Raw genomic sequence first — 55754 nt, forward strand, 5'->3', positions numbered from 1 at the left:
CCTGCTGCGCGTCGTGGTCCAGCTGCCGGAGCATGCAGAACTCGCGCCCTGGCAGCTTGCCAACACCGCCGTGCGCATCCAGCTTGGCGCCACGTTCGGCGATGTGTCACGGATCTACACCGTGCGCAGCGTGGATACCGCCACCCGCCAGTTCACCCTGGACGTTGTGCTGCACGAGGCGCCGGGGCCGATGCTGGCCTGGGTACGTGCGCTGCGGCCCGGTGATGCCTTCGATCTGACCGGACCGCGCCCCCATCTGCAGGTACCGCAGCGCGAAGACACCTGCGCCCTGCTGTTCGCCGACCAAAGCGCCATTCCTGCTCTGTTTGCCCTGCTGCAGCAGTGGCCCACCGGACTGCATGCGCAGGCCTGGATCGCCTCGGATGATGCTTTTCCGGTAGACGAACTGCCCGCCATCGAAGGCGTCCGCGTGCACCGTCTCGCCACCGGTGACGCGCCGTTGCTGCAGCAAGCGCGCCAACTGCGGCCGGAACACGGCAGCACGGTCTGGGCGGCTGGCGAGCGCGAGGAAATGCGTGCCCTGCGCCGCCACTTCATCGAAACGGTCGGCCTGCCACCCAGCGACGTTGCCGCGGCCGGTTACTGGAAACGTGGCGAGACCACCACCGAGACCGACCAGCGTCGCCGCCGCAACTACGAGCGCGTGCTGGCACGCGGCGGTGGCCTGCAGGACCTCGACGACCTCGCCGACGATATCTGATCCACCCCGCAGCATCCGCGCCACGCGCTTCGTTCCACCCAGCCACAGATCGCCCACGCACCTCGCGTGCAGCACTGCCACAGCGGCAGCGCCGTGCCCTCTGCCAGCCATTCCACAGCCCGCGTCGTCCTGCCCCTGCAGGTCACAGACGGCGCCGTGCTGGCCGACCGCACGACCCACCACACGAGAACCGCCATGTCCCTCCCCCTGCGAACCCTGCCCCTCCCACGCCGCTCGGCGCTGTCCCTGGCCGCCCGAGCAGCGTTGCTGCCCACCCTGCTGATCGCCATCGCCGCGCACGCCAACGATGCACCCGATGGCGCCCGCCAGTTGCCCACCGTGAACGTGCGCGCCGACAAGACCGCACCCACCGATGCCTATGCGGGTGGCCAGGTCACGCGCGGCAGCGGCGTCGGCCTGCTCGGCGAGCTCGACTTCATGGACACGCCGTTCAACACCACCCGCTACACCGCCGACTTCATCGACAACATCCAGGCGCCGGACCTGGTGCGGGTCATCGCACTGACCGACCCCAGCGTCTACAGCAGTGGCTCCAGCGGTGGCATCACCGACTACTTCAACATCCGCGGTTTCGGTGTCGCCTCGTCGGATATCGGCTTTGGTGGCCTGTACGGGCTGATCCCCTACTACCGCGTCACCCCGGAACTGGCCGAGAGCATCGAAGTGCTGAAGGGCCCGTCCGCGCTGCTCAACGGCATGCCGCCCGGTGGCTCGGTGGGCGGTGCGGTGAACGTGGTACCCAAGCGTGCCGGCGACACGCCGCTGACCCGCTTCACCGCCAGCTACGGCAGCGACGCGCAGTGGGGCGGCCACCTGGATGTCGGCCGCCGCTTCGGCGCGGACAAGCAGTTCGGCGTGCGCCTCAATGCCGTGCACCGCGACGGCGACACCGCCACCAACCACCAGCAGCACAAGACGCAGCTCGCATCGCTCGGCCTGGACTGGCGTGGTGAGCGCTCGCAGGTGTCGCTGGACCTGTTCAGCAGCCGCGACCATGTGGATGGCCTCAACCGTGGCGTCTCGCTGGCGCCCGGCCTGGCCGTGCCCCGCCCGCCGAAAGCCAGCACCCTGTTTGCACCGGACTGGACCTTCAGCACCGTCAAGGACCAGGCCGCCGCACTGCGCTGGTCGTTCGACATCAATGACCACCTGCAGGCGCATGCCAGCTACGGCCACGGCCACACCGATTTCGATTCCATCGCCAGTGCCACCACGCTGATCACCACCGCGGCCGGCGACTTCCGCAACAACTTCGCCCACCAGCGCTTCATCTACAGCAAGGACACCGCCGAAGCCGGATTGTCGGCGCGTTTCCGCACCGGCGCGGTCGATCATGCGCTGGCGATCAGTGCGGCCTGGTACCAGCACGACCAGAAGTTCGGCTTCAAGCGCAACCTGCTGGCCCGCGATTGGGTAACCAACATCTACAACCCGCAGTGGAGCCCTGCCATCGACCGCAGCTTCAGTGATGCATCGCTGCCGAAGACCGCGGAAGTGCGTACCACCAGCTTCGGCATCGCCGATACGCTGTCCTTCATCGATGATCGCGTGCAGCTGACCCTGGGCATCCGTCACCAGACCGTGCTCAGCGACACCTTCGACGGCAGCACCGGCAAGCGCTCCGCACGCTACGACGCCAGCGCCAACACCCCGGCCGGTGCACTGCTGTTCAAGGCCAGCGCCCGCCTGTCACTGTATGCCAACTACATCGAAGGCCTGAGCCAGGGCAGCACCGCCCCGGCCACCGCCGCCAACGCGGGCGACGTGTTCCCGCCGTTCAAGACCCGCCAGCGCGAGGTCGGTGCCAAGTTCGACTTCGGCCGCCTGGCCAGCGCATTGAGCGTGTACGAGATCGAAAAGCCCAGCTCCTATACCGACCCGGCGACCAACGTGTTCTCGTTCGGCGGCCAGCAGCGCAACCGGGGCGTGGAATGGACCGTGTTCGGCCAGGCCACCGAACAGCTGCGTGTGCTCGGTGGCATCGGCTGGCTGCAGCCGAAGCTGACCCGTACCCAGGCCGGTATCAACGAAGGCCGGCTGGCGACGGCCACACCGCAATGGCAGGGCAAGCTGGGCGTGGAATGGGACGTGCCGACCGTGGCCGGCCTCACCCTCACCGGCAACGCGGTCAGCCTGTCCAAGGGCTACATCAGTGCTGACAACAGCCAGTGGGTGGCGGGCCGCACTGTGTTCGATCTCGGCGCCCGCTATGCGACGCAAGCGGCCGGCCATCCGCTGGTACTGCGCGGCACCGTGCAGAACCTGACCAACAAGGCGTACTGGGCGGGCAGCCTCGGCTCGGGGCTGGGCACGCCACGCACCGCCCTGCTGTCGGCCACCGTCGATTTCTGATCCTCGTTTCAAGGGCACCACGCCATTGCGCGTGGTGCCCTGGAGAAGTGCTTTGACCGTTTCCCGTTCTCCTTCCGTGCTGGCCTGGCTGCCCCTGGTCTCACGCATCATCGCCGCGTTGTTCGGCGGCTATGTGCTGGCCGCACTGTGCAGCATCGCCGCACTGGCGCTGCCGATTGATGGTCGCCAGGCCGTGTTCACCGGCATGCTGGCCAGCTTCCTGCTGTACGCCGGCGCCGTGGTCTGGGTGTTCGCGGTGCGCTCGGCATGGCGCGCGTGGCTGGGCCTGATCATCGCCGCGCTGCCGCTGTGGTTGATCGCACAGACGGTCGGCAACGGAGGCGCTGCATGAGCACGGTCGATCGGACCCCGAAGCCACGCGGCATCCGCCAGACCATGTCCGACCTGCATATCTGGGTGGGGCTGCTGGCCGGCTGGATCCTGTACGCGATGTTCCTCACCGGCACCGCCAGCTACTTCCGCGACGAGCTCTCGCGCTACACCCGCCCGGAAATCGCCACACCGTCCGTGTTGCCGGACGCCGCTGTGGTTGCGCAGCGTACCGTCACGGCGATCATGGCCGACACGCCCGCGGCCAGCCAGATCAACCTGAGCCTGCCGAGCACGCGCATGCCGTGGGTGTCGGCGATGTGGGCCAGCCCGGGTGGGCGCGGCCGGCATGGTTTCGACTCGGGCCTGTTCGACGCCAGCACCGGTGCGCCGCTGCAGGCACGCGACACCGGCGGCGGCGACTTCTTCTATGCGTTCCACTTCAACCTGCACTACATGCCGGCGATGTGGGGCCGCTGGATCGTCGGCCTGTGTGCGATGTTCATGCTGGTGGCCATCGTCAGCGGCGTGATCACCCACAAGAAGATCTTCGCCGACTTCTTCACCTTCCGCTGGGGCAAGGGCCAGCGCTCGTGGCTGGACGGTCACGCGGCGCTGTCGGTGCTCGGGCTGCCTTTCCATTTCATGATCACCTGGAGCGGCCTGGTGATGCTGGCGGTGCTGTACATGCCGTGGGGCCTGGCCAAACTGCCGGACAAGCGTCAGCAGGCCGAGGTGGTCAGCGAGATGCGCCTGTTCCTGCCGCCGCAGAAGGCCGCCGGCCACCCTGCTCCGCTCACCAACGTCGGTGCACTGGTGCAGCAGGCCGAGCAGCGTTGGGGAGCCGGCGCGGTGGGCAGCGTGCAGGTGCAGAACCCGGGCGACGAGAACGCTCGCGTGGCCGTGGTGCGTGCGCAGTCCAGCCGCGTTTCGACCACCCCGAACTATCTGCTGTTCGACGGCAGCGGTGGGCAGCTGCTGCAGATCAAGGAACACTCGGGCGTTGCCGCCGATACCCAGGGCGTGCTGTATGGCCTGCACCTGGGCCGCTTCGCCGATGCCGCCCTGCGCTGGCTGTACTTCATCGTCAGCCTGGCCGGCACCGCCATGGTCGGCACCGGGCTGGTGCTGTGGACGGTCAAGCGCCGCGCGCAGCTGCCTGATCCGCAGCGACCCTACTTCGGCTTCCGCCTGGTCGAGCGGCTCAACATCGCCACCGTCGCCGGCCTGTCGGTGGCGATGGCGACCTACCTGTGGGCGAACCGCCTGCTACCCACTGCCATGGACGGGCGCGCGGCGTGGGAGGTGCATGTGTTCTTCCTGGCCTGGGCGGCCATGTTCGTGCACGCCACGCTGCGCACACCGAAGCGTGCATGGATCGAACAGTTCCTGCTGGCGGCACTGCTGCTGGCGCTGCTGCCCGTGCTGACTGCAATGACCACGCTGCATCCGCTGTGGCGCACGCTGGCCGCGGGCGATTGGGCGTTTGCCGGCACCGACCTGACCCTGCTGGCATTGGCCGCCCTGCACACGCTGCTGGCCTGGCGCACCTGGCGGCATGCGCCGAAGGTGAAGCGCGCACGGCCGTCTGCCGCGTCACGCACTGCGGCACCGGAGGCCAGCGCATGATCCACGTCATTCTGTTCGTGTTGTCGCTGGCCGCGTTCGCCTGCCTGGCACTGGCGATGGAACGCCATCAGCGGGACGTGTTGCATCGTGTGCTGAGCGCGCAGGCAACCCAGCAGCTGCGCGCGATTGGCTGGGCGCTGCTGGTGTTCAGTACCGTGTTTGCCATGCGCGGGTTGGGCGTGGGTTCTGGTCTGGCCGCGCTGTCCGGTCACACCAGCGTTGCCGCTGGCGTGGTGGTGCTGGCGATGGTGGCGCATGGGCGATGGAATCGGTAGATGCCCACCTTGGTGGGCACCGACACTTTGCGGTGCCAACCACGGTTGGCGGCTACCCGGGCAACGTATCGCGCTATGCCGGGAACGGTCGGGGGTCGAGGGTGATCTCGATGCGCTCCACACCCTTGCCCTGGTTCTTCCGCTTCAACGAGAGCGCACCGATCTCCCCGGTACGGCGTGGATGGGTACCGCCACAACCCATCTGCGCGAAGCCCTCCACCTGCCAGTGGCGACGGTGGTTGGCCTCTTCGGAAAATGCGGTGATGATGGGCAGGTCGGCCGCAACCAGTGCTGCGGACTTGGCCTGCAACGCGTCAAACAACACCGAAATGCTGCCATTCCGTGCGAAATCGATACGGGCCTTGGCCGGGCCGATATGCGCGCCGACCTTGTCGATGCCCGGCTCCAACGCATACACCAGCTGCAGGATCATCTCCGCCGCGAAATGGTGGCGCATCAGGCCATAGCGGCGCAGGCCATCAATCTCGACCGTGACCGCATCGCCTGCAACCAGGTCGTGCCCTTCGGGCAATCGATAGGCAATATCCAGGCCGTCCTTGCGAGCCTCCAGCACCGGATGCCCCCCGATGAACCCAGCGTCGCTCTCCTGGCCGCCGGAGAACGCAAAGAAAATGGTTTCATCCAGCCAGATCTCATCACCCGAGACAGCACTGACCCGCGCCTCATGGCGCAGCCGATAGGGATCGTCCCAGAATGCCTTGATCGTCATCGTGACCTCCAATCCATGGACGCTAGCACGGTGCAGGCGTACGAACGCGTTGGCAGGAGCGTGAATGCCCATGCGGGATGATCAACATGGCGGCAAACCATCGGCGGCTTCAGCTTTGGTAGCTGCCCACCTTGGTGGGCAACGATGGAAGCCAGCGCCAACCAAGGTTGGCGACTACCGGGCCTGAGCGCTGTTGCTTTGGTAGCTGCCCACCTTGGTGGGCACCGGTGGAAGCCAGCGCCCACCAAGGTTGGCGGCTACCGGACCTGAGCGCTGTTGCTTTGGTAGCTGCCCACCTTGGTGGGCAACGATGGAAGCCAGCGCCAACCAAGGTTGGCGGCTACCGGGCCTGAGCGCTGTTGCTTTGGTAGATGCCCACCTTGGTGGGCATTGGTGAAAGCGACGCCAACCAAGGTTGGCGGCTACCGGGCCTGAGCGGCGTTGCTTTGGTAGCTGCCCACCTTGGCGGGCACCGGTGGAAGCCAGCGCCAACCAAGGTTGGCGGCTACCGGACCTGAGCGCTGTTGCTTTGGTAGATGCCCACCTTGGTGGGCATTGGTGAAAGCGACGCCAACCAAGGTTGGCGACTACCGGGCCTGAGCGGCGTTGCTTTGGTAGCTGCCCACCTTGGTGGGCAACGATGGAAGCCAGCGCCAACCAAGGTTGGCGGCTACCGAGCCTGAGCGGCGTTGCTTTGGTAGATGCCCACCTTGGTGGGCACCGGTGGAAGCCAGCGCCAACCAAGGTTGGCGACTACCGGGCCTGAGCGCTGTTGCTTTGGTAGCTGCCCACCTTGGTGGGCAACGATGGAAGCCAGCGCCAACCAAGGCTGGCGGCTACCGGGCCTGAGCGCTGTTGCTTTGGTAGCTGCCCACCTTGGTGGGCACCGGTGGAAGCCAGCGCCAACCAAGGTTGGCGGCTACCGGGAGCGACAGGTACCCATGCGCCGTTCGGCGCTACAGGAACGCGGCCATGCGCTGCAGTTCGTCTTCAAGCGCACCACGAAACACCTTGTCGCGGGCCAGTGACTTGCCGGCATAGCCCACGCTGGACGCCAGTTCACCGTCGCGCACGCTGAGATTGGCCCAGCCCACCACCTGGTCGTGCCACAGCACCGGCAGCGCGTAGTAGCCGTATTGGCGCTTCGGCGCAGGCGTGTAGGCCTCGAACTTGTAGACCCAGCCCCACAGCAGCTCGAAGCGGCGGCGGTCCCACACCACCGGGTCGAACGGCGCCAGCAGGCGCACCTGGTCGTCCGGCGCATGCCGGCGCGAGCGCGGGTTCTCATCCGCCGGCCAGTACCAGGTGGTGCCCTCCAGCGTGCAGCTGGCCAGCTGCTGCTTGGCCAGCTTCAACGCCAGCCGGGTCTGTTCGGCCAGGTGCGGAGCACCGTAGCCCAGCAGGCGCACCAGATAAGTCAGGCTGGCCGACGGCAGCGGCGCGTACTTACGCACCACCAGATCGATCAGGGCGGCGGCGCGTTCGATCTGCGCCTGCGCGCTGGCATCGGCTTCCGCGTGGTCGGCCACCGCGTAGATGCGGGTGCCGCTGTCGCGCCGCTGCACGCGCAGCAGGCCACGGTAGTGCATGCCCTCCAGCAGGTGCGTGCTGGCATTGCTGGTGCCGCCCCAGTAGTTGGTCACCCGGCCATGCGCGAACGCCTGGTCAACCTCGCGCGGATGCACGCTGCCACGTTCGCGCACGAAGGCCAGCACATCTTCCGCGCGGCGCCGGGTCTCGGCATCCCATGCGCGCTTGGACACACGCGGATGCATCAACGCCAGATGCTCGCGCGGCAGGAAGCCATAGTTCACCAGGCAATCTTCTTCCACCGGCAGGCGCGCATAGCGCCGCTCCAGATCACCGGCGCGGTAGTCCTTCACCCGGTGGCGCAGGGTCAGGTCCTGTGCGCGTGCCGGTGCGCGGATCGGGTCGGCCTGCACGAAGCCCAGGCGCCGGATCGCGGTCAGCAGCGTAGTCGGTTTGAACAGCGTACGCGCCACCGCATGGCGGCGCAGATCATCGAGGGTGGGCGTGGCAGGCATGGCCGCATTGTAGAGTCGAGCCATGCTCGACTGCATTCATCCGAAAGAGCAGTCGAGCATGGCTCGACTCTACAAGTTGCCATCCTCGTTCAACACCTCCAGCGATCCGATCACCAGCGCACGCATGCCCTGCTTGAACTCGGTGATCACCTGGCCCTCTTCATCGTCTGCAATCCCATAGACCGTGTCGGCACCGGCAATGCAGTAGAACGCAATCGTGGCCAGCAGCCAGCGTGCCTTGTCCAGCGGCAGGCCGAACACCTCGGCCACATGCGCCTGGTGCGAGGCGATCTTGTCCAGCATCGGCGCGGTCGCCACCGAACGGCGCAACAGGTACGGCGGTAGCCCGGGGTGCGCTTTCACCACCCCGCACAGCGAATCCACGAACCCCAGCAGGTACGCCTGCAGCCCACCCGGCGCATCGGCCGAGGCGCGCGGAATCTGCCAGCGCTGGAACACCGTATCGGCCACCAGCCGCTTCAAGGCCTCCAGGTTGGCCACGCGCTTGTAGAGCGCGGCCTGGGTCACTGCCAGTTCGGCGGCCACGTTGGCCATGGTCAGGTTCGGCAGGCCCAGCGTGATGCCGATGTCGGCCAGACGATCGGGGGTGATGGTGGGCGGACGGCCACGGGCCGACGCCGGGATCTCAGGGTGCATGTTCATACCGTAGCGAGGGTGCCAGCAAAGGGACCCTCTTGTCCGATTCATATGGTTTAGTTTAATTTACTCAACTAATTCGGAATGCGTGTGGTTCGCAACCCCGCCGCCATCCGCAATCGAGCCCATGGCTCACTTCCCGCCAGGTCCCCACCCAGCCGACAACCCTGCGCTGCGCCCTCCCCCGTGCTTGCCGTCGGCAGCGCGCCAGGCGCGTTCGCACCTGCGATTCACAGGAACCTGGCATGACCGTGTACCACCTTTCCTCTCCCCTGCAGCCCGCAGCGGCCGCCGCGAGCCGCGTGCAGATGCATCCGCCGATGGCCCGGCGCTACCGGGTGTCGGCCCTGGCACTGGGCCTGCTGGCCTCGTTTGCCGCGCTGGCCGACTCCGCACCGTCCACCCTGCCCTCTGTGCAGGTGCAGGAACAGCGCCGGGTGACCGGTGACTATGCCGGCGGCCAGGTGGCCTCGGGTGGCCGTGTTGGCCTGCTCGGCGACAAGGACTTCATGGACACGCCGTTCAGTACGGTCAGCTACACCGAAGCCTTCATCCGCGACCGCCAGGCCAAGGACCTCACCGACGTCATCGCCGCTACCGACCCCACGGTGTTCAGCAACGGCGTTACCGGCGCCTGGAGCGAGAACTACGCCATCCGCGGCTTCGCCTCCAGCACCAGCGATACCACCTTCAACGGCCTCAGCGGCATGGCGCCGTACTACCGCACCTCGCCGGAGATGTTCGAGCGCATCGAGGTACTGAAGGGCCCGTCCGCCCTGCTCAACGGCATGCCACCGGGCGGCTCGGTCGGTGGCAGCGTGAACCTGGTGCCCAAGCGTGCGGGCGAGCAGCCATTGATGCGAGTCAGCGCCAACTTCGCCTCCGATGCGCAGTTCGGCACCCATGTGGATGTGGGCCGCCGCCTGGGCGCCGACAAGCAGTTCGGCATCCGCTTCAACGGCGCCTACCGTGATGGCGACGGTGCAGTGGGCAAGCAGAGCAAGAAGGTGCAGCTGGGCTCGCTGGCGTTGGACTGGCGCGGCGAGCGCGCCCGCCTCTCCGCCGATCTGTACAGCGCCGACGACCGCGTCGATGGGCCCGCCCGTGGCGTCGGTCTGGCACCGGGCGTGGCGATTCCTCGGCCGCCGCGTGGCGACACCCTGATCAACCCGGACTGGGCCTACGTGGACAGCCAAGACAAGGGCGCAATGCTGCGTGGCGAGCTGGACATCAACGAACACCTGATGGCCTACCTGGCCTACGGCACCAGCAAGACCGACTACCGCTACAACGGTTCGATCAGTGCGCAGATTCTCAATCCGGCCGGTGACTTCACCACGGTGATGGGCCAGCTGGCGTTCGACATCAAGAAGCAATCCGGTGATGCCGGCCTGCGCGGCAGCTTCCGTACCGGCAGCGTGAGCCATCAGTGGGCCGCCAACGTGACCCACTACCAGCACACCCAGAACGACTACGGCCGCCGCAGCGTGCCGGGCTGGGACTGGACCACCAACCTGTACAACCCGGTGTGGGGCGCGGCCGCGCCGTTCATCGCGCCGCATATCTCGCACACTGAGTTGCGGCTGGACAGCCTCGGCTTCGCCGACACCCTGTCCTTCGCCGATGACCGCGTGCAGCTGACGCTGGGCGTGCGTCGCCAGCAGGTGGTCAGCGAGACCTTCAACGTGGCCACCGGTGCGCGCACCTCGCGCTATGACGAGAGCGCCACCACCCCAGCCGCAGCCCTGCTGGTGAAGGCCACCGACACGATCTCGGTCTACACCAACTACATCGAAGGCCTCAGCCAGGGCGCCACCGCGCCGATGACTGCTGCCAATGCCGGCGATGTGTTCGCACCGTTCCGAACCAAGCAGAAGGAGCTGGGCCTGAAGCTGGACCTGGGCAGCTTCGCGCACACCTTCAGCGTGTACGAGATCAAGCGCCCGAGCAGCTACACCGACCCGGTCACGAATATCTTCTCGTTCGGTGGCGAACAGCGTAACCGTGGCGTCGAATGGGGCTTCTTCGGCTCACCGCTGGACGGCGTACGCCTGCTGGGTGGCGTGGCCTACGTGCAGCCGAAGCTGACCCGTACGGCGGGTGGTGTGAATGAAGGCCGCATTGCTACCGCCGTTGCGCAGCGGCAGGCGAAGCTGGGCGTGGAATGGGATGTGCCTGCGCTGGAGGGCTTGACCCTGACCGGCAATGCCACCGCGATGTCGAAGCAGTACATCAGTGCTGATAACCGCCTGTCGGTGCCGGGGCGTACGTTGTTCGATGTGGGTGCGCGCTACAACACCACGATGGCCGGGCGGCCGCTTGCGCTGCGCGCCAGCGTGAACAACGTGACCAACAAGGCGTATTGGGGCATGCCGTTGCTCTCCAGCCTGGCGCTGGGGGCGCCGAGGACGGTGCTGGTGTCGGCAACGATGGATTTCTGATCCGGGCGGCCTCCGTGCCCGACACGCCTCACCTGTAGAGTCGAGCCATGCTCGACTCCGATTTCCCCGATGAGTCGAGCATGGCTCGACTCTACAGAGAACCCGAATGCCGCTGGGCGTGGCGTAGTTCTATTCCGGGTGCAGGCGATAAATCGCCTGATTGGTCAACGCCAATGCGGCCAGCTTCAACCCCTCCATCACCCGGTCGCCCACGTAGTGCTCCGGGCCGCCGTTCTGCCGGGCGCGCTCGGCAGCCAACAGGATCTCGTTCACGATGCGCAGGCCCGCCAACGCGCCATCGGTATCGGCCAGCGCCAGGCAGCGGCCAGGCAGTTGATGGCGCTCGGGCCAGGGCTGGCCGTCGGCTGCGGCGCCGCGGCCAATCTGGTGTAGCAGGTTGATCAGGTTGTTCGGATCAGGCTTTGCGGCCTCGGCCTCTTCGGCATTGGCCGAGGCGTACTGGGCGCGCAGAGGGGGAATATCCGATGCGTTCATGACAGGTCTCCGTGCAAGGCATACGAGACCGCCGCGCTTAACAATGGCGGCGGACGGTACGTGGCTGGAAATCCGGTGGTCGCGTAAGCACTAACCGGCAGGTGGGTTTTCACCCACCTCCACGCACCGCCCGCCATAAAGCTCGAACGGAATGCCAGCCGACGCCGCACAAGGCGACGCCGGCTGGCGAGCGCAAACTACACGCGACCAACGGGGTTTCCAGGCCCCGGCCATCCTTTTTCGATGGCACCCCATCATGAGCACAACGGGGTGGCAGGCGCCAACAACCCAAGTGCAAAGACAGCAACGTTCACGCAGTGGCAGCATTGTCGCATATCGACAATCGAGCCGAAGATTCAACAACTTGCACCACGCCGATGACGGCATGCTTCACCCGCATCGGCATCGCGCATTCCTTGACCGCATCCGGCATTCAGGGACATGCCACATGCCAGTTCCGACATTACGCAAGCAGATGAGCAATCAACGCCAGCACCGCCAGATGCCCCACGTAGTATCCATAAAACGCCCAGCGCCAGCGCGGCAGTTGCCACGGCACCCGCGCCGCCAACAGCAACACAGGAACGGCCAGCAACGCCCAGCCGTTGTGGTTGGCCCAGCACACTGCAGCAAGCCCGATCAGCAGCAGCCACCACGCACCATGGCGGAACGCCAGCCATCCGAGCAGCACGAAGCCGACGCCCGCCCATTGGTAGTCCACCAGCATCGGCGCCATGCCCGCGGCCAGCAGCAACAGCAGTGGGCGATTGCTGGCCAGTGCATGCACTGCCACCGCAGCCAGGGCAAAAGTAAGCAGTATGTTGAGTGGCAACCAGGGACCGAAGGCAAGTGCATGCAGCGGTTGCGCGACCACGCCTCATACGGCCAGGCGACGGATCGACTTGCTCAGGTCTGCACCCGGCTGGGCGAGGTTGCAGGCCATTACCAGTGCAAACAGCGGGAACGCGATGCGCCCCAGTTCGCTGACCACCGGCACGTAGCCACCGAAGACCACCTTGGCCACGTGATCACCGGTCATGGTCAGCAGTGCGATCCACTTCAGCAGCTCGCGTGCGCCGCTGCCGAGGGTGAGGTTGAAGGTGGACGTCCCGGTCGTGGTCGCTTGCATCGCGGAAGCTTATGCGCATCGGCCAGCCCATTTCCAGCGCCGCGCAGGAGCCCGCCGCTGCAGGCGGCAGGCGGCGGCGCTATGCTGTCCGCCCCCGCTTGTGAGACGCCCACCATGCGTACCCTCTACCCCGCCATCGAGCCCTACCGCGAGTTCACTCTGCCGGTGAGCGATCTGCACACCCTGCATATCGAAGAGTGCGGCACGCCCGAGGGCATCCCGGTGGTGTACCTGCATGGTGGCCCCGGCGCCGGCATCTCGCCCACCCACCGCCGCTTCTTCGATCCGGCGCGCTACCGCATCGTCTTGATCGACCAGCGCGGCAGCGGCCGCTCCACGCCGTTCGGCGAGCTGCGCGACAACACCACGCAGGACCTGGTGGCCGACATCGAGAAGGTACGCGAGCACCTTGGCATCGAACGCTGGCTGGTCTATGGCGGATCCTGGGGTTCAACCCTGTCGCTGGCCTACGCGCAGGCGCATCCCGAACGCGCCACCGGCCTGATCGTGCGTGGCGTGTTCCTCGGCCGCGAGATGGAAAACCGCTGGTTTGCGGAAGCCAATGGCGGTGCGCGCTGGATCTTCCCGGAGCGCTGGGACCGCTATGAGGCCTACATCCCGGAAGCCGAGCGTGGCGATATGATCGCGGCCTACTGGGCGCGCCTGGACAGCGCCGATGAGGCCACCCGCATCGCCGCCGCGCAGGCCTGGCTGGGCTGGGAGGACAACGCCGCCACCCTGCAGCACAACGTGGATGCTGTTTCTACGGACGACCCGCTGGACACGCTGGCCAAGGCCCGCATCGAAGCGCACTACTTCCGCAACGGCATCTTCCTGGAACCGGACCAGCTGCTGCGCGACATCGACCGCATCCGCCACCTGCCCGGCGTGATCGTGCAGGGCCGCTACGACATCATCTGCCCGCCGCGCAGCGCCTGGGACCTGGCCAGGGCCTGGCCGGAAGCCAGGCTGGAGATGGTGACCTCGGGGCATAGCGCGAACGAGCCGGCAACGGTGGATGCGCTGGTGCGCGCCACGGACGCGTTTGCTGATCGATTCTGAAGGCACGAGGTAGTGCCGGCCGCTGGCCGGCATCCCAGCGATCGCAGGTAGAGTCGACTGTCAGTCGACTGTCTTCGGCAGGAGACCGGAACCCCCGCGCTGCGCGCGAGAGTCGACTAACAGTCAACTCTACCCAGCCGTCTCCGCACCGCCCCACGTGGTGAATGCCGGCCCACCGGCAGCTGGCCACCGTCCCCATTCTTCGCAACCCGCTTACAGTCCCGCGCAGAAGATCCGGCCATGGGCGCCACGGTGGCGAACCCAACCCTCTACAGGAGCACGCCATGACCGGTTTCCGCTACCTTCCCGCTGCCCTCGTCGTTGTCGCCGGCCTGCTGCTTGGGGCCTGCTCCAAGCCGCAGGAGGCCAGCAAGGCCACCGCCGCCGAGGACGTGACCGAAGTGAAGCTGATTCCGTCCTACGAGTCGCTGGACAAGGACAAGGACGGCATCGTCACCCTGGCCGAAGTGGATGCCGTGGCACCCGACTGGGCCGAGCGCCTGCACGCCTGCGATACCGATCGCGACCAGAAACTGAGCCGCGGCGAGTACGACGTGTGCAAGCAGACCAGCACCGCGCATTGATCCCGTGATGCGCCATCGATTGGCGCGACGCGTACCCGGCTATACCAAGGTATAGCCGGGCTAACCCACGAGCCTCTAGGACTGCCCCATTCAGGGGCGGACAATAGCGCCACTGGCCAGGGCAACCCTGGCCGGCCCCTCCCCTCATGGAGACGCAGATGGACCCCGACCCTGCCGGGCGCACCGCGCCCCGGATGCCCGCTTGTTGCCTGTTCCTGGCGCCTGCCCGCCGGTCCCTGCCTGCCTGAGTGACGGGGGATCGCCAGGTGCCGCCTGCCTGGAGATCGCCCCCATGTCCTACAAGATCCTCTACATCACCCTGCGCCGCCTGATCGGTGAGCGCGATGTTTCTGCCCTGCGCAGCCAGCTGCTGCAGCACGGCCCGGTCATGTTCGCCCGTTCGCTGTCGCTCGGCTCGCCACGCGTAGTGGCCGACGCGCTGTCGCTGCTGCCGATCAGCGAGCGCATCAACGTGTTGCGCCACCTGCCCTACCCGCTGCGCGATGCGATGAAGCCGCTGTGCATTGGCGGCAGCCAGCGTCTGCACATGCAGCCGTGGTCGCCGGCAGTGTTGGCGATGCGCCACGCCTGACCTGTTCCATCCGTTCCGTTCGTGTTCCGGCCCCGGCCGGCTCTGACATTCGAGGAGAGTCCCATGAGCCTGCTCAACGCCTGGTTCAACGCCTTCCTGCGCAGCCGTCGCGCAGGCAACCTGTTCCGCCGCCGCGCAATGCCCGAAGCCGGCTTCGGCCCGGGCAGCGCCGAGGCCGCGCCGTTCGCGCTCACCACCGGCCTGGTCACCCTTGCCCAGCAGGATGAAACCCAGCTGTTGGCCACGCTGGAATCGCATGCCGATGGCCTCAGCCCGCATGAGGCCGAGGAGCGGCTGGCCACGCTCGGCCCCAACGAAGTGGATCACGAAAAGCCGCTGCCGTGGTGGCGGCACCTGTGGCAGTGCTACCGCAACCCGTTCAACCTGCTGCTGACCGTACTGGCGGCGGTGTCCTGGCTGACCGAGGACATCAAGGCCACGATCGTGATCGGCGCCATGGTGTTGCTGTCCACGCTGATCCGCTTCGTGCAGGAAGGCCGCTCCAACCGTGCCGCCGAGCGGCTGAAGGCACTGGTCGGCAATACCGCACGCGTGCTGCGCCGCAATCCGGGCACCGAGGCGGCAGACGTGGCCGACCAGTACTTCGGTGCGCACCTGCACAGCCGTCGCCCGGCGCGATTGCTGGACCTGCCGATCCGCGAACTGGTGTCCGGTGATCACATCGTGCTGTCGGCCGGCGACATGATTCCGGCCGACTGCCGCGTGCTGACCGCCAAGGATCTGTTCGTGGCACAGGCGGCGATGACCGGCGAGTCGCTGCCGGTGGAGAAGTTCGCGCACCCGGGCGATGGCCTGGCCGGCCTGCTGGAGCAGCACAACCTGTTGTTCATGGGCACCAATGTGGTGTCCGGCACCGCCACCGCCGTGGTGCTGGCCACCGGCAACCGCACCTACTTCGGCACCCTGGCCCAGCGCAGCACCGCTACCGACCGTGCGCCCACCGCATTCCAGGCCGGCGTCAACAGTGTCAGCTGGCTGCTGATCCGCTTCGCACTGGTGATGGTGCCGTTCGTGCTGCTGATCAACGGCTGGACCAAGGGCGACTGGACCGAAGCGTTCCTGTTCGCACTGTCGGTGGCGGTGGGCCTGACCCCGGAAATGCTGCCGATGATCGTTACCTCCACCCTGGCCAAGGGTGCGGTGCTGTTGTCGCGGCGCAAGGTGATCGTCAAGCGCCTGGATGCGATCCAGAACTTCGGCGCGATGGAAGTGCTGTGCACCGACAAGACCGGCACCCTCACCCAGGACAAGATCGCCCTGGAGCGGCACACCGACGTGTTCGGCCACGATTCGGAGGACGTGCTGAAGTTCGCCTACCTCAACAGCCACTTCCAGACCGGCCTGATCAACCTGCTCGACCGCGCGGTGCTGGAACACGTGGAGCTGCAGAGCTCGTTGCGGCTGTCGCAGGACTACCACAAGGTGGATGAGATTCCGTTCGACTTCGAGCGCCGCCGCATGTCGGTGGTCGTATCCGAGCGCGAGGACCACCACGAATTGATCTGCAAGGGCGCAGTGGAGGAGATGCTGGCGGTGTGCAGCACCGTACGCGAGAACGGCCAGGACATGCCGCTGGACGAGCGCCGCCTGGCGCGCGTGCGGCAGACCACCGAGGAACTGAACGAACAGGGCCTGCGCGTGGTGGCAGTGGCGATGAAGGAGACTGCCGCCAGCCAGACCGCCTACTCGCAGGCCGACGAGTGCGGCCTGACCCTGGTCGGCTACGTGGCCTTCCTCGACCCGCCGAAGGAATCGGCTGCGCAGGCGCTGCAGGCGCTGGCCGCGCATGGCGTGGAAGTGAAGGTCTTCACCGGCGACAACGAGCTGGTGACCGCACGCGTCTGTGCGCAGGTGGGGCTGGACGCGGACACCATCCTGACCGGCCCGCAGATCGAGCGCATGGATGACGGTGCGCTGTCGCGGGCGTTGCACCACCACCGCGTGTTTGCCCGCCTGACCCCGCTGCACAAGGAGCGCCTGGTACGCGAGCTGCGCGCACAGGGCAAGGTGGTCGGTTTCCTCGGCGACGGCATCAACGATGCACCGGCGCTGCGCGCGGCCGACATCGGCATCAGCGTGGATAGCGCGGTGGACATCGCCAAGGAGGCCGCCGACATCATCCTGCTGGAAAAGAACCTGATGGTGCTGGAGGAAGGCGTCATTCAGGGCCGGCGCACGTTCAACAACATGCTGAAGTACATCCGCATGACCGCCAGCTCCAACTTCGGCAACGTGTTCTCGGTGCTGGTGGCCTCGGCCTTCCTGCCGTTCCTGCCGATGCTGCCGCTGCAGCTGCTGGTGCAGAACCTGCTGTACGACATCTCGCAGATCGCCATTCCGTTCGACAACGTGGACGAAGAACTGGTGCGCAAGCCGCTGAAGTGGAACCCGGCGGACATCGGCCGCTTCATGGTGTTCTTCGGGCCGATCAGTTCGATCTTCGACCTGACCTGCTTCGCCTTGATGTGGTACGTGTTCGATGCACGCACGCCGGCCGACCAGGGCCTGTTCCAGTCCGGCTGGTTCGTGGTGGGCCTGCTGACCCAGACACTGATCGTGCACATGATCCGTACACCGAAGGTGCCGTTCCTGCAGAGCATCGCCGCACCGCCGCTGCTGGTGATGACCGGCCTGATCATGGCCATTGGCGTGGCCCTGCCGATGAGCCCGCTGGCCGGCTACTTCAAGCTGCAGGCCCTGCCGACCGGCTACTGGCCGTTCCTGGTGGCGATCCTGTTCGGCTATGCGGTGCTGACCACCGCACTGAAGAAGTTCTACATCCGTCGCTACGGCTGGCAGTAAGCGCCCGCCGCCTTGTCCAGGGAGAATCACAATGGACATCAATCCGAACCTGCCGGCGTTCAACGCCGGAGCAACCCTGAGCTCGCTGATCAGCCTTTCGGTGGCGTTCGTACTGGGCACGGCCATCGGCCTGGAACGGCAGCTGCGCCAACGCACCGCCGGCTTGCGTACCAATACGCTGGTGGCAGTGGGTGCGGCGGTGTTCGTCGACCTGGCCGTGCGCTTCCATGACCTGTATGGCGGCCCGCCCTCACCGCTGCATGTGGTGGCCTATGTGATCTCCGGCGTCGGCTTCCTTGGCGCCGGTGCGATCATGAAGGACGGTGCGCAGGTGTCCGGCCTGAACACCGCCGCCACCCTGTGGGGCTCGGCGGCGGTCGGTGCCTGCGCGGGTATCAAGCTGCTGCCGGAGGCGGTGATGGCGGCGGTGTTCGTGCTGGCCGCCAACACCCTGCTGCGCCCAGTGGTGAACCGCATCCAGCGGCAGCCGTTGCCGGAGGCATTCAGCGAGGCGACCTATGCGATCAACGTGGTCTGCCAGCGCGAGCAGCAGGCCGAGGTGCTGGACCAGCTGTTGCTGCTGCTGGAACAGGCGCACTACCCGGTACGCGCGATGGACCAGCGCCCGTTCGGCGAGCGCGATGTCGAGATCGAAGCGGTGCTGTATGCCACCACGGTGGATGCCGGTGAACTGGATGCGGTGCTGGCCACGCTGGCGACCACCCCAGGCGTGCTGCAGGGATTCTGGAACGCCAGCCTGGAGGAGTAGTGCCGGCCGCTGGCCGGCAACATCGTGCACCGCTTGGTAGGTGCCGACCTTGGTCGGCACAGACCCATCAGATGCCATGACTCCTGCCAGAGCCTGCCGACCAAGGTCGGCATCTACCAACAGCCCGCACGCACCACATTGGTGGGTGCCGACCTTGGTCGGCACAGACTTGGGTAGTGCCGGCCGCTGGCCGGCAACCTCATGAACTCCGGGACGATCCTGCAGCTGCCGGCCAGCGGCCGGCACTACCAGGCATCGCTTTGGTGGGTGCCGACAGCACAGGAGCACGCCAAGCACGGTCGGCACCTGCCAGAGGCAGCTTTGCTATCCTTTCCCCCCACGCCCGGGAGCCGTTCCGATGCCATCGCTGTCGCCCCGTCGCCCGCTGGTGCTGCTGGCCCTGATCGTCGTGATGGCGGCGATCTTCCTGATCGATACCGTCACCGATTACGCCGTCGCCGCCGCCTGCTTCTACGCAGCGGTCATCCTCGCCGCATCGCGCGTACTGAGCGCGCGCGGGCTGATCACCCTGGCCATCGCCTGCATCGCGTTGACCGGGCTGAGTTTCTTCCTGACCCGCTTCGGCACCTACCGCATCGGCCTGGTCAACTCGGTGATCGGCATGCTGGTGATCGGCATCACCGCCTACCTCGCCCTGAACATGGAAGCGGCCAAGGCCGCCGTGCAGGAAGCGCAGGGCCGGCTGCTGCGGGTGGCGCGCGCGTCCACGGTGGGCGAGCTGACCACCTCCATCGCCCATGAAGTGAACCAGCCGCTGGCGGCCATCGCCAGCAGCGCCGAGGCCTGCCAGCGCTGGCTCGCACAGGACCCACCGAACGTGGACAAGGCGCGGCAGACCGTGGCCCGCATCCTGGCCGATGCGCATCGCGCCGGTGACGTGATCGCCCGTATCCGTGGCCTGACCCAGGGTGCCGCACCGGAACGGCGCGCCTTCGATCTGAACCAGGCCGTGGAGGAAATGCTGGCGCTGTCGCGCAGTGAACTGGACCAGCACGGCGTGGCCGTGGCCCTGCTGCTGGACGCCGACCTGCCACTGGTGCAGGCCGACCGCGTGCAGGTGCAGCAGGTGATCGGCAACCTGATCCTCAATGCGGTGGACGCGATGGAAGCGGTGCCGGCTGCTGATCGTCGCCTGTCGCTGCTGACCCGGCGTGACGGCCAGCGGGTCAGCCTCAGTGTGCGCGACCGTGGTGTCGGCCTGCCCGCCGATCATCCCGAGCGTGTGTTCGATGCGTTCTGGACCACCAAGTCGCACGGACTGGGCCTTGGGCTCAGCCTGAGCCGTTCAATGATCGAGGCCAATGACGGCCAGATCCGCGCCGAACGACCGGCAGGCGGCGGTGCCTGCTTCGTGTTCGACCTGCCCATCGCCACGGATGCTCCCCATGCGTAAGCCCGCTGCACCCATCACCGACCCGGCACCCATCGTCTACGTGATCGACGACGATCCGTCGGTGCGCGCCGCGCTGGAAGACCTGCTGGCCTCGATGGGCCTGCAGGTGCGGGCCTTCGCCTCCACCCAGGCGTTCCTCGAACACGAGCTGGAAGATGCGCCGGCCTGCCTGGTGCTGGACGTACGCATGCCCGGCCAGAGCGGGCTGGAGTTCCATCGCACGATGGGCAGCCACGGCCTGCAGCTGCCGGTGGTGTTCATCACCGGCCACGGCGACATCGCGATGGGCGTCAACGCGATCAAGGACGGCGCCATCGAGTTCCTGACCAAGCCGTTCCGTGACCAGGAACTGCTGGATGCGATCCACAAGGGCATCGAGATCGACCGCCAGCGCCGTCGCGACGGCGAGGCACTCGATGCCCTGCAGCAGCGCTGGAACACGCTCAACGCCGGCGAGCGCGAGGTGGTCGATGGCGTGGTGCGCGGCCGCCTCAACAAGCAGATCGCCGGAGACCTTGGGGTCAGCGAGATCACTGTGAAGGTGCGCCGCGCACAGGTGATGCGCAAAATGGGCGCACGTACCCTGGTCGACCTGGTGCGGATGTATGACCGCTTGCAGGCCCGCAACAGCTGATTGCAACGCCGGTCAGTCCTACTCCGGGTCAGGCAGCGTGTACTGCAGCCGGTAGTCGTGGCGACCGTCGCTGATGGTGATCTCCAGCGTGCCGGTCAGGCCGAGCAGCCCTTCGCTGCCGGAATCGGGCACCACGATCACGCTCAGCTCCGGAACACCGCGGGTCATCACGCCGTTGTGCTGCAGGGTGAATGCACCCTCGCGCCCGGCCAGCGTGGCCGTCACCCGTTCCATCGCCACGTAGCCCGCCGAACCCTGCACCGGCGTGCGGAACGCCAGCATCTGGCCGACGCTGCTGCCCTGCAGGTCACCATGGAATGTCTTGTCGATGGACATCACCCCGATCGGACTGTCCTTGCCACCGATCGGCAGCAGCGTTACGTCAAAGGTGCCGCGTGCCTCGCCCTGCATCCTGCGCTCCCCCGTTGTTGGATGGAATGCTGCTACTTCTTCGTCGCCAGTACGATCACCCCGGCCACCACCAGGCCGATGCCGCTCCATTCCCGCAGGGTCGGACGTTCACCCAGCAACAGATAGGCGAGCACGATCACCAGCACCACGCTGAATTTGTCGACCACCGCCACCTTGGCCAGCTCGCCACTCTGCAGCGCGCGGAAGTAGAACAGCCACGACGCACCGGTGGCCAGTGCCGACAGCACCAGGAACAGCTGCGTGCGCCCGGGCAGCAGCAACGGATTGGACCATTTGCCGGTGACCACCACCAGCGGCAGGATCACCGCCGCCACCACCAGGGTGCGGATGGCCATGGCCAGGTCCGAGTCGACGCCCTTGACGCCCACCTTGGCGAACAGCGCGGTCAGCGCGGCGAAGCAGGCTGACAGGCCGGCCCAGACCAGCCACTGCGGAACGTTCTGCATGCTGTGCCACTCCCGGTTCCCAGAGCACCCACTGCCCACGCTACTCTCATCGCCCGCCTGCGCAAGCAGTACCGGCCGCCGTGCGGATCAGGCGCGCTGCAGGCGCTGCTTCAAGCGCGTATCCATCAGCCCCACCGCCAGCAGCACCGCACTGGTCAGCCAACCGGCGGCCAGCAGATGGGTCTGCGGCAACAGCACGCCCAGCACCACCAGCGCCACGGCACCGAACAGATGCGACCAGGGCGCACGCCCATACACCACCCGCTTGTACAGGGCGCTCCCCAGCAGGTAGATCAACGGGCCCGCCACCAGCACGGTGGCGTACACCGGGGTGACCGCCGCGCCGGGATGATCCATGACCAGATCGTTGCCGACGGCCGTGGCGATGATGCCGGCGATCAGCAGTGCATGCACGTAGTGGAAGTTGGCGCCCATCCGACCGGGATCTTCGGCGTGGCTGATGGCCTCGGTGGCATCGTGGCTGGAGATGCCGAAGTACAGCCACCACATGGCGATGGTGCCGGCGAACGTGGCCAACACCGCCGATACCACCTCCCCGCTCCAGTGCTCGACCTCACTGAGTACGCCGCCGGTGGCCAGCAGGGTCTCGCCCAGTGCGACGATGACGAACAGCTGGCAGCGTTCGGCCAGGTGGCCACCCTCGATGGTCCAGTCCCGGGTGTGCGAACGCCCCATGCCCGGGAATGCAAAGCCGAACATCGGCGAAATGTACTCGCAGGCCACCGCCATCGCCCACAACGCCAGCCGCAGAGGACCTTCGGCCGCAGCGCCCGCCAGCCAGAAGCAGGCCGAAACGCTCACCCAGGCCAGCATGCGGCGGAAGTTCGGCGCCAACGGATGGTTGCGGCCAACCTCGAGCAGCACGAAGGCCGTTCGCCCGACCTGCATCGTGACGTAGGCACCGGCGAACATCCACGCGCGATCGTCGAACGCCTCGGGGATGGATGAGGACATCAACAGCGCCAGCAGCATGGTGGCGAACAACAGGCCACGGATGCGTGGCGCCTGTGGATCAAACCAGTTGCTGACCCAGCAGGCGTACTGCCAGCCCAGCCAGACTGCGAACCACAGCACCAGGGTCTGCAGCACGCCGGCCAGGTCCAGGTGGTGCAGCAGGTGGTGGCTGAGCTGGGTAACGGCAAACACGTAGACCAGGTCGAAGAACAGCTCTTCGTAGGTCACACGGGCATGATGGCCATCGCGGTGGCGCAGCGCGGGCAGGCGCAGTCGGGGACTCATGGCACTCCTTCAGCGCGCCAGGCGCCAGTACAGGACACCGGCCAGCAATGCCGGCACCGCGAACACCAGCAGCAGGATCGGCAGCTCCTCGCGTACCGCATAGCCGGCCTTGCTGACGCCTACCCACATGTTGGCCACGGCCACCACCAGCCAGGTGGCGATGAACGCGACCAGCGCGGTGGGCAGCTGCGAGCTGCCCACGCTCCAGAGATGGCCGAACAGCAGGAACACCCCCAGCAGCAGGATGCCCGCGGTGATCACCAGAAGCACGTGCATGTATCGATCTCCTTGAGCCTGCAGGCAGGCTAGCCCGGGCCGATTCTGCGCTCCAGCCGATGATCGTGGTTTCACCTTCCAGCCGCCGCGAACAATCGGCAGGATCCGCCACACATAGCAAACGCGAACGGTTCCCATTAGTATTGCGTCATCGCGCAGGGATGCCTCCCCGCGCCCACCCTTCGCCCTTGCTGCCTGTCCGGATGTCCCAGCTGCCCTCATCCCACCCACCTGTGCTGCCACTGGTGTCTTCGCTGGTGCGCCACTACGAGGAACTGGTGGACTACCTGCGCCGTCGTTTCCGTTCACCCGGACTGGCCCGCGAGGTGGTGCATGATGTCTGTGTGCGCCTGCTGGAACGCCCGGCCGTGCCCGACGCACGGCAGCCGATCGCACTGCTGCGCCGGATCGCCCACGACGCTGCGGTTGATCGCTGCCGCGCCGAGGATCTGCGCCGGCATTGGGTGGAACCACGCGCCGAGCTGCCCGAAGGGGCCTGCCCCTGCCCGGGGCCCGAGCAGCAGGCCCAGGGCCAGCAGGCGCTGGAGCGCCTGAGCGTCACCATTGCGCGGATGCCATGCCGGCGCCAGCAGGTTTTCATCCTGCACAAGATCCATGAACTGCCCCAGGCGGAGGTCGCGCAGCGGATGGGCATCGGCCTGAAGGCGGTGGAACGCCACCTGCGCCTGGCCATGGCTGACTGCCACCAGCAGGCCGCACGCTCATGAGCCGCGCACCCGAGCCCCCCGCGCGACCGCAGCCGTCGCAGGCGCCGTCCACCGACGAGGTGCTCGACCAGCATCGGGACGCCCTGAAGGAGCGCTTTCCGTTGCCGGACCCGCAGGTGCTCCAGCGTCGTCGCGGCGGCCGCACGGCCAGGGTTGTGCTGCCCGCACTTGGACTGGTGGTCACCGCCCTGCTGCTGATCGACCCAGCCTGGCAGGTGCAGGACCATCGCACCGCCGTGGGTGAGCGTCGCGAACTGGATCTGGCCGACGGCAGCCACCTGCTGCTCGACGCCGGCACCCACCTGCAGGTCCGTCGTCATCTGCGTTCGCGGCAGGTGGTGCTGATGCAGGGGCGCGCACGATTCGAGGTGCAGCACTCGGGGTGGCGACGCTTCGAGGTGGACGCCGGGCCGGTGCATGTACGCAACTACGGCACGGTGTTCGACGTGGATCGCCAGGGTGAGCTGAGCGAAGTGACGCTCTGGCGCGGCGACGTGGGCGTGCGCGTTGAGGGTGGCACCAGCGAGCAGCGCCTGGCACCCGGGCAGCGCCTGCTGGCCCAGCCCGGGTCGATCTCTCCACCGGAAGCGATCGACCCGGACCAGGCCGACTGGACCCATGGCCGGCTGCAGTTCGATCAACTGCCGCTGGCCGAGGTGCTGCGGGTCCTGCAGCGCTACCACGACCGTCCGATCGTGCTGGACGACCCGACGCTGGGCCCGCTGAAAGTCTCGGGCGTCTTCGATGCCGACCGCGCCGAGACCGCCGTGGCGTTGTTGCCGGACATCCTGCCGGTACAGGTGCATACGGCAGGCGATGGCAGCCTGCATCTGCGCCGACGCGATTGATCGGCATCACCAGGGTGGGTTGCGCGCCGTCCCATCCGGCAGGTGCTTGAACCCCTCCGAAGGACCCCGCATGACCCGCCCCGTTCTGCCCGCCGCCCTGCGCCGGCTGACCCCCACCCTGCTCGCCGCCTGCCTCTGCGCCGCACTGCCCGCTGCCGCGCAGACCACCGCGTCCGCGCCCGTGGAGCTGCATCTGCCAGCGGGTTCGCTGCAGGCCTCGCTCAACACACTGGCCCGTCAGACTGGCATCCAGCTGTTGTTCGCGGCCGACAGCGTGAGCGGCCGCACGGCCCCGGCGCTGGATGGCCGCTACACCCCGCGCGACGCGCTGCAGCGCCTGCTGGCCGGGCACGGTCTGACGCTGCAGGAGCGCTCGCCGGGGGTGTTCGTGGTGAGTGCCGCGCCAGCATCGCCCAAGCCCCGCGCTCCGGCCCGGGCCGCGTCATCGGCAGCGTCCCCGGCCACGACCACTTCGCTGGCCCGCGTCACGGTATCGGCCTCGACCGCGCGCATGCCGCAGGGTGAGACTGCGATGCCCAACACCATCACCGTGCTGACCCGCGAGGACATCGCGCAGCAGCTGGCGCTGGGCTCGGATGTCTCGCGCGTGCTGTCGGCGCAGATCCCGGCGTTTGCCCCGGCGCGCGAGAAGATGTCCAACTACGGCGAAACCATGCGTGGCCGCGGCATCCTGTACATGGTCGACGGCGTGCCGCAGTCGACGCCGCTGCGCGATGGTTCCCGTGATTCGCACACCATCGATCCGGCGATGATCGAACGCATCGAGGTCATCCACGGTGCCAACGCACTGCAGGGCATCGGCGGTACCGGTGGCATCGTCAACATCATCACCCGCAGCGCGCCCAGCGAGCCGGGCGCCTTCCTGCTCGATACCAACATCAGCTACAGCTCGGCGCTGCCCAGCCGCCGTGATGACAACGGCCAGCGCGGCTCGGCACTGGTCGGCATGCGCGGCGAGCAGTTCGACCTGGTTGCCGGCCTCGCCTACGAGAAGCAGGGGCTGTTCCATGACGGCGAGGGCCGTTCGATCGGCACCAACGCGCAGGGCGAACTGATGGATTCGACCTCGTCGAACGTGTTCGCCAAGCTGGGCTGGAACATTGCCGAGGGCCACCGCCTGCAGTTGATGGCCAACCGCTACGAGCTGCGCGGGCTGGACAACTACCTGGCGGTGAACGGTGATTACCGCACCGGCCGCCCGACCATTTCGGTGCCCGGCGATACCCCGCTGGAGCCGCCGATGAACCGCTCGCGTTCGTTGACGCTGGACTACAGCGCCGCCGACCTGCTCGGTGGCCGCTTCCAGGCGCAGGCCTTCGCGGTGGACTTCGAAGGCCGCTATGGCGCCAGCCAGTGGGACCCGTGGGGCAACACCGGCGCCAACGCCGCCTGGGACCAGACCCAGAACGAATCGGACAAGCGCGGCTTCAAGCTGACCCAGAGCTGGGCCCGCATCGCCGACACCACGCTGGACGTGACCCTGGGCCTGGACGGCCTGCGCGATCGCACCCACCAGGTGCTGCTGGCCAGTGGCATGAACTGGGTGCCGCAGACCACCTACCAGAGCCTGTCGCCACTGCTGCAGCTGCACTGGTGGCCAACCGACCACCTGATGCTGTCCGGCGGCCTGCGCTACGAAAAGGGCGAGCTGGAAGTAGGCGACTACACCACCCTGCCCCGCTACGGCGCACGCAAGGTGGCCGGCGGCAAGCCGACCATGAGCGAGACCCTGCCCAACTTCGGCGCGGTCTGGTACATCAACGATCGCCTCAACGCCTACGCCTCGTATTCGGAAGGCTACACCGTGGCCGACGTTGGCCGTGTGCTGCGTGCAATCAATCGCGACGGCCAACGCGTGGACAATCTGATTGATCTGTCACCGGTGGTGTCGGACAACCGCGAGATCGGCCTGGAATACGACGATGGCCGTTTCAGCGGTGACATCGCCTACTACACCTCCGAATCCAAGCTGGGCTCGGTACTGATCTACGATCCGGGCATCGACGCCTATGCGGTGCAGCGCCAGGCCACCCGCGTGGAAGGCTTCGAAAGCAACCTGCGCCTGCGCCTGGGCGACAGCCGGCTGGGCCTGGGCTACGCGCGCGCCAACGGCCGCTACGACGCCAACGTCGATGGGCGTCTCGACAGCGATCTAGCTGGCGTCAACATCGCGCCAAACCGGCTGACGGCATTCTGGGAACAGAATTGGACGCCGCAGCTGAGCACCCGCCTGCAGGCCAGCCATGCCTTCGACCGCGACTTCGACCTGCAGGGGGCACGCGTGGCCGAGTTCAAGGGCTACACCACGGTGGATCTGGTCGCACGCTATGCGCTGGACAAGCACGCCTTCACGCTGGGCGTGCAGAACCTGGCGAACAAGCAGTACATCAGCTATTACTCGCAGACCACACCGTCGAACCCAAGCTATTTCTCGGGCCGCGGCCGGGTGCTGACGCTGGGGTGGCAGTACCGGTACTGATCCATGGCGCCCTTATGGGAGCCATGAAATCTATGCGCGACGCGATGAAGGAGGCCCATGCTAGTTTCTGGGCCTCCTTCAAACGGACGTGAACCATGCGTTTTTCCCCGCTCGCCTTCGCCCTGGTCACTGCTCTCCCGATCGCGCACGCCAGTGGCGCCGAGACACCACTGCCGCAGCTGCGGGCCTACACCGTGGACGCCTCGTGGCTGCAGCCGATGGCACCGCTGCAGATTGCCGACCACACCTGGCAGATCGGCACGCAGGACCTGACCGCCCTGCTGGTGCAGACCGCTGACGGCGCGGTGCTGCTCGACGGCGGCATGCCGCAGATGGCCGGCCACCTCATCAGCAACATGAAGGTGCGCGGCGTGGCGCCGCAGGACCTGCGGCTGATCCTGCTCAGCCACGCACACGCCGACCATGCCGGGCCGGTGGCGGAGCTGAAGCGCCGTACCGGTGCCAAAGTAGCGGCCAACGCCGAATCGGCGGTGCTGCTGGCGCGCGGTGGCAGCGACGATCTGCACTTCGGTGATGGCATCACCTACCCACCTGCCAATGCAGACCGCATCGTCATGGATGGCGAAGTGGTCACGGTGGGCGGCATCGCGTTCACTGCGCACTTCATGCCGGGGCACACCCCGGGCAGCACCGCATGGACCTGGACCGATAGCCGCGATGGCAAGCCGGTGCGCATCGCCTACGCCGACAGCCTGAGTGCACCGGGCTACCAGCTGCAGGGCAACCCCCGTTATCCGCACCTGATCGAGGATTACAGGCACAGCTTAGCGACGGTGCGGGCGCTGCCCTGCGACGTGTTGCTGACACCGCATCCGGGTGCCAGCAACTGGGACTACGCCGCGGGCAGCAAGGCCAACGCCAAGGCGCTGACCTGCAAGGCCTACGCGGATGCGGCCGAACAGAAGTTCGACGTGCAGCTGGCCAAGGAAACAGCCCGCGCCCGTTGATTTTGTAGAGTCGAGCTTGCTCGACTGAAGCAGAGCAGTCGAGCATGGCTCGACTCTACAAAGGGCAAGCCGAGCGTGGCTCGACTCTGCAAGGGGCAAGTCGAGCATGGCTCGACTCTACAAAGAGCACGCCGAGGGTGGGCTCGGCTCTCCGAAGGGTGCCGGTCAGGACGACCGGCACCCGCGACCATCAGCCGCCCTGGCCGTGCTGCGCGAACGGCTCGGTGGTGCCATCGGTGCGTACCAGCTCGACGGTATACGGCTGCACGTAGCCGTCCGGCATTTCCATGCCCGGCGAGCCGGCCGGCATGCCCGGCAACACCAGGCCGCGCGCTGCCGGCCGCTCCGCCAGCAGTCGCTTGATGTCCTCGGCCGGGATATGGCCTTCAACCACGTAGCCACCGATCTCGGCGGTGTGGCAGGAGGCCTTGCCGACCGGCACACCCAGCCGGACCTTGATCGGGTTCATGTCATCGGTATCGCGCACATCCACCTGGAAGCCGGCAGCCTTCAGGTGGTCGACCCAGATACCGCAGCAGCCGCAGCTTGCGGTCTTGTGCACGATGGCGATGGGCAGTGCCGGATCCACCTTCGACGGGCTGGACTTGATCGGTGCGGCCGGGGTTTCGCTGGCAACCGGCGCGGCAGGCGATTCTTCGGCAGCGCGTGCGCAGGCGGTCGTGGCCAGTACGGTGCCCAGCAGCAGGCCGAGGGAGAGAGAACGGTTCATGGTGTTGATTCCTTTGCAGATGCGGGCAACGCGGCCCGCTGCCTGCGCATCGAAGGCACAGGCAGAGTCGAGAATGAGTCGAGCAGCTACGGCAGGCGCTTGAGGCCTGCAGGGAATCACACGATGGGAGGCCGTAGCGGATCCGGCAACGGCGGCGGTGCGCGTTGCTGGGCGCTGGCTGGCAAAGGCGCCTCACGCCAGGGTGACGCTGGCGTTCCGCTCAGGGTGGCCAGCATGCCGAGGCTGGCCGGCGGGCATTCGCACTCATTGCTCTGGCAGACCGTTGATGCTGCCTCGTCGCAGCATCCGGCCATGGCCGCCGAATGCGGTGCGGCGCAATGGTCCGCGCTGGACTGCGCCGCGTACGAGGATGAGGCAATCGCAAGCGCCGGTGCGTTCAGCACCAGGGCAAGGAGGAGCATCCATCGCAGCAGCAGGCCAGGCAGGTTCACCGGACGATGATAGCCGATGAACGCATCACGCAATCGCCGCCACCATTGCGCTCATCCGCACCGGGATCGACTTGGCCGCTGGGGTACCGCTGACCCGATCGTAGTAGTCCAGCGGCAACAACGGGTTCAGTTCCGGGTAGTAACCGGCCAGGGCGCCGCGCGGCATCGGGTAATCCAGCACGGTCAGGCCTTCGATGCGCCGCTGCACGCCATCGCCGCTGATCGTCTCCAGGCAGACCAACGCCTCCTTCTCCAGCCCGCGCGCCAGCCGGTCCTCGATGTTCATGAACAGCACCATGCGATCGTTGTACACGCCGCGGTAGCGGTCGTTGTAGCTGTAGATGGTGGTGTTGTACTGGTCGTGCGAGCGCACCGTGGCCAACCGCAGCATCCCGGGATCGTCCACCGGCGCGTCCACGTCCAGGCCTGGCATCACCAGGATGTTGGCCTTGCCGTTGGGCGTGGGCCACACCCGGCGGCGCGGCGGAATGTCCAGGTGGAAGCCGTGCGGCTGCTGGATGCGCTCGTTGAAGCCGGTGTAGACCTCCGGGTACACCGCCGCGATCAGCTCGCGGATGGGAGCGTAGTCATGCATGCACCCCGCCCAGTCGACCTTGCTGTGCGGCAATGTTGCCATCGCCATGCGGCAGACGATCTCGACCTCCGGGAGCACGTCCGTGCTGACCGGTTCCAGCACACCGCGCGAGGCGGTGACATTGGACATGGCGTCTTCGATGGTGACGAACTGCTCGCCGGCCGGCGTGACGATGCGCTCCGAGCGCGCCACCACCGGCAGGATCAGCGCATCGCGGCCATGTACCAGATGGCCGCGGTTGAGCTTGGTGGCGATGCCGACCGTCAGCTCCAGGCCGCGCATCGCCTCGTACGCACGCGGCGTGTCGGGCACCGCATGGATGAAATTGCCGCCCAGGCCGATGAACACCTTGGCGCTGCCATCCAGCATTGCCTCGATCGACTCGACCACGTGGTGACCATGCTCACGCGGCGGCTCGAAGCCGAACACCTGCTGCACGCGGTCCAGATAGGCCGGCTTGGGTTTCTCGTCAATGCCGACGGTGCGGTCACCCTGCACGTTGGAGTGGCCACGGATGGGCCCGATGCCGGCACCGGGCTTGCCGAAGTTGCCACGCAGCATCAGCAGATTGGCCACCTGCTGCAGCAGGGTCGAACCATACTGATGCTGGGTCAGACCCATGCCGTAGCAGATCACGGTGGCCTTGGAGCGGATGTAGATCTCGGCGCAGCGGCGGATCTGCGCCTGGGAGATGCCGGAGACCTGCACGATCTCCTCCCAGTCCTGCGCCAGCACATCCTCGCGCAATGCCTCCAGGCCTACGGTGTGTTCGGCCAGGAACTCATGGTCGAGCACACGCTCGCCCTGCGCCTCGCGTTCGAACATCACCTTCATCATGCCCTTGATCAGGGCCAGGTCGCCGCCGATGCGGATGTGCACGAACTCGCTGGTGATCTCGGTCGAACCAAACGTGGCCATCTGCACCATGTCCTGCGGTTCGGCGAAACGGATCAGCGCACGCTCGGGCATCGGGTTGACCGCCACGATCGGGATGCCGCGTTTGCGCGCCTCGACCAGGTTGCTCATCATCCGCGGCGAGTTGGTGCCGGTGTTCTGGCCGATCACGAAGATCGCCTCGGCGTGCTCGAAATCCTGCAGCACGATGGTGCCCTTGCCCACGCCGATGGCCGGCGGCAGGCCGCGACTGGTCGGCTCGTGGCACATGTTCGAGCAGTCCGGGAAATTGTTGGTGCCGAACTCGCGCACGAAGATCGAATACAGGAACGCGGCTTCGTTGGGCGTGCGGCCGGAGGTGTAGAACTCAGCCTGGTGCGGGCTGTCCAGCGCCTGCAGATGACGGCCAATCAAGGCAAACGCCTCGTCCCAGCTGCACGGAACGTAATGATCGGTGGACGCGTCGTAGCGCATCGGCTCGGTCAGCCGGCCCTGCATCTCCAGCCAGTAGTCGGTCTGCGCCATCAGCTCGGTGACCGTGTGCTGGGCGAACAGCTCGCGGCCAGCACGGAACTGGGTGGCTTCCCAGGCCAGCGCCTTGGCACCGTTCTCGCAGAATTCCAGTTTCTTGCGTTCGTCGGCATCGGGGAACGCGCAGCTGGGGCACTTGAAGCCACCGGGCTGGTTCATCGCCAGCAGCGCCTTCGAGCCCTTGCCGATCACGCTCTGCTGCAACAGCACCTTGGCCGTGGCGCCGGCGGCACCCCAGCCACCGGCCGGCTGGTTGTAGGGCTTGTAGCGCGGCGGCTTCTGCTCGGACATGTTCGGGAACCTGGCGGGAGGAACACAACAACACACGTTTACTGCGGGCCAGCAGCCCTTTCGGCGGCCCGGCAAGCCCCACAGTCAAGCACGGCGCACGGCCCTGCGCCAGAGGCTGGCGCTGATTTCAGCACAGCGTGTCATGACAACGGTTACACCCGCGTCAGCGCCCGGCCACTGCGCTATTCTCGAAGCCGTGGGTGGTTCACCACCTGCGTATTTCCCTTGCCCGGACGCGCTGCATGCCTGACTCGACCCCGCCGCACACCCCGCCTGCCGGCACGGCGCAGCGCCCGTTGCAGCGCTGGCGCAGCGAGGGGCACCAGCAGCAGGTCGACGTGGTGGCCGAGGAAGTTCCGGTTGCACTGCGCTACAACGGCGCCGCCTTCGCGGTGATGATGGCCACCCCCTGCGATCTGGAAGACTTCGCGCTGGGTTTCTCGCTCAGCGAGGGGCTGATCACTGCGCCCTCGCAACTGCTGTTGATCGAGGTGCGCCCGCAGCTGGAGGGCATCGAGCTGCAGATGACCGTGACCGAGGATGCACCCGGTGCCGATCTGGATCCGGCCAATGGCCGCCTGCTGCCCGGTCGCGGTGGCTGTGGCCTGTGCGGCACGCGGCAGCTGGAGGATGTGCTGCGCCCGCTGCCGCAGATCCGCGAGCGCCGCACCTATCCGCATGCCGCATTGCAGCGGGCGCTGGCCACGCTGGCGCAGCATCAGCCGATGAATGCGGTGAGTGGATCGACGCACGCTGCGGCCTGGGCCGATGCCAGCGGGCGGATCGGCTGGGTGCGCGAGGACGTGGGCCGCCACAACGCGTTGGACAAACTGATCGGCGCCCTGCATCACAACGAGCACGCCATAGACGGCGGCTTGCTGGTGATTTCCAGCCGCGCCAGCTACGAAATGGTCAGCAAGGCGGTGCGCGCTGGTGCCAGCGTGCTGGCAGCGGTGTCGGCACCGACCGCGCTGGCGATCGACCTGGCGCGCAGCGCCGGCCTGTGCCTGGTCGGGTTCGCGCGGGAGAGCGGGTTCAATGTGTATACGCATCCCGAACGGCTGCAGGCGGACGACAGGTAGAGCCGACCACGCCGTCTGCTCCATTTCGACCGGCCCGGGCGGCCCACTGCCACCCGGGCCGAACCGCATCTCAGCGCAGCGCCACCTTCGGGAAGTCCACCGGCACGTCGAACGCGACGTTGACGTAGTTGGTGAACAGGTTGAGTGCCACATGGGCGAGGATCTCGACGATCTGCTCGTCATCGAAGCCGGCTGCGCGCAACGCCTGCACATCACCGTCGGTGATCTGTGCACGCTGCTCCACCACCTTCAGCGCGAAGTCGAGTGCCGCCGAAGTGGCCGGATCGCTGGACTGGCCGATCTGCGCGGCAGCCATCTGCTCGCTGCTGGCGCCGGCCTTGCGACCCAGCGCCGTGTGCGCGGCCAGACAGTATTCGCAGGCATTGCGGTTGGCGATGGCGACGGCGATCTGCTCGCCCAGCAGCGGCGACAGGCGACCGCCGCCCAGTGCGCCGAACGAACCCCACATGCTCTGCAGGGCGGCCGGCGAATTGGCCACGGCGCGGAACATGGCCGGGGTGGCGCCGAACGCGGCGTGGACCTGGCCCAGCAGGGCCTGGCGGTCGGCGGTGGTGTTGGCGGCATCGATCAGGGGGACACGGGACATGGTGGATCTCCTTGGGAAAGCGCCCGGGATTGGACGACCCGCTCATCCTAGGTAGACTCACTGGACGAATCAGGCCAAATCAGCCATATATTTTGTCCATGCGTCCATGAGCATTCCCGTCGACACCACCGCGCCCGATCGCCTCTCCTCCCTTCTGGAACGCTTCCGGGTGCAGGCCGCGCTGTTCCACAGCGGCCCGCTGTGTGGACGGCAGGTGTTCGAGCCGCAACCCGGTCGTGCGTTCCTGCACATCCTGCGCCGGGGTGAAATGGAGGTGCGCCATCCCGATGGCGATACCGCGCTGCCGCGGTTGAAGATCGACACCCCCAGCCTGTTGCTGTACCCGCAGCCGCTGCACCACGTGTTCTTCAATGCCCCACTGGATGGCCCGGACTTCACCTGCGCGACGCTCGATTTCGATGGCGGCGCGCGCAATCCCATCGTGCAGTCGCTGCCGCCGGTGATGGTGGTGCCGCTGGCCGCGATCGGCGAACTGGACGACACCCTGCACCTGCTGTTCACCGAGGCCGACCGCCAGCGCTGCGGGTCGCGGCTGCTGACCAACCGCCTGTTCGAGGTGGCGCTGATCCAGGTCCTGCGCTGGGTGGTGGACCATCCGGATGCGGCGGGCGTCAGCCATGGGCTGATGCGCGGGCTGTCCGACGCGCGGCTGGCACGCACACTGGTGGCGATGCACCAGGCGCCGCAGGACGAATGGACGCTGCCACGCATGGCGGCGACCGCCGGCATGTCGCGCAGTGCCTTCGCCGCGGTGTTCAAGGAGGTGATGCAGGCGACGCCGGCCAGTTATCTGCTGGATTGGCGGCTGAGCCTGGCCTGCGCGCAGTTGCGTGCGGGCGTGGCGGTCAAGCAGGTGGCGATCGAGGTGGGGTTTGCCGATACCGCGTCGTTGTCGAAGGCGTTCCGCAAGCGGTTGGGGGCTTCGCCCAGGGCGTGGTTGGCGGCGACCGCAGCACAGGTCGGGTAAATGGGTGAGGGGTAGCGTCGACCGCTGGTCGACTATCGCGCGGAGCGCGGGATTTCGTTGTCTGACCGACGAGCAGTCGAGCATGGCTCGACTCTACAAGGGCGGTGACCCGTCGGGCCTCGCCAGCAGCCCCGCGATGCGTTCGGCCACCTGGGCGCGCACGCTTTCATCCAGCTGCCCTTCGTACATCGCCTCGTAGATCCACAGGCCATCGGCGGCCAGCCGCGCCACGAAGTTGTCGAGTGCGGCCGGGTCATTCTGCCCGGCCGACGGTGGCAGCGGCGCCCAGCGCCGAACAGCCGGTCCCCACGGACGCTCATCGGCGTCCGGGTCGGCCGATTCAAGCATGAACATCAGTTCGGCACGGGTGGCGCTCTGCGCCGAGACGCGCACGAAGGTCTGGTAGCGCTCCAGCGCAGATGCTTCCTCCGCACGCTTGCCCAGCAGCGTTTCCATCGACGTCTCCCAGGCCTGCACCAGGTGCTCGTCGATACCGCGCAGCAGCGCCTCGCGCGACGGAAAGTGGTACAGCAGGCCGCCGCGGGTCAGCTTGGCCTCGGCGGCCACCGACTCGAAGGTCACCGCGCGCACGCCATCACGATTGATCACGTTGACGGCGGCGTCGAGGATGCGGTCGCGCTTGCTGGTTCTCATCGCGTCATTTTACGCGATCGGCCGCGCCCTCGCGGCTGCCGACGCGGCCGCGCAGCAGGCGCGCGATGATCGTCGCACCGAGCGCCAGCATCACCGTGATCACCAGCAGCACGATCTGGTAGCCGCGGTCATACGCGGCCGTGGCCAGCGCGAACCACTCGCCCTGCCCGCTTTCGCGTGCCACGTGCAGCGCCTGGGTGAAGCCTTCGCGGGCAAGCTCGGGCATGTCGGCCGAGACCGGCAGGAAGGCGCCGTACATCGCCGCGCTCAAGCTGCCCAGCATCGCCACCGCCAGCAGGCCACCGAATTCGTAGGACACCTCTTCGACCGACGAGGCCATGCCTGCGCGGTGTGCCGGCACATTGTTGAGGATGGCGGTGGACGCCACCGAGATGGCCGAGCCCATGCCAAAGCCGGTAATGGCCATGCCAGCCACCACCCAGCCAAGGCCGTGCGGGAAACCGAACGCCACTACACCGACACCCACGGCGCCAGCCGCCAGACCACCACAGATCAGCGGACGCAGGCCGACACGGTGCAAGATGCTGCCGCCCAGCAGTGCACTCGGCAGGCTGCCCAGCGCCGCCACCGACACCAGCAGGCCCGCCTGCAGCGGAGTGAAGCCCGCCACCAGCTGGAAGCGCTGGGTGGTGACCAGCTGCAGGCCGGCCATCGCGAACAGGGTGAACACCGCCGACAGCGTACCGGCCAGGAACGCCGGATTGCGGAAGATCGCGAAGTCCAGCAGCGGGTACGGCAGCTGCTGCTGGCGGCGTGCGAACGCCGCGCCAGTGACGACGGCCAGCAGCAGCGCGCCTGCGCCCAGCGCATACGACGGCGGCGTAGCGATCAACGACTTGATTGCCAGCACCAGGCCAGACAGTGCGGCCAGTGCCAGCAGCGAGGACACCATGTCCCAGGGGCGCGACGTGTCGCGCTGGCCCTCCGGCGCCAGCAGCAGCGTAGCGACGAAGGCCACCACCACCACCGGCACGTTGATCAGGAACACCGAGCCCCACCAGAAGTGCTGCAGCAGCCAGCCGCCGATGATCGGGCCGAGCCCCGCACCGACGATCGCCACCGAACCCCAGATCGCGATGGCGATGTTGCGCTCACGCTCTTCGTGGAAGCTCAGGCCGATCAGGGCCAGCGTGGCCGGCATCATCGCCGCCGCGCCGACCGCCAGGAACGCGCGGGCAGCGATCAGCTGTGCGGCGCTGTCGGCGAATGCCGCTGCCAGCGATGCAAGGCCGAACACGACCAGGCCGATCAGGAACATGCGGCGGTGGCCGATGCGGTCGCCCAGCGTGCCCGCGCCCAGCAGCAGGCCGGCCATCACCAGCGGATAGGCGTTGATGATCCACAGTGCCTGGCCGGCACTGGCCGAGAGTTCCTCGGTCAGGGTGGGTAGTGCGGTGTAGAGCACGGAGTTGTCGAGCGTAACCAGCAGCAGGCCGGCGGCGACGGTGAACAACAGCGCCCAGCGACGGGCACGCGACAGGGCCGGAGCACCGGCCAGGGGCTGGGACAAAGCCATGGGGAAACCTGATGGGGGCGGATTATCGTCATAACTATACAGGATGTCCTGTACAGTTATGACAACGGCGCCAGACGTTCAGATTTCGTCCCGGGTAATGTTCATGTTCCGGAGAACGGTAGCGCCGGGCAGGCCCGGCGCTACCGGCAGTCTTCCGGCAACGCGACGATCGCGGACACCACCGCTGCCTGCATGCCCTGCCCCACGGCCATGTCCAGCTCCCCGCCCGTTGCCCCATGTTGGCGCCGCAGCTCGTCCTCGCACAGCCCGCGCACCCGCGCACGGGCATTGGCGCGCAGGCTGCTGCATCGCCAATCGGTGCCACCCAGCGGCAACACCGAATACACCACGCTGTTGCAGGCGTTACCGGCCCGCTGCTGCAGCGACAGGCCGCCGAAATCACGCGGTTCGCTGCTGCGCTGCGGATCGAAATAGCTGTCCGGGAAGGTGCGCGCGTACTGTTCGATGTCCACCTGCATGCTGCGCCCGCCGGCCAACGGCATCTGCAGCGGCTGGCCACAGCGCGTGGCGTCGGCACGATGCTGGATGTACTGGTAGATCGGCCGGTCCAGCGTTGGATCCTGCTGGGTCACCGCACTGACCGCCGCCAACACCGGCAACGATGCACGATTGGCCATGCGCGCCAGCAGCCCCGTCTGTGCCGGCTGACAACGGTCGCGCAAGGTCGCCGCAAGCAGGAACAGCACGTCGTTGCGAAAAGCGTGGTCTTCGCCGAGGCGTTGTTCGATGCGCTGGCTGGCATCGGTCGCGGGTGCCGGGAAGGCGATCGCCGGTGGCTCGGTCACGTCGACGCGCAGGTGCCACCACACCAGCAACACCACGCTGGTGACCAACACGCCCGCAACGATGATCGAACGCGTGCGCATCAATTGTGGATCGCCGTCAGTGTCGCCGCCGCCGCGTCGTAGGACGCGCTGGCGATATCCGCATCGAATCGCTTGACCTGCAGGCGGCCGGCAAGCCGGTACGGGTCCCACAGGTCTCCCAGTGCGATCGGCGTGGCCAGGGTCACATGGATGATCTGGTTCGGTGGCGGTGGCGGCACATGGATGCAGGCCCCGTAGAACGGCACGAACAACAGTTCCTCGACCAGTCCCGCGTCGTTGGTGCCCAGCGGCACCACGTAGCCATCCAGATCCACCGCGCGACCGTCGACAGCGTCGACCACGCGCGAAGAGCCGAACTGCTTGGCGCGATCCGGGCTGGAATGGTCGATCTCCTGCCCCGGTGGCGTGCCCGAGCCGGTGTCATCGATCAGCCCGCCCACCCCGTCCATGCCATTGCGTGACAGGCCGATCTGCGGCGGCGGGCGCTGGTAGGTCACTTCGTCGGGCCGCAGTGCATCCCAGCGGTCGATGGGCGCCTCGGTCGTGGCCGGCTGTGCCGGTGCTGCGGCGACGGTGGTGGCGCCCCCACCCGCCTGCGTACACCCCAGCAAGCCCAGGCAACACGCCAATCCGATCAGGACGCTACGGTTCATACGGCCTCAGCTGCGCATCGCGCATAGTGTAGGCGGAGCCGGCCAGATCATCGTCCAGCCGCTCGGCGCGCAGGGTACCGGCCAGGAAGAACGGCGAATACATGTCCGGCATCTCGATCGGGCGCGGCAGCACCACGTGCACGATCTGGTTCGGCGGTGGCGGCGGCACATGGATGCAGGCACCGTAGTACGGCACGAACAGGAATTCGGTCAGCCGCCCGTCCTGCGCGTTGGCCAGCGGCACCACGTAACCCGGCAAGCGCACCGGCCGCTGCAATACGGTGTCAACGGTGCGGAACGTACCAAACTGCGGCATGCGCCGGTTGCCGTTGTGCTCGACCTCCGGACCCTCGCCGCGCTCCAGCGCCGCCAGTTCTTCCTTCGGCATCATCTGCAACCAGTCCAGTTCCTGTTCCTCGGCAGCTGCCGGGGCATCGCGATCGATCACCGGCGACGGTGTCAGCGCCTGCACGCCGGTATCGACCGGGCGTTCGCAGGCGGTCAGCACGAGCAAGATTGGCAACAGCGGCAACCAGCGCATGCTCAGCCCCCGGGTGACAGGCCATCGGCCAGCGTGCGCCGATAGGCCAGCAGCGCCGGTACCAGGCCGGCCACCGCGCTGATCGCCAGCACACCCGCGACCCACGCCAGTTCGCGGCCATCCGGCCAGATGTGGGTGATCGACAGGCCGAAGTTGGCCAGCGCCCAGCCGCGCCCGGCCAGGCTGGCCACCACCAGTGCGGCCAGTGCGAGCACGCAGGCAAGCGCGCTGGTCGCCACCGCCTCCACCACCAGCAGGCTGGCGATATAGCCAGGGCGTGCACCGATGGCACGCAGCACCGCCATCTCGCGCCGGCGCTCCTGCAGGGTCGAGACCAGCAGCGCCACCAACGAGACCATGCCCAGCAGCACCACCATCGCGCTGATCAGCTGCAGTGCCCGCTCGGCCGTGCCCAGTGACTGCCACAGCTGCTGCAGGGTCACGCCGGGCAGGATCGCCAGCATCGCCTCATCCGGATACTCGTTGATCCTGCGCTGTACCGAGAACGTGGCGATGCGCGAGTTCAGGCCGAGCATGAAGGCGGTGATGCTGGTCGGGGTCAGGTCCAGGTGGCGCGCCTGCTCGGCGCTGACACTCTGGCTGCGCAGCTGCATGCCGGAGCGCCAGTCGACGTGGATCGCCTCGATGGCCGGCAGCGAGACCAGCACCGAGGAATCGACCGGCGTGCCGGTGCGCTGCAGGATGCCGGCCACGCGGAACGGTTTGTCGGCGTGCGTGGCCAGCGTGACTGCGCCGGTGCCGTGCGCCAGCACGATCTCATCGCCGATGCCGACCTTCTGTGCGTGCGCCACCTCTGCGCCGATCACGGCGTCGTACAGATCGTCGAACGGCCGCCCCTGCGCAAACGCCAGCGCATGCCCCGCGCCGTAGCGGTAGTGCTCGAAGTAGCCGCCACTGGTGCCGACCACCCGGTAGCCGCGCCACGAATCGCCCAGCGACAGTGGCACCGTCCACTTCACCTGCGGCAGAGAGGACAGCTCCTGGTAGGACTGCCAGGACACGTTGTTGGTCGGGTCGCCGATATGGAACACCGAATACAGCAGCAGGTTCACCGGCCCTGATCGCGCGCCAACGATCAGGTCGGTGCCCGACACCGTACTGGCGAAGCCTTCATGCGCCTGCGTGCGTACACGCTCGACACCGAGCAGCAGCACGACGCTGAGGGTGATCACCAGCACGGTCAGGCTGACGCTCAACGCGCGGCTGCGCAGGCTCGCCCAGGCAAGTTCAAGCATGGGCGGCACCTGCGTGGTTGATTTCCGCCAGGGCGATGGTGCGGTCGAACAAGGGCTGCAGGCTGTCGTCATGGCTGACCACCAGCACCGTGGTGCCGGCGGCCTGGCATTGCACGGACATCAACTGCAGGAACGCGGTCGCGGCCTCGCGATCCAGTGCCGAGGTCGGTTCGTCGGCCAACAGCACCGCCGGCCGGCCGATCAGCGCACGTGCAGCCGCCACGCGCTGCTGCTGGCCGACACTCAGCGTACCGGCACGTCGCGCCATCAGCGCCGGGTCCAGCTGCAGCGCGCGCAGCAGGCGCTCGATCTCGGCATCCAGCGGACCGCTGATGCGTCCACTGCGCAGGCGCGAGAAGCGCAGGCCCATCGCGATGTTGTCGCGCACGCTGAGGAAGGGCAGCAGGTTGAACTGCTGGAAGATCACGCCCAGATGATCGGCACGGAAGCGATCCCGCGCTGGCCCGCGCAACCCATGCAGCGCATGGCCGGCCACCTCGACGCGGCCCTGGCTGGGCAGCAGCACGCCGGCCAGCAGGCCCAGCAAGGTGCTCTTGCCGCCACCACTGGCGCCGCGCAGCAGCACGCTGCTGCCCTGCGCGATGAGCAACCGGGGAATGTCCAGCACGGGCCGCGTTCCATAGCCGAACTGCACCTCGTCCAGCCTGATCACCGCCGCGCTGCTCACGGTGACAGCACCACGCGCAGGTTGTCCGTGGTCAGCACGGTGCGCCCCTGGCCACCGTCCGTCGCGGTGTTGACGATGACCTCGTGCAGGCCCGGGAACAGCGTGGGAAGACGCATCACCAGGGCACGAAGCGCTGCCGGATTCGCACAGTGGTACTGCAGGTTGGCACTGAAGCCGGCATGACGATGCTGCCCGGCCGTGGGCACGGCAACGGTCGCATCGAAGCCTTCGGCCCTGGCATCACCGCTGATCAGACGACAATGGGCCGCCGTGGGCAGGGTGACCCAGCTGCCGCTCTTCAGCACGGCGGTGGCACCTGCCAGCGATGCCCGCTCGGTTGCATTGGCCGGTGGGCGCTCGAAATCCAGGATACCGATGCCGGGCGCCTGCAGGGCGAATTCCAGCGTCTGCTGGTCAAGCGCGAGATCGACAGTGGCCTGGCCGTGCACATGTGCGCCCAGTTGGCGCACGTCATGGGCCTGCGCGGCGCTGGCGCCCAGCAGCAGGAAAAGAGCAGCAGGAAGCTTCATGGGGGAGACTCCAATTGTTACTATGTAACATAATGGACCACATCCCCCCGACCCCCGCAAGGGCTCTGGCCCAGCCGCCAACTTCGGCACGCTGGCATCCCCGTTTCGATCTGGCCGGTGCCTGGCTGTCACTGGCCTGCGCCGCCCATTGCATCGCCCTGCCCCTGCTTCTGGCCTTCGTGCCGGCGGCAATGATGGCGCTGCGCTCGTTCCAGCACCCCGGCCACGGCGTGATGACGCTGCTGTTGATGATGTCGCGCTGGGAATGGTTGTTCGCCTTGATGGCCTCGACGCTGGCACTGGCCAGTACCACGGCCGGGCTGTACCGGCATGGGCGCAGGCTGCCGGTGCGACTGGCCGCAACGGGCGCCATCCTGCTGTTGTCGGCTTCGCTCTACCTGCCGCTGAAGGAATCGCTGCTCTGGCACGGCGTCGCCACGGCCTGTGGTGGCGTGCTGCTGGCATGCGCGCACATCGGCAATCGGCGGGCATTGCACGGCCACAGGTAGCGTTCCGAAGATGCCGGCCAGCGGCCGGCACTACCGTTTCGTTGGACCGGTAGCGCCGGCCGCTGGCCGGCGCTCGGCCCGCCTCCTCAGAAGCGGTAGCCCACTTCCGCGCCGAAGATGCGCGGGCTGTCGACCGGGCCGTAGTAGTTGCCGTCGCGGCCGAAGGCCAGGTTGTCGAAGATCAGGCCGTTGATGCGGCGCTTGTTGGTCAGGTTCTGCACGAACACCCGCGCGCTCCACGGCCCGGTCTCATAACCCAGCTGCGCACCGAGCACGGCCACGGCCGGCTGGAACGCGCGGTTGCGTTCATCCAGCGCGCTGGAGCCGGTGAACTGCGATTCCAGTCGCGCATGGATGCCCGACTCGAACTGATAGCGCGCGGCCAGATAGCCAGTGTAGTGCGGCGTCAGCTTGACCCGCTTGCCATCCAGGTTCTGGTCCACGCTGACCCACAACCTGGTGTACTTCGCATCGACGTAGCCCACATTCGCCATCAGGGTGAAACCGGGCAGCACTTCGAACACGCCCTCCAGCTCGGCACCGCGCGAACGGATCGAGGCATCCGAACCCACGTAGTCCGACGAGATCGGGCGGCCGTTGCCATCGGTGGCCACCTGGATTTCCTGCCAGTTGTCCGAGGTGATGTGGAACAGCGCGCCGCCGATGTGGCCACGGCCGCCGGCCAGGTTCATCTTGAAGCCCAGCTCATGGCTCCACATGCGCTCGGATTCGTAGCGCAGTACCTTGTCGTTGACCACATCGCTCTGCGCCGCGGCCAGATTGAAGCCACCCGGAATATAGCCCTTCGCCGATGCCGCATAGAACGACAGATCGTCGCTGGCGTCGTAGCGCAGCGACACCCGCGGCAACGTGGCCGAGAAGGTGTGCGCCAGTGCGGCATCGCGATACAGCACGCGGCCACCGGCGCCCAGGTCCAGCGCACCGGCGCGCTGTTCGGTGGAACGCCGCGCCTGCTCATGGCGCAGGCCGGCGCTGGCGGTCAGCTTGGGCAGCCCCGGGAAGGTGTAGCTGGCGGTGGCGAACACGCTGTAGTCCTCGCCCTTGGAGGTCTGCCGTGGCGCCAGGTTGTAGCTGTCCAGCCCATGCAGCGCCGGGCCGACGAAGGTGCCGAGGATCGAATCCTTGCTGTTGCGGTAGGTCGACACACCGGCCATCCAGGTCAGCGCCTGGTCGCTGGGCGAGCTGAAGCGCGCCTCGGCCGTCCATTCCTTCTTCCTGTCGTAGATGCGGCCGGCCAATGCCGGGCTGTTGGTCATGTCGAAGTCGTAGCCGGCCGAGGTCACCTCCTCGTCCCGCCAGGAAGCGGCCACGTCCAGCGTACCGGCCTGCAGCTGCCACTGCGCACTGAGGCCGGCCACCGTTTCATCCTTTTCGGTGCGTTTCGGCGCGTCGTTGATGTAGGTGAAATCGCCTGCACGCCGGCCACCATTGAGCGAGGCGCCGTAGGTACGGTTGTAGAGGCCGGTATCCAGCGGCAGGTACTCGTACTCGAACATGCCCGGCGCACGGGTGCGCAGATGGTAGGCCAGCGCGTTCACCGAAACGTAGTCGCTGGGCCGCCAGCGCAGCTTGCCCTGCAGGTAGCCTTCACCCACCCTGCCGCGCGCACCGGAGGGCGTGAGGTTCTTCAGGTAGGCATCTTCGTCCGAGCCCATGAACGCCACCGAGCCCGACAGGCTGCCCGTCTTGCTCAGCGGCCCTGCCAGGAAGCCATCGAGAGCGGTGCCATTGCCGTTGCCGAACCAGGTGCTGCGCACGTTGATCTCGCCCTCGCGTGCATCAGCCGGGCCGCGCGTGCGCACCAGTACCAGGCCGGATTCGCTGTTGGCGCCGTACAGCGTGCCCTGCGGGCCGCGCAGCACCTCCACCGACTCCACCTGGTTGAGCACGGCATTGCTCAGTTCGCGGAACGGGATGCCGTCGATGTAGACCGAGGCGCGGTTGACCAGGAACGGATTGGACTCGATGCCGCGGATCGAGATGAACATGTTGCTGAGCTGGCCCATCGCATTGAACTTCACGTTCGGCGCGAGCTTGTCGAGATCACGGAATTCGGTGACACCTGCCTCCTTCAAGGCTTGCCGATCAAGCACCGTCACCGACAGATCGCTCTTCAGGTACGGGGTATCGCGCTTGGAACCGGTGACCCGGACACCATCAAGCGTGGCAGGGTCGGCCTGCTGGGCGAGCACGGGCATTGCAGGAATGAGCAGGGATGCCGCGACGAGCGCGGCGGCGGGCGTGGACGACTTCAACGGGGAACCTCGGCGAATGGAGTGGCGGACGCGCGAGCGGCGGCAGCGCGGGCAAGAGTGTTATCCTGTAACATTCACGCGACGCCGCCACTCCATTTCCGGCAGTGCCGCTCCATTCCCGGATCCGTGATGCCCGCCCTCGCCGACCAGCTGCTGCAGGAAACCGGCCCGCAGGCCCCTGCGGCCTACGCCAGCGATGACGGTGCGGTGGTGCTGCTGCGCCATCGCTTCGATGCCAGCGAAGGTGAGATGGGACATCCGCAGCAACTGCGCCTGGGCATGGCCGTGGGCGGCGGCGGTCGGCTGCAGCAGCGCACCCTCAGCGGTCTTCTGCAGGCGCCGTGGCGGCCCGGACAGTTCAACCTGGTACTGCCGGGAGAGTCTGGCACCTATGCCAGCCCTGCAGTCGATCTGCTCGGCATCGCCATCGATACCCGCATGTTGCCGCACGACGCGCCGGCGCTGCAGCACCTGCAACCCCTGGCGGCGCGGCTGCACCGCGATCCGGTGGTGACTTCGGTGCTGCAGGCGCTGTGGTCCAGCGCACAGGCCGACGCCTGCCTGCCCGGCTTCCTCGAACATGGCGCGCAGGTGCTGCTGCACCGCCTGGGTCAGCTTGCCGGTCAGCCGTGCCAGGCGCGTGGCACGGTGTCCCCACTGTCGGCACGACGGTTGCGGCAACTGGAGGCCTACATCGACGCGCAACACGGCCAGGCGCTGACCGTTCCACAGCTGGCCGCTGCAGTGCAGATGGAGGCCGCGACGTTCAGCCGCGCGCTGCGTGCGGCCACTGGCCTGCCGCCCTATGCGTTCCTGACCCAGCACCGCATGCAGCGGGCGCGCGCCGAGCTTGCGCAGGGCCGGCGTGTCACCGACGTTGCCCTGGCCAGCGGGTATGCCAATCCCAGCAAGTTCAGCGCGGCGTTCCGGCGTGTGGTCGGTTGTTCGCCGTCGGCATGGATCGCGCAGTCACGGGCACGGTAGTGCCGCCCGCAGGCCGGCTGCCAACATTACAAACCGGTAATGTCCAGGTCAGGGCCTCGAAAGGCGGTGGACGCCACCCTGCAGGCCACTTCCCCATCGGTGATCCGCATATGACCCGCTCCCTGTTCCGCGTCGCCCCGCTCGCCCTGCTGCTGTCCGGCCTTTCGGCCGCACCGCTGGCGCTGGCCCATCCCAGCCTGGTGCGTTCGACGCCAGCGGCCGATGCCACCGTGGCCCCGGCCAGCCAGATCGAGCTGCAGTTCAGTGAGAAGGTGATGCCGCGTGCCACCCGCATCGAACTGAGCATGGACCACGGCCGCATGAAGATGGCGATGCCGACCGCCGCGCAGGAGATCTCCGAGGACGGCCACACCCTGCGCGCGCGCTTTGCCAAGCCGCTGCCCGCCGGCAGTTACGCGCTGCAGTGGCGCGCGGTCGGCCAGGACAGCCATCCGATCACCGGCACCTACCGCTTCACCGTGAAGTAAGGCCATCGCTGTGGCCGAGCTTTCGCCATACGCGCTGCGGCTGGCGCTGTATCTGGCCCTGATGCTGCTGTTCGGGCGGATGCTGTTCATCCGCCCCGGACTGCCGCGCAGCGTCTCGCTGGCCCTCACTGTGGTGGCACTGGTGCTGGTCGGCATCGATGCGGTCACCCGATTGTCCGGCGTGCTTGGCATATCACCGGTCGACATCGATGGCGAGACAGCGCGCTGGTTTCTTACCGGTACGCCGGTGGGCGAGGCCGGACTGCTGCGCATCCTGGCCCTGCTGGCAATGCTGCCGCTGCTGGCAGTCAATCGCCCGGTGCAGGGCCTGCGCCGTCCTGCACTGCTGGCACTCTCGGCGGTGACCCTGGCCAGCCTCGCCTGGAACGGCCACGCCGCTGCTGGCGATGGGGTCGCTGGCAGGCTGCGTCTTGCTGCCGGCATCGTGCACCTGCTGGCGGCCGGCGCCTGGATCGGTGCGATCGCCGCCATCGTGCAGCTGGCACTGCGCCGCCAGGGCCTGCGCCTGCGCGAACGCACCCACGAGCTATGGAAGGCCGCGCACGGCTTCGCCGTGCCCGGCACGATCATCGTCGCCCTGCTGACGATGACCGGCACCTATACCTATGTCGATCTCGGCGGTTCCATACAGACACTGACCGGCGCCGCGCATGGACGCTGGCTGCTGCTCAAGCTGGCGCTGGTGGGTGGCATGCTGGGCCTGGCCGCGCTGCATCGCTGGCGGCTGGTGCCGGCGCTGGCAGTCTCCATCCGTGGCGGCTGGCAACCCAGGCCGCTGCGCTCACTCCGCCACAGCCTGGCCTGCGAATCGGTGCTGGCGCTGCTGGTGCTGGCCTGCGTCGCGGTGCTTGGCACGCTGGACCCGCTGGCATGACCGATCCGTTCCGGTGCGGGCCCAAGCTGCGATGATGGGCACACCATGAAACTGCTGATCGTCGAAGACGAACCCAAGACCGGCAACTACCTGCGCCAGGGCCTGATCGAGGCAGGCTACGTGGTCGACCTCGCCTGCAACGGTGTCGACGGGCTGCATCTGGCCGGTAGTGGCGAGTACCAGCTGGTCATCCTCGATGTGATGCTGCCCGGCCTGGATGGCTGGAACGTGCTGTCACGACTGCGCGCCGGAGGGTGGCAGACACCGGTGCTGTTCCTGACCGCCCGCAGCAGCATCGCCGACCGCGTGCAGGGCCTGGAACTGGGCGCCGACGACTACCTGGCCAAGCCGTTCGCCTTTGCCGAACTGCTGGCGCGCGTGCGCACCCTGCTGCGTCGCGGCCAGGCCGTGCCGCAGGCCGAACGCATCGTCATTGCCGACCTGGTGGTGGATACCCTGCGCCGCCGGGTGGAACGCGGCGGCCAGCGCATCTCCCTCAGCCAGAAGGAGTACACCCTGCTGGAGCTGCTGGCGCGCCGCCGTGGCGAAGTGTTGCCGCGGTCGCTGATCGCCTCGCAGGTATGGGACATGAACTTCGACAGCGACACCAACGTGATCGACGTGGCGATCCGCCGCCTGCGCGCGAAGATCGACGACGACTTCGATGCCAAGCTGATCGTCACGGTACGCGGCATGGGCTATGTGATGGAGGCGCCGGACGGCGGCGCCACGCCCGGCGGATGAGCCTGCGCCGTTCCATCGCGGTGCGGCTGACGCTGCTGTTCGCCACCGTGGCCACGCTGGTGCTGGCCGCACTGGGCGTGGCGATCTATGTCAGTGCCCGCCACGACCTGGTCGCCCAGGATTTCACCGAACTGGAAAACAAGGTTGCGCTGATCCGTGACCTGGCCGGCAATGGGCCCGCGCCGGCTCGCGGGCGGCGCCTGGCAGAGGCGCTGGGCCACCATCCGGACATCGCCTTCCATATTGTCGACGGGCGCGGCACCGTGCTGTTTTCCACCGCACCGGCACTGCTGCGCGAGCACGCACGCAGCCAGCCCATCGATACCACCCCGCGTCGGCACGACTGGATTCTCGATGATGGTCGCTGCATGCATGCCCTGCACCTGCGGCAGACCCTGGCCGACGGCAGCCAGCTGGTCACCCTGCTGGCCATCGATGACGACCGCCATGCCGATTTCCTGCAGCGCTTCCGCCATCTTCTGGCGATCGCCATCATCGGCGCCGCCGTGGCCAGCAGCCTGCTCGGCGGCTACGTAGTGCGACGCACGCTGCGACCGCTGCGCACGCTGGCCGATGAAGCCCGGCAGATCACCGCCGGTCGATTGCAGCGCCGTCTGAGCGCGCGCACGGCACCGGCCGAACTGGAACAGCTGGCACAGACGCTCAACGGCATGCTGGCACGATTACAGCAGGACTTCGCACGCCTGACCGAATTCTCCGGTGATCTGGCCCACGAGTTGCGCACGCCGATCACCAACATGCTGACCCAGGTGCAGGTGGTGCTGGCCCACCCGCGCAGCAACGAGGCCTACCGCGAGACGCTGGCGTCTTGTGCCGAGGAGTTGCAGCAGCTGGCGCAGACCGTGGGTGACCTGCTGTACCTGGCGCAGGCTGAGGCACCGGGCGCGCTGCCCTCGCGTGAGCCGGTGGCGCTGGATGCGGTGGTGGATTCGCTGCTGGAGTTCTATGACCTGCTGGCCGAGGACCGACACTTGACCCTGCGCCGCGACGGCGTGGCGAGCGTGGAAGGCAACCGTCTGATGCTGCACCGGGCGATCGCCAATCTGCTGTCGAATGCGTTGAACCATGCGGCGGCAGGCAGCGAAGTGCAGGTACGGCTGCACGAGGACGGCGGCCGCTGCCGGGTAAGCGTGCACAACGCGGGGGCACCGATTGCCACCGAAGCGCTGCCGCGCCTGTTCGACCGCTTCTATCGCGGCGAGCGTGGCCGCCACGAGGGCGCCGGCCTGGGCCTGGCGATCACCCGTGCGATTGCACAGGCGCATGGCGGAACGGTGAGCGTGGCCTCCGATGAAACCGGCACCGTGTTCGAGCTGGTGCTGCCCAGCGCGTCAGCCCGGTAGTGCCGGCCGCTGGCCGGCAACCTTGGCACATCAAGCGTGTTGCAGTTGCCGGCCAGCGGCCGGCACTACCTCATCTGGTCGAACACCCCGGCTACCCAGTCGATGAACACCCGCAGCCGCGGCGATGGCGTGCGGTTGCGCGGGTAGACCAGGCTCAACGGGCTCGGTGTCGGCGGTGTGTCCGGCAGCAGCTCGACCAGTTGCCCGCGCGCAATGTACGGATCCATCCGGTAGCGCGGCGCCTGGATGATGCCCAGCCCTGCCAGCGCGGCACCGAGGAAGGCATCCGCACCGGAAACACGCACCCGGGCCGGCAGTGGAACGTAACGCACCTGCGCGCCCTGCTGGAATTCCAGCGGAATCAGCTGGCCGGTGGCACTGGAGCGGTAGCCGACCATCTGGTGGCCTTGCTCCAGCGATTCGATGGTCCCGGGCACGCCGTGCACCAGCGCGTAGCCTGGCGAAGCCACAGTGACCTCGCGCAGCAGCGTCAACCGCCGCGCCGCCAGATCGCTGTCGGCCAGGGTACCGACACGCAGCGCCGCATCCACGCCCTCGCGCAACAGATCGACGTAGCGGTCCCCTTCGCTGACCTCCAGTTCGATCTCCGGGTAGCGCTGCAGGAACTCCGGCAGGTGCGGAAACAGCAGGTGCCGGCCCAGCGTGCCGTGCACTTCAATGCGCAGCGGGCCGCGCGGCGGCACCTCACGGAACGCGGCTTCGGCATCGTCCATGTCGGCGATCAGGCGCAGGCAACGGCCATAGAAGGCCTCGCCCTCCAGGGTGGGCACCACCAGCCGGGTGGTCCGGTGCAACAGGCGCACGCCCAGCCGATGCTCCAGTGCCTTGATCGCGTCGGTCACCGTGGCCCGCGGCAGGCCCAGGTCCTCGGAGGCACGGGTGAAGCTGCGGCGCTCGACGATACGGACGAAGGCGCGCATGGCCGTGAATCGGTCCATTGTTCGGCTACCCGGATGATGTTGGCGGATTATGCATGATTATCCGACCGGGCAAGGTGGCGAAGATGGCCCTGCGCCACTCCGGCGTGCCTGCTGGACCGGATCATGCCCACCTCCCCCAATCGCATCGCCCTGGTCACCGGTGGTTCCCGCGGCATCGGTGCCGCCATTTCCCGGCGGCTCGCCGCCGATGGCCATGACGTGGTGATCAACTATGCCGGCCGCCGCGATGATGCCGAGGCACTGGCAGCCGAACTCAACGCCACCGGCGCACAGGCCATCGCGCTGCAGGCCGATGTGGCCGACCCGCAGGCGGTGCGCCAGCTGTTCGACGCCATCGAGGCGCGCTTCGGCGGTATCGACGTAGTGGTGAACAGTGCCGGCGTGCTGCAGTTGGCGCCGCTGGCCGACAGCGACGATGCCCTGTTCGAGCGGGTGATCGGGATCAATCTGAAAGGCGCCTTCAACGTGCTGCGCGAAAGCGCGCGACGGGTGCGCGACGGTGGCCGCCTGATCAGCCTGTCCACCAGCGTGGTCGGCATCAGACTGGAGCACTACAGCGTGTATGCCGCCAGCAAGGCGGCGGTGGAGACGATGGGCGCGATCCTCAGCAAGGAGCTGCGCGGGCGCAACATCACCGTGAATGCAGTGGCGCCCGGCCCGACCGCCACCGACCTGTTCCTGGAGGGCAAGTCACCGGAGCTGATCGAGCGGTTGGCGAAGATGAATCCCCTGGAGCGGCTGGGTACGCCGGAGGACATCGCCGGTGCGGTGGCCTTCCTGGCCGGTGCTGATGGCGGGTGGATCAACGGCCAGGTGCTGCGCGCCAATGGCGGGATGGTGTAAGGACCACCGGACTGGCTATGCTCGGCCAAACGGAGGGGGCACGCGCATGGAAAGGCCGGGCATCTGGTATCGACTCTGGATGATCACGTTTCTGCTGGGAGGCCTGTTGGCGCTGGCGACGCTGGTGCTGTGGTCCTCGCTGCGTGGCGACGTACGCAATCTGGCGATGGCGCTGATCTGGGTGCTGTGGGCACTGGCCACCCTTTGCTTCTTCCTGGGTGGCATCGCCGATGGCTTTACGATCTGGGGCGTCAACATCGCCAAGAAGGTATGGCGTGCTGAAACGCCAGGCCGTTTCTGGCTCTTCCACATCACCACGACGGTGCTGTGCGTCAGTTGCCTGGGCCTGTTGATCGTACCGATGATGATTGCCTGGCAGGGCGTGGCGCAGTAAGGCTGGCGGATCCGCTCGAGTCGTGGAGCTACTGTAGAGCCGAGCCCATGCTCGGCTGCGCTTCGCGCAGAAGCCAGAAGCAGCCGAGCATGGGCTCGGCTCTACATTATCGTCAGCCCGTCCGCGCCTCACGGCGTCGGTGCACCCAGTAGTAGAGCGTCGGCAGTACCAGCAGGGTCAGCAGCATTGCCGACAGCAGGCCACCGATCACCACCACCGCCAGCGGCTTCTGGGTCTCGGCGCCGATCGCATGCGAGGTCGCCATCGGCAGCAGGCCGAACATCGCCAGCAGTGCGGTCATCAGCACCGTACGCAGGCGCTGCAGCGAGCCCTGCACCACCGACTGCAGCAGGTCCATGCCCTGCTCGCGCAGCTGGGCGAAGCGACTGAGCATCACCACACCGTTCAGCACCGCCTGCCCGAACAACGCAATGAAACCGATGGCCGCCGACACCGACAGCGGAATACCGGTCAGCCACAGGGCCAGGATGCCGCCGATCATCGCGAGGGGCACGTTGGCCAGGATCAGTGCTGCGCTGCTGATGTCCTTGAAGGCATCGAACAGCAGCACGAAGATGATCAGCACCGACAGCGGAATCACCCAGCCCAGCCGCTTCATCGCACGCTGCTGGTTCTCGAACTCGCCGGACCACTCCAGCCGGTAGCCTTCCGGCAGCTGCACGCTGGCGTCCACGCGTTTGCGCATGTCGGCCACCACGCTGCCCATGTCACGACCAGCGATGAAGATGCTGACCGCCTTGACCCGCTGTGCGTTTTCGCGCGAGATATTGATCGCGCCGCTGGCCATGCGGAAGTCGGCCACGTCGGACAACGTCACCGTGTGGCCATCGCCGATGCCCACCGGCACCGTACGCAGCCGTTGCAGGTCACGGTCGGCATCGTCCAGGCGCAACGTGATCGGGAACCTGCGGTCGCCCTCCCACAGCTCACCGACCTGGCGCCCGCCCAGTGCAGTCTCGATCACTTCGTCGATGTCGCGCACGTTCAGGCCATAGCGCGCGGCGCGGTCGCGGTCGATCTCGATCTGCAGCTGCGGCAAGGAGCCATCACGGTCGATGAAGGCACTCTCCACGCCCTCCACGCCACGCACCTGGCCCAGGATCGCCTGCGCCTGCCGGTTCAGCACGTCAAGGTCCGAGCCACTGACCTTGATCACCACCTGGCCCTTGATCTGCGAGATGCTCTCCAGGATGTTGTCGCGCACCGGCTGCGAGATCGAGAACTCCGGCCCCGGAATGCGCTGCTCCAGCGTGCGCTGCAGGTCGCTCACCAGCTGCCGCTTGTCCACCCCCTTCGGCCATTCCTTCTCCGGCTTCAACGCCACCAGTGCCTCGATCTGGTTGGCGCCCTTGGCATCGGAGCCGTCTTCCGGCCGCCCCAGCTTGGCCACCACCGTCGATACCTGCGGGAAGGTTCCAACCAGCTCGCGGATGCGCCGCGACTGCTGCTGTGCTTCGGCCAGGCTGGTGCTGGGGTCAAGCGTGGCGGTCAGCCAGATCGAGCCCTCGTCCAGCTCGGGCAGGAACTCCGAGCCCAGGCGGGTACCCAATGCCAACGTACCCACCAGCAATGCGACCGCGGTCAGCACCACCGCACGCGGTCGGGCCAACGCACGCTCCAGGATCGGCCGGTACCAGCCGGTCAGGCGGTCCATCAGCGGATTGCCATCGCGCATGCGGTCCCGTCGCAGCCACCAGTAGCAGAACAGCGGCACCACGGTCAGCGCCAGGATCAACGCACCGATCAGGGCCGAGGTCACCGAGTACGCCATCGGCGCGAACATGCGGCCTTCCTGGCGCTGCAGGGTGAAGATCGGAATGTGCGCGGCGATGATGATCAGCATCGAGAAGAACGTCGGCCGGCCCACTTCCGATGCGGCGGAAAGAATGGTCGAGAACCGCGTCTTCCGATCAGCCGTAGGTGGCAGCTTCGACAATCGCGAGACAATGTGCTCGGTGACGATCACCGCGCCATCGATGATGATGCCGAAGTCCATCGCACCCAAAGACAGCAGGTTGGCCGGCACGCCCCACAGGTGCAGGCCAAGGAAGGTCGACAACAGCGCCAGCGGCATCATCGCCGCCACGATCAGCGCGGCGCGGGCGTTGTACAGGAACAGCCACAGCACCAGGAACACCAGCACCGCACCTTCCAGCAGGTTGCGGAAGACGGTCTTCAAGGTGGTCGACACCAGCCAGGAGCGGTCGTAGAACGGCTCGATGCTGACGCCGGCCGGCAGCTGGTTCGCTTCGATCTCGGCGATGCGCGCATGCAGGGCGTCGAGCACGTCGGACGGATTCTCGCCCTTGCGCATCAGCACCATGCCGAACACCGCATCGTCATTGTCGTCCTGGCCGACCAGACCCTGCCGTGGCAGGCCGGTATCGGCGATGCCGGCCAGGTCGCGCACCAGGATCGGCGTACCGCCGCGCTGCGCCACCACCACGTTGCCGATGTCACCCGGCGAACGCATCAGGCCCACGCCGCGGATCAGGAACTGCTGCTGGCCGCGCTCCACGTAGCCGCCGCCGGCATTGGAGCTGCCCTTCTCCAGCGCCTCGGCGAATTCACCGAGGCTGATGCCGCGATCACGCAGCTTGTCCAGGTCCGGCTTGACCTGGAAGGTGCGCGCGAACCCGCCGAAGCTGATCACATCGGCCACGCCCGGCACGGTGCGCAGGCTGCGCTCCATCGTCCATTCCTGCACCGTGCGCAGCTGGGTCGGCGTCATGTGCGGGCCCTTGAGTACGTAGCGGTAGATCTCGCCCACCGCCGAACTCATCGCCTCCAGCTCCGGGGTCACGCCCTCCGGCAGCTCCACGCCCTGCAGGCGCTCCAGCACCTGCTGCCGCGCGAAATAGTCGTCGGCCTTGTCGTCGAAGGTCAGGATGATCATCGACAAGCCGAACTGGGTATGCGAGAACACCCGCACCGAATGCGGAATGCCGGACAAGGCCACTTCCAGCGGCATCGTCACTTCGCGTTCCACCTCTTCGGCGGCGCGGCCCGGGTGCAGCGACACCACCGTCACCTGGGTGTCGGAGACGTCCGGGAAGGCCTCCACCGGCAGCACGCGGAACGCGGCGATGCCGCCGCCGATGAACAACAGCAGTGCCAGCATCACCATCAGCGGCTGGCGCAGGCAATAGGCAATCAGGCGATCGATCATGGGGCGGCATGCCCCGCGCCGGTGCTGGCGGCCGCTGGCGCGCTGTCGACCAGCTGCTGCAGCAGCAGGCCCCCTTCGACCACCACCCTGCTGCCAGCCGCCAGACCGTCACGCACCCACAGTCGACCGTCACCCAGCTCCTCGGCGTGCACGGCGTGGCGCACGTAGCGGCCCTTGCCCTCTTCCACGAACACTACCTGCTTGCCGTCGATCAGCAGCACCGCCGCATCGGGCAACGAGACACCGCCCTCGGCCGGCAACGCCACCTGGGCGCGCACATACTGTCCCGCCTTGAAGCCGCGTGCGCGATTGTCCAGCTCGGCGCGCGCCTGCACCACGCGGCGTTCGCTGTCGACGAAGTCATCCACATGCTGCAGGGTCGCCTGCAGCGGCTGGCCATCTGCACCCGGCACGCTCACCTGCATGCCGGCCTTCAAACGTCCGGCCAGGCTTTCGGGAATGTCCAGCAACAGCCACAGGCGGTCCGGATCGCCGATCACTGCCAACGGCTGATCGCTGTCGGGGCTGACCGACATGCCCGGGCTCATCCGCCGCTCCACCAGCACGCCATCGATGGGCGCGCGCAGCGGCAGGCGCTGGTCGACGCGCTGGCCGTTGCCATAGGCCTTGGCGAAGGCGGCCGCGCGTGCATGATCAGCCTGACTGCCAGCGAAGTTTGCCTCGGCCTCGTCCAGTTCACGACCCGACGCCACTCCCGCCGCATGCAGTTCGCGGGTACGGTCCAGTTCCTTGCGTGCCTGCTTCAGCTCGGCGCGACCACGGGCACCTTCAGCCTGAGCCTGGCCGAACTCGGGCGAGGTGATCCAGGCGATGACCTGGCCGGCTTTCACCTTCTGCCCCGGCTGTGCCTCGATGCGCGCTACCTGCCCCGGCAGCGGCGTGTGCAGTGCGCTGGAGCGCGTCTCATCCCAGACCACCCGGCCCGGCAGCTGCAGGCTGGCGCTGGCGCCGGCGGTCACCGCCTCGCTGCGCAGCACATCCAGCTGGCGGCTGTCGGCGGGAAACTGGATCTGGCCCGCGCTGACCTGGGGCGCATCCTCGGTATAGGACGCTGGCTCGCGGCCACAGCCGCTCAGCAGGGCCAGCGCCAGCAACGCCGGCAGCACGGCATGTCGCGCCCTTGGGCGATGGGCGACGGTGGACTTCATCGGGATTCTCCTTCGGCAACGGATGTGGCGGCTTCCCAGCGCGCCAGGGCAATGGCATGGTCGGTGCGCGCCTCGATCAGCGCGGCCTCGAAATCGCGCCAGCTGCGGCGCGCATCCAGCAGATCGGTCAGGTTGGCGGCACCGCGCCGGTACGCCAGTTCGATGCCCTGCACCGCCCTGCGTGCGGCGTCGGACTGCAGTCCCTCATAGTCGCTGCGGCGCTGTGCGGCGGACTGCGCGCTGGCCTGCAGCTGGTCCAGCTCGGCGCGTGCTTCGCGCTGCAGCACCTGCAGCTCCAGCGCGGCGCTGTCACGGTCGGCCTCGGCACGCTGGATCGCGCCGCGCGCGCGCGACGGCCCCCCCAGCGGAATGGTCAACGACACGCCCCAGGTAACACCGCTGATGTCGGTCGGCTCACGTTCGGCCTCCACACCCAGCTGGATATCGCGATGGCGCTCGCTGCGCGCCAGAGCCACGCCTGCGTCGGCCGCGACCAGGCGCGAACGCGCGGCACGCAGGTCGGCGCGCTGCTGCGGGTCGAACGCGCGTACATCGGCCACGCTGCTGGCATCCGGCCAGGGGTCATCGGCACTGAGGTCGTCGCGGCTGTCATCGCTGCCCAGCAGCAGGCCCAGCGCATGCCGTGCATCGCGCAGATCCAATGCTGCCTCGCGTGACGCGTCGGCGACGGCGAGGTCGTCCACCGCCAGCCGCGCGCGATCCACCGGTGCCATCGCCCCTGTCGCGACCTGCTTGTCGGCCGCCGCCATCTGCTCGGCCGAACTCTGCCGGTTGGCGTCGGCAATCTGCGCCCGCTCCTGCGCGCCCTTCAGGCCGAAATAGGCTTCATGCAGTGCCACCTGCTGGCGGCGCCGGGTATCGAGCATGTCCAGTCCGG

Annotated in this window: 51 protein-coding genes and 1 pseudogene (2 of these 52 only partly in view); 27 read left to right on the plus strand and 25 right to left on the minus strand. The window is 67.4% G+C overall.

The genetic code is table 11. The features are described 5' to 3' along the window. The 5 genes from SriyCCGPB3_RS11555 to SriyCCGPB3_RS11575 all read left to right on the plus strand — a co-directional run. Positions 1-721, plus strand: partial view of a siderophore-interacting protein gene (locus tag SriyCCGPB3_RS11555; RefSeq protein ID WP_350259249.1) — the 3' portion only. The gene continues 116 nt to the left of window position 1, outside the view; only the last 721 of its 837 coding nucleotides appear in the window; its start codon lies beyond the left edge, outside the window; it ends in the stop codon at positions 719-721. A gap of 195 nt (positions 722-916) precedes the next feature. Continuing rightward, positions 917-3094, plus strand: coding sequence for a TonB-dependent receptor (locus SriyCCGPB3_RS11560; RefSeq protein ID WP_350259250.1), 2178 nt, complete (start codon positions 917-919; stop codon positions 3092-3094). Positions 3095-3146: 52 nt separating this feature from the next. Next, positions 3147-3446, plus strand: coding sequence for a DUF3649 domain-containing protein (locus SriyCCGPB3_RS11565; protein ID WP_164080222.1), 300 nt, complete (start codon positions 3147-3149; stop codon positions 3444-3446). Next, positions 3443-5053, plus strand: coding sequence for a PepSY-associated TM helix domain-containing protein (locus tag SriyCCGPB3_RS11570; protein WP_350259251.1), 1611 nt, complete (start codon positions 3443-3445; stop codon positions 5051-5053). The genes SriyCCGPB3_RS11565 and SriyCCGPB3_RS11570 overlap by 4 nt, the downstream gene beginning before the upstream one ends. Beyond that, complete coding sequence (locus SriyCCGPB3_RS11575; protein ID WP_350259252.1) at positions 5050-5328, plus strand: DUF3325 domain-containing protein; 279 nt, start codon at positions 5050-5052, stop codon at positions 5326-5328. Before SriyCCGPB3_RS11570 ends, SriyCCGPB3_RS11575 begins: the two co-directional genes overlap by 4 nt. Before the next feature lie 73 nt (positions 5329-5401). On the opposite strand, the gene SriyCCGPB3_RS11580 is transcribed toward SriyCCGPB3_RS11575, so the two are convergent. From SriyCCGPB3_RS11580 to SriyCCGPB3_RS11590, 3 genes are all read right to left on the minus strand, one after another. Beyond that, positions 5402-6058, minus strand: a complete 657-nt coding sequence (locus SriyCCGPB3_RS11580; protein ID WP_350259253.1) for an alanyl-tRNA editing protein — start codon at positions 6056-6058, stop codon at positions 5402-5404. 956 nt (positions 6059-7014) lie between these two features. After that, on the minus strand, positions 7015-8127 hold the full coding sequence (locus tag SriyCCGPB3_RS11585) for a DNA glycosylase AlkZ-like family protein (RefSeq protein WP_350259254.1): 1113 nt from the start codon (positions 8125-8127) through the stop codon (positions 7015-7017). Positions 8128-8172: 45 nt separating this feature from the next. Further along, the gene (locus SriyCCGPB3_RS11590) at positions 8173-8766 is read right to left on the minus strand and encodes a TetR/AcrR family transcriptional regulator (RefSeq protein ID WP_350259255.1); all 594 of its coding nucleotides are present in this window, start codon (positions 8764-8766) and stop codon (positions 8173-8175) included. 239 nt (positions 8767-9005) lie between these two features. Between SriyCCGPB3_RS11590 and SriyCCGPB3_RS11595 the strand changes: the two genes are divergently transcribed. Then, the gene (locus SriyCCGPB3_RS11595; RefSeq protein ID WP_350259256.1) at positions 9006-11201 is read left to right on the plus strand and encodes a TonB-dependent receptor; all 2196 of its coding nucleotides are present in this window, start codon (positions 9006-9008) and stop codon (positions 11199-11201) included. 129 nt (positions 11202-11330) lie between these two features. On the opposite strand, the gene SriyCCGPB3_RS11600 is transcribed toward SriyCCGPB3_RS11595, so the two are convergent. Both SriyCCGPB3_RS11600 and SriyCCGPB3_RS11605 read right to left on the minus strand, forming a co-directional pair. Beyond that, positions 11331-11696 (minus strand): hypothetical protein, encoded by a 366-nt coding sequence (locus SriyCCGPB3_RS11600; RefSeq protein WP_350259257.1) that lies wholly within the window; start codon positions 11694-11696, stop codon positions 11331-11333. Between the two features lie 463 nt (positions 11697-12159). Further along, positions 12160-12825, minus strand: a pseudogene (locus SriyCCGPB3_RS11605) (TraX family protein). Between the two features lie 114 nt (positions 12826-12939). On the opposite strand from SriyCCGPB3_RS11605, the gene pip reads away from it, so the two are divergent. From pip to SriyCCGPB3_RS11640, 7 genes are all read left to right on the plus strand, one after another. After that, positions 12940-13887, plus strand: coding sequence for a prolyl aminopeptidase (pip, locus tag SriyCCGPB3_RS11610; protein ID WP_350259258.1), 948 nt, complete (start codon positions 12940-12942; stop codon positions 13885-13887). 284 nt (positions 13888-14171) lie between these two features. Next, the gene (locus tag SriyCCGPB3_RS11615) at positions 14172-14471 is read left to right on the plus strand and encodes a hypothetical protein (protein ID WP_107433405.1); all 300 of its coding nucleotides are present in this window, start codon (positions 14172-14174) and stop codon (positions 14469-14471) included. A gap of 292 nt (positions 14472-14763) precedes the next feature. Beyond that, complete coding sequence (locus tag SriyCCGPB3_RS11620; RefSeq protein ID WP_088026117.1) at positions 14764-15063, plus strand: hypothetical protein; 300 nt, start codon at positions 14764-14766, stop codon at positions 15061-15063. 63 nt (positions 15064-15126) lie between these two features. After that, positions 15127-17886: a magnesium-translocating P-type ATPase gene (gene mgtA / locus SriyCCGPB3_RS11625; protein ID WP_350259259.1), complete on the plus strand. Its 2760-nt coding sequence runs from the start codon at positions 15127-15129 to the stop codon at positions 17884-17886. Between the two features lie 31 nt (positions 17887-17917). Next, the gene (locus SriyCCGPB3_RS11630; protein WP_350259260.1) at positions 17918-18655 is read left to right on the plus strand and encodes an MgtC/SapB family protein; all 738 of its coding nucleotides are present in this window, start codon (positions 17918-17920) and stop codon (positions 18653-18655) included. A gap of 358 nt (positions 18656-19013) precedes the next feature. Next, the gene (locus tag SriyCCGPB3_RS11635) at positions 19014-20069 is read left to right on the plus strand and encodes a sensor histidine kinase (RefSeq protein WP_350259261.1); all 1056 of its coding nucleotides are present in this window, start codon (positions 19014-19016) and stop codon (positions 20067-20069) included. Then, on the plus strand, positions 20062-20703 hold the full coding sequence (locus SriyCCGPB3_RS11640) for a response regulator transcription factor (protein WP_350259262.1): 642 nt from the start codon (positions 20062-20064) through the stop codon (positions 20701-20703). Before SriyCCGPB3_RS11635 ends, SriyCCGPB3_RS11640 begins: the two co-directional genes overlap by 8 nt. 18 nt (positions 20704-20721) lie before the next feature. On the opposite strand, the gene SriyCCGPB3_RS11645 is transcribed toward SriyCCGPB3_RS11640, so the two are convergent. From SriyCCGPB3_RS11645 to SriyCCGPB3_RS11660, 4 genes are all read right to left on the minus strand, one after another. Continuing rightward, positions 20722-21114, minus strand: coding sequence for a DUF3224 domain-containing protein (locus tag SriyCCGPB3_RS11645; RefSeq protein WP_350259263.1), 393 nt, complete (start codon positions 21112-21114; stop codon positions 20722-20724). Between the two features lie 32 nt (positions 21115-21146). Continuing rightward, positions 21147-21581, minus strand: coding sequence for an EamA family transporter (locus SriyCCGPB3_RS11650; RefSeq protein ID WP_049427888.1), 435 nt, complete (start codon positions 21579-21581; stop codon positions 21147-21149). 87 nt (positions 21582-21668) lie between these two features. After that, positions 21669-22841, minus strand: coding sequence for a low temperature requirement protein A (locus tag SriyCCGPB3_RS11655; RefSeq protein WP_350259264.1), 1173 nt, complete (start codon positions 22839-22841; stop codon positions 21669-21671). Between the two features lie 9 nt (positions 22842-22850). Beyond that, positions 22851-23117, minus strand: coding sequence for a hypothetical protein (locus SriyCCGPB3_RS11660; RefSeq protein ID WP_350259265.1), 267 nt, complete (start codon positions 23115-23117; stop codon positions 22851-22853). Positions 23118-23320: 203 nt separating this feature from the next. Between SriyCCGPB3_RS11660 and SriyCCGPB3_RS11665 the strand changes: the two genes are divergently transcribed. The 4 genes from SriyCCGPB3_RS11665 (at position 23321) to blaL1 (ending at position 28161) form a co-directional block, all read left to right on the plus strand. Beyond that, complete coding sequence (locus SriyCCGPB3_RS11665; protein WP_153855444.1) at positions 23321-23845, plus strand: RNA polymerase sigma factor; 525 nt, start codon at positions 23321-23323, stop codon at positions 23843-23845. Further along, entirely contained in the window at positions 23842-24693 is an 852-nt protein-coding gene (locus SriyCCGPB3_RS11670; protein WP_350259266.1) for a FecR family protein, read from the plus strand. Before SriyCCGPB3_RS11665 ends, SriyCCGPB3_RS11670 begins: the two co-directional genes overlap by 4 nt. A gap of 70 nt (positions 24694-24763) precedes the next feature. After that, entirely contained in the window at positions 24764-27193 is a 2430-nt protein-coding gene (locus SriyCCGPB3_RS11675) for a TonB-dependent receptor (protein ID WP_350259267.1), read from the plus strand. Positions 27194-27288: 95 nt separating this feature from the next. Next, positions 27289-28161, plus strand: coding sequence for a L1 family subclass B3 metallo-beta-lactamase (blaL1, locus tag SriyCCGPB3_RS11680; RefSeq protein ID WP_350259268.1), 873 nt, complete (start codon positions 27289-27291; stop codon positions 28159-28161). A 190-nt stretch (positions 28162-28351) separates the two neighbouring features. Here the strand turns inward: blaL1 and SriyCCGPB3_RS11685 are convergent, their stop codons facing one another. Together SriyCCGPB3_RS11685 and SriyCCGPB3_RS11690 are read right to left on the minus strand one after the other, a co-directional pair. Beyond that, positions 28352-28891 (minus strand): DUF411 domain-containing protein, encoded by a 540-nt coding sequence (locus tag SriyCCGPB3_RS11685; RefSeq protein WP_350259269.1) that lies wholly within the window; start codon positions 28889-28891, stop codon positions 28352-28354. Between the two features lie 477 nt (positions 28892-29368). Continuing rightward, complete coding sequence (locus SriyCCGPB3_RS11690) at positions 29369-31654, minus strand: FdhF/YdeP family oxidoreductase (RefSeq protein ID WP_350259270.1); 2286 nt, start codon at positions 31652-31654, stop codon at positions 29369-29371. 242 nt (positions 31655-31896) lie between these two features. On the opposite strand from SriyCCGPB3_RS11690, the gene fdhD reads away from it, so the two are divergent. After that, positions 31897-32736, plus strand: a complete 840-nt coding sequence (fdhD, locus tag SriyCCGPB3_RS11695; protein WP_110712470.1) for a formate dehydrogenase accessory sulfurtransferase FdhD — start codon at positions 31897-31899, stop codon at positions 32734-32736. A 70-nt stretch (positions 32737-32806) separates the two neighbouring features. Here fdhD and SriyCCGPB3_RS11700 read toward each other — a convergent pair whose 3' ends face one another. After that, on the minus strand, positions 32807-33343 hold the full coding sequence (locus SriyCCGPB3_RS11700; protein WP_125893574.1) for a carboxymuconolactone decarboxylase family protein: 537 nt from the start codon (positions 33341-33343) through the stop codon (positions 32807-32809). Positions 33344-33449: 106 nt separating this feature from the next. On the opposite strand from SriyCCGPB3_RS11700, the gene SriyCCGPB3_RS11705 reads away from it, so the two are divergent. After that, the gene (locus SriyCCGPB3_RS11705) at positions 33450-34331 is read left to right on the plus strand and encodes an AraC family transcriptional regulator (RefSeq protein ID WP_350259271.1); all 882 of its coding nucleotides are present in this window, start codon (positions 33450-33452) and stop codon (positions 34329-34331) included. Between the two features lie 93 nt (positions 34332-34424). Here the strand turns inward: SriyCCGPB3_RS11705 and SriyCCGPB3_RS11710 are convergent, their stop codons facing one another. The 8 genes from SriyCCGPB3_RS11710 to SriyCCGPB3_RS11745 form a co-directional block, all read right to left on the minus strand. Continuing rightward, entirely contained in the window at positions 34425-34985 is a 561-nt protein-coding gene (locus SriyCCGPB3_RS11710; protein ID WP_350259272.1) for a TetR/AcrR family transcriptional regulator, read from the minus strand. 4 nt (positions 34986-34989) lie between these two features. Beyond that, positions 34990-36522, minus strand: coding sequence for an MFS transporter (locus SriyCCGPB3_RS11715; RefSeq protein WP_164080251.1), 1533 nt, complete (start codon positions 36520-36522; stop codon positions 34990-34992). Positions 36523-36662: 140 nt separating this feature from the next. After that, positions 36663-37409: a hypothetical protein gene (locus SriyCCGPB3_RS11720; protein ID WP_350259273.1), complete on the minus strand. Its 747-nt coding sequence runs from the start codon at positions 37407-37409 to the stop codon at positions 36663-36665. Continuing rightward, positions 37409-38023: a DUF3299 domain-containing protein gene (locus SriyCCGPB3_RS11725; RefSeq protein ID WP_248857752.1), complete on the minus strand. Its 615-nt coding sequence runs from the start codon at positions 38021-38023 to the stop codon at positions 37409-37411. The genes SriyCCGPB3_RS11720 and SriyCCGPB3_RS11725 overlap by 1 nt, the downstream gene beginning before the upstream one ends. Further along, on the minus strand, positions 38013-38564 hold the full coding sequence (locus SriyCCGPB3_RS11730) for a DUF3299 domain-containing protein (protein ID WP_032129459.1): 552 nt from the start codon (positions 38562-38564) through the stop codon (positions 38013-38015). Before SriyCCGPB3_RS11730 ends, SriyCCGPB3_RS11725 begins: the two co-directional genes overlap by 11 nt. Before the next feature lie 2 nt (positions 38565-38566). Beyond that, on the minus strand, positions 38567-39820 hold the full coding sequence (locus tag SriyCCGPB3_RS11735; protein ID WP_350259274.1) for an ABC transporter permease: 1254 nt from the start codon (positions 39818-39820) through the stop codon (positions 38567-38569). Beyond that, positions 39813-40508 (minus strand): ATP-binding cassette domain-containing protein, encoded by a 696-nt coding sequence (locus SriyCCGPB3_RS11740; RefSeq protein ID WP_350259275.1) that lies wholly within the window; start codon positions 40506-40508, stop codon positions 39813-39815. Before SriyCCGPB3_RS11740 ends, SriyCCGPB3_RS11735 begins: the two co-directional genes overlap by 8 nt. Further along, positions 40505-41038, minus strand: coding sequence for a ZrgA family zinc uptake protein (locus SriyCCGPB3_RS11745; protein ID WP_350259276.1), 534 nt, complete (start codon positions 41036-41038; stop codon positions 40505-40507). The genes SriyCCGPB3_RS11740 and SriyCCGPB3_RS11745 overlap by 4 nt, the downstream gene beginning before the upstream one ends. 32 nt (positions 41039-41070) lie before the next feature. Here SriyCCGPB3_RS11745 and SriyCCGPB3_RS11750 point away from each other — a divergent pair, with 32 nt between their 5' ends. Then, positions 41071-41547 carry a MerC domain-containing protein gene (locus SriyCCGPB3_RS11750; RefSeq protein WP_248857759.1) on the plus strand — a complete coding sequence of 159 codons (477 nt, stop codon included), beginning with the start codon at positions 41071-41073 and terminating at the stop codon, positions 41545-41547. Positions 41548-41633: 86 nt separating this feature from the next. Here the strand turns inward: SriyCCGPB3_RS11750 and SriyCCGPB3_RS11755 are convergent, their stop codons facing one another. Continuing rightward, entirely contained in the window at positions 41634-43766 is a 2133-nt protein-coding gene (locus tag SriyCCGPB3_RS11755; protein WP_350259277.1) for a TonB-dependent receptor, read from the minus strand. Positions 43767-43952: 186 nt separating this feature from the next. Here SriyCCGPB3_RS11755 and SriyCCGPB3_RS11760 point away from each other — a divergent pair, with 186 nt between their 5' ends. From SriyCCGPB3_RS11760 to SriyCCGPB3_RS11780, 5 genes are all read left to right on the plus strand, one after another. After that, positions 43953-44807, plus strand: a complete 855-nt coding sequence (locus SriyCCGPB3_RS11760) for a helix-turn-helix transcriptional regulator (RefSeq protein WP_180853930.1) — start codon at positions 43953-43955, stop codon at positions 44805-44807. A gap of 110 nt (positions 44808-44917) precedes the next feature. After that, on the plus strand, positions 44918-45295 hold the full coding sequence (copC, locus tag SriyCCGPB3_RS11765; protein WP_153855462.1) for a copper homeostasis periplasmic binding protein CopC: 378 nt from the start codon (positions 44918-44920) through the stop codon (positions 45293-45295). Between the two features lie 10 nt (positions 45296-45305). Next, complete coding sequence (gene copD / locus SriyCCGPB3_RS11770; protein WP_350259278.1) at positions 45306-46190, plus strand: copper homeostasis membrane protein CopD; 885 nt, start codon at positions 45306-45308, stop codon at positions 46188-46190. Positions 46191-46235: 45 nt separating this feature from the next. After that, the gene (locus SriyCCGPB3_RS11775; protein WP_110712486.1) at positions 46236-46934 is read left to right on the plus strand and encodes a heavy metal response regulator transcription factor; all 699 of its coding nucleotides are present in this window, start codon (positions 46236-46238) and stop codon (positions 46932-46934) included. Next, entirely contained in the window at positions 46931-48298 is a 1368-nt protein-coding gene (locus SriyCCGPB3_RS11780) for a heavy metal sensor histidine kinase (protein ID WP_350259279.1), read from the plus strand. The genes SriyCCGPB3_RS11775 and SriyCCGPB3_RS11780 overlap by 4 nt, the downstream gene beginning before the upstream one ends. 65 nt (positions 48299-48363) lie before the next feature. On the opposite strand, the gene SriyCCGPB3_RS11785 is transcribed toward SriyCCGPB3_RS11780, so the two are convergent. Next, positions 48364-49257 (minus strand): LysR family transcriptional regulator, encoded by an 894-nt coding sequence (locus SriyCCGPB3_RS11785; RefSeq protein WP_350259280.1) that lies wholly within the window; start codon positions 49255-49257, stop codon positions 48364-48366. A 105-nt stretch (positions 49258-49362) separates the two neighbouring features. Here SriyCCGPB3_RS11785 and SriyCCGPB3_RS11790 point away from each other — a divergent pair, with 105 nt between their 5' ends. Further along, positions 49363-50103, plus strand: a complete 741-nt coding sequence (locus SriyCCGPB3_RS11790; protein ID WP_164161888.1) for an SDR family oxidoreductase — start codon at positions 49363-49365, stop codon at positions 50101-50103. 79 nt (positions 50104-50182) lie between these two features. Continuing rightward, entirely contained in the window at positions 50183-50497 is a 315-nt protein-coding gene (locus tag SriyCCGPB3_RS11795) for a hypothetical protein (RefSeq protein WP_032129447.1), read from the plus strand. 112 nt (positions 50498-50609) lie between these two features. On the opposite strand, the gene SriyCCGPB3_RS11800 is transcribed toward SriyCCGPB3_RS11795, so the two are convergent. The 3 genes in view from SriyCCGPB3_RS11800 to SriyCCGPB3_RS11810 are tightly spaced (each overlapping or abutting the next) and all read right to left on the minus strand, a layout consistent with a single transcriptional unit that may run on beyond the window. Continuing rightward, positions 50610-53687 (minus strand): efflux RND transporter permease subunit, encoded by a 3078-nt coding sequence (locus tag SriyCCGPB3_RS11800; protein WP_032129446.1) that lies wholly within the window; start codon positions 53685-53687, stop codon positions 50610-50612. Beyond that, positions 53684-54856 (minus strand): efflux RND transporter periplasmic adaptor subunit, encoded by a 1173-nt coding sequence (locus SriyCCGPB3_RS11805; protein WP_350259281.1) that lies wholly within the window; start codon positions 54854-54856, stop codon positions 53684-53686. The genes SriyCCGPB3_RS11800 and SriyCCGPB3_RS11805 overlap by 4 nt, the downstream gene beginning before the upstream one ends. Further along, positions 54853-55754, minus strand: the 3' portion of a protein-coding gene (locus tag SriyCCGPB3_RS11810) for a TolC family protein (RefSeq protein WP_153855468.1). It continues 349 nt past the right edge of the window; only the last 902 of its 1251 coding nucleotides appear in the window; the start codon falls outside the window, past its right edge; its stop codon occupies positions 54853-54855. The genes SriyCCGPB3_RS11805 and SriyCCGPB3_RS11810 overlap by 4 nt, the downstream gene beginning before the upstream one ends.

It is taken from the genome of Stenotrophomonas riyadhensis, assembly GCF_040256885.1.
In the GTDB taxonomy this organism is placed as follows: Bacteria; Pseudomonadota; Gammaproteobacteria; order Xanthomonadales; family Xanthomonadaceae; genus Stenotrophomonas; species Stenotrophomonas riyadhensis.

What these genes read in the sequence shown, in the direction of transcription:
- SriyCCGPB3_RS11560 (WP_350259250.1), top strand. Translation starts at nt 917, where the DNA reads ATGTCCCTCCCCCTGCGAACCCTGCCCCTCCCACGCCGCTCGGCGCTG.
- SriyCCGPB3_RS11570 (WP_350259251.1), top strand. Translation starts at nt 3,443, where the DNA reads ATGAGCACGGTCGATCGGACCCCGAAGCCACGCGGCATCCGCCAGACC.
- SriyCCGPB3_RS11575 (WP_350259252.1), top strand. Translation starts at nt 5,050, where the DNA reads ATGATCCACGTCATTCTGTTCGTGTTGTCGCTGGCCGCGTTCGCCTGC.
- SriyCCGPB3_RS11580 (WP_350259253.1), bottom strand. Translation starts at nt 6,058, where the DNA reads ATGACGATCAAGGCATTCTGGGACGATCCCTATCGGCTGCGCCATGAG.
- SriyCCGPB3_RS11585 (WP_350259254.1), bottom strand. Translation starts at nt 8,127, where the DNA reads ATGGCTCGACTCTACAATGCGGCCATGCCTGCCACGCCCACCCTCGAT.
- SriyCCGPB3_RS11590 (WP_350259255.1), bottom strand. Translation starts at nt 8,766, where the DNA reads ATGAACATGCACCCTGAGATCCCGGCGTCGGCCCGTGGCCGTCCGCCC.
- SriyCCGPB3_RS11595 (WP_350259256.1), top strand. Translation starts at nt 9,006, where the DNA reads ATGACCGTGTACCACCTTTCCTCTCCCCTGCAGCCCGCAGCGGCCGCC.
- SriyCCGPB3_RS11600 (WP_350259257.1), bottom strand. Translation starts at nt 11,696, where the DNA reads ATGAACGCATCGGATATTCCCCCTCTGCGCGCCCAGTACGCCTCGGCC.
- pip (WP_350259258.1), top strand. Translation starts at nt 12,940, where the DNA reads ATGCGTACCCTCTACCCCGCCATCGAGCCCTACCGCGAGTTCACTCTG.
- SriyCCGPB3_RS11615 (WP_107433405.1), top strand. Translation starts at nt 14,172, where the DNA reads ATGACCGGTTTCCGCTACCTTCCCGCTGCCCTCGTCGTTGTCGCCGGC.
- SriyCCGPB3_RS11620 (WP_088026117.1), top strand. Translation starts at nt 14,764, where the DNA reads ATGTCCTACAAGATCCTCTACATCACCCTGCGCCGCCTGATCGGTGAG.
- mgtA (WP_350259259.1), top strand. Translation starts at nt 15,127, where the DNA reads ATGAGCCTGCTCAACGCCTGGTTCAACGCCTTCCTGCGCAGCCGTCGC.
- SriyCCGPB3_RS11630 (WP_350259260.1), top strand. Translation starts at nt 17,918, where the DNA reads ATGGACATCAATCCGAACCTGCCGGCGTTCAACGCCGGAGCAACCCTG.
- SriyCCGPB3_RS11635 (WP_350259261.1), top strand. Translation starts at nt 19,014, where the DNA reads ATGCCATCGCTGTCGCCCCGTCGCCCGCTGGTGCTGCTGGCCCTGATC.
- SriyCCGPB3_RS11640 (WP_350259262.1), top strand. Translation starts at nt 20,062, where the DNA reads ATGCGTAAGCCCGCTGCACCCATCACCGACCCGGCACCCATCGTCTAC.
- SriyCCGPB3_RS11645 (WP_350259263.1), bottom strand. Translation starts at nt 21,114, where the DNA reads ATGCAGGGCGAGGCACGCGGCACCTTTGACGTAACGCTGCTGCCGATC.
- SriyCCGPB3_RS11650 (WP_049427888.1), bottom strand. Translation starts at nt 21,581, where the DNA reads ATGCAGAACGTTCCGCAGTGGCTGGTCTGGGCCGGCCTGTCAGCCTGC.
- SriyCCGPB3_RS11655 (WP_350259264.1), bottom strand. Translation starts at nt 22,841, where the DNA reads ATGAGTCCCCGACTGCGCCTGCCCGCGCTGCGCCACCGCGATGGCCAT.
- SriyCCGPB3_RS11660 (WP_350259265.1), bottom strand. Translation starts at nt 23,117, where the DNA reads ATGCACGTGCTTCTGGTGATCACCGCGGGCATCCTGCTGCTGGGGGTG.
- SriyCCGPB3_RS11665 (WP_153855444.1), top strand. Translation starts at nt 23,321, where the DNA reads ATGTCCCAGCTGCCCTCATCCCACCCACCTGTGCTGCCACTGGTGTCT.
- SriyCCGPB3_RS11670 (WP_350259266.1), top strand. Translation starts at nt 23,842, where the DNA reads ATGAGCCGCGCACCCGAGCCCCCCGCGCGACCGCAGCCGTCGCAGGCG.
- SriyCCGPB3_RS11675 (WP_350259267.1), top strand. Translation starts at nt 24,764, where the DNA reads ATGACCCGCCCCGTTCTGCCCGCCGCCCTGCGCCGGCTGACCCCCACC.
- blaL1 (WP_350259268.1), top strand. Translation starts at nt 27,289, where the DNA reads ATGCGTTTTTCCCCGCTCGCCTTCGCCCTGGTCACTGCTCTCCCGATC.
- SriyCCGPB3_RS11685 (WP_350259269.1), bottom strand. Translation starts at nt 28,891, where the DNA reads ATGAACCGTTCTCTCTCCCTCGGCCTGCTGCTGGGCACCGTACTGGCC.
- SriyCCGPB3_RS11690 (WP_350259270.1), bottom strand. Translation starts at nt 31,654, where the DNA reads ATGTCCGAGCAGAAGCCGCCGCGCTACAAGCCCTACAACCAGCCGGCC.
- fdhD (WP_110712470.1), top strand. Translation starts at nt 31,897, where the DNA reads ATGCCTGACTCGACCCCGCCGCACACCCCGCCTGCCGGCACGGCGCAG.
- SriyCCGPB3_RS11700 (WP_125893574.1), bottom strand. Translation starts at nt 33,343, where the DNA reads ATGTCCCGTGTCCCCCTGATCGATGCCGCCAACACCACCGCCGACCGC.
- SriyCCGPB3_RS11705 (WP_350259271.1), top strand. Translation starts at nt 33,450, where the DNA reads ATGAGCATTCCCGTCGACACCACCGCGCCCGATCGCCTCTCCTCCCTT.
- SriyCCGPB3_RS11710 (WP_350259272.1), bottom strand. Translation starts at nt 34,985, where the DNA reads ATGAGAACCAGCAAGCGCGACCGCATCCTCGACGCCGCCGTCAACGTG.
- SriyCCGPB3_RS11715 (WP_164080251.1), bottom strand. Translation starts at nt 36,522, where the DNA reads ATGGCTTTGTCCCAGCCCCTGGCCGGTGCTCCGGCCCTGTCGCGTGCC.
- SriyCCGPB3_RS11720 (WP_350259273.1), bottom strand. Translation starts at nt 37,409, where the DNA reads ATGCGCACGCGTTCGATCATCGTTGCGGGCGTGTTGGTCACCAGCGTG.
- SriyCCGPB3_RS11725 (WP_248857752.1), bottom strand. Translation starts at nt 38,023, where the DNA reads ATGAACCGTAGCGTCCTGATCGGATTGGCGTGTTGCCTGGGCTTGCTG.
- SriyCCGPB3_RS11730 (WP_032129459.1), bottom strand. Translation starts at nt 38,564, where the DNA reads ATGCGCTGGTTGCCGCTGTTGCCAATCTTGCTCGTGCTGACCGCCTGC.
- SriyCCGPB3_RS11735 (WP_350259274.1), bottom strand. Translation starts at nt 39,820, where the DNA reads ATGCTTGAACTTGCCTGGGCGAGCCTGCGCAGCCGCGCGTTGAGCGTC.
- SriyCCGPB3_RS11745 (WP_350259276.1), bottom strand. Translation starts at nt 41,038, where the DNA reads ATGAAGCTTCCTGCTGCTCTTTTCCTGCTGCTGGGCGCCAGCGCCGCG.
- SriyCCGPB3_RS11750 (WP_248857759.1), top strand. Translation starts at nt 41,071, where the DNA reads ATGGACCACATCCCCCCGACCCCCGCAAGGGCTCTGGCCCAGCCGCCA.
- SriyCCGPB3_RS11755 (WP_350259277.1), bottom strand. Translation starts at nt 43,766, where the DNA reads ATGCCCGTGCTCGCCCAGCAGGCCGACCCTGCCACGCTTGATGGTGTC.
- SriyCCGPB3_RS11760 (WP_180853930.1), top strand. Translation starts at nt 43,953, where the DNA reads ATGCCCGCCCTCGCCGACCAGCTGCTGCAGGAAACCGGCCCGCAGGCC.
- copC (WP_153855462.1), top strand. Translation starts at nt 44,918, where the DNA reads ATGACCCGCTCCCTGTTCCGCGTCGCCCCGCTCGCCCTGCTGCTGTCC.
- SriyCCGPB3_RS11775 (WP_110712486.1), top strand. Translation starts at nt 46,236, where the DNA reads ATGAAACTGCTGATCGTCGAAGACGAACCCAAGACCGGCAACTACCTG.
- SriyCCGPB3_RS11780 (WP_350259279.1), top strand. Translation starts at nt 46,931, where the DNA reads ATGAGCCTGCGCCGTTCCATCGCGGTGCGGCTGACGCTGCTGTTCGCC.
- SriyCCGPB3_RS11785 (WP_350259280.1), bottom strand. Translation starts at nt 49,257, where the DNA reads ATGGACCGATTCACGGCCATGCGCGCCTTCGTCCGTATCGTCGAGCGC.
- SriyCCGPB3_RS11790 (WP_164161888.1), top strand. Translation starts at nt 49,363, where the DNA reads ATGCCCACCTCCCCCAATCGCATCGCCCTGGTCACCGGTGGTTCCCGC.
- SriyCCGPB3_RS11795 (WP_032129447.1), top strand. Translation starts at nt 50,183, where the DNA reads ATGATCACGTTTCTGCTGGGAGGCCTGTTGGCGCTGGCGACGCTGGTG.
- SriyCCGPB3_RS11800 (WP_032129446.1), bottom strand. Translation starts at nt 53,687, where the DNA reads ATGATCGATCGCCTGATTGCCTATTGCCTGCGCCAGCCGCTGATGGTG.
- SriyCCGPB3_RS11805 (WP_350259281.1), bottom strand. Translation starts at nt 54,856, where the DNA reads ATGAAGTCCACCGTCGCCCATCGCCCAAGGGCGCGACATGCCGTGCTG.